The following is a 57,671-nucleotide window of genomic DNA, read 5'->3' on the forward strand; positions in this document are numbered from 1 at the left end:
TTGGAGCCGATCACGGGGATGTCCTGCTTTTCGCGGAGCAGGTAGGGGACGCCGCCGATGTGGTCCTCGTGGCCGTGCGTGAGCACGATGCCGTCGATGTCGTCGAGACGGTCCCGGATGGACGTGAAGTCCGGCAGGATCAGGTCAACTCCGGGCTGCTCCTCCTCGGGGAAGAGCACCCCGCAGTCGACGATCAGCAGGCGTCCGCCGTACTCGAAGACGGTCATGTTGCGGCCGATCTCGCCGAGACCGCCGAGCGGGGTGACGCGGAGGCCGCCCTGGGGGAGTTCCGGCGGCGGGCCGAGCTCGGGATGCGGATGACTCAAAAGACTCTCCTCACCACGCGCGACCGTCTCCCCCGCCATGCCCCGCCGCGCGCAACGGGCGGCGGGGCATGGCGGAGAGGGCGTGGCGCGCGTGACATGCGTGCACGTGCGTTTGATGTCGTTGTGGAGTTGTGCGGTGATGCGGTGGTGCGGTCGTGCCGTTGTTCAGAGCTGTACCCCGCCGGCCGCCAGATCGCGCCTGAGCTGCTCGGTCTCCTCCTCGGAGAGCTCGACGAGCGGCAGCCGGAGCGGACCGCCGGGGAGCCCCAGCCGGCTGAGCACGGCCTTGGTCGTGATGACGCCCTGGGTGCGGAACATGCCGGTGAAGACGGGCAGCAGCTTCTGGTGGATCTCGGTCGCCTTCTGGACGTCGCCGGAGAGGTGCGCTTCGAGCAGGGCGCGCAGCTCGGGGGTGACGATGTGGCCGACGACGGAGACGAAGCCCACGGCGCCGACCGAGAGCAGCGGCAGGTTGAGCATGTCGTCGCCGGAGTACCAGGCGAGGCCGCTGCGGGCGAGGGCCCAGCTGGCGCGGCCGAGGTCGCCCTTGGCGTCCTTGTTGGCGACGATCCGCGGGTGCTCGGCGAGCCGGACGATCGTCTCGGTGTTGATCGGGACGCCGCTGCGGCCGGGGATGTCGTAGAGCATGACGGGCAGGCCCGTCGCGTCGGCGATGGCCGAGAAGTGCCGGTAGAGGCCCTCCTGCGGCGGCTTGCTGTAGTACGGGGTGACGGCCAGCAGGCCGTGCGCCCCGGCCGCCTCGGCGGCACGCGCCAGCTCGACGCTGTGCCGGGTGTCGTTGGTGCTGGCTCCGGCGACGACATGGGCCCGGTCGCCGACGGCCTCGACCACGGCGCGGACGATATCGGCTTTCTCGCCGTCGCTGGTGGTCGGGGACTCACCGGTGGTGCCGTTGACGACGATGCCGTCGTTGCCGGCGTCCACCAGGTGGGCGGCGAGGCGCTGGGCGCCGTCGAGGTCGAGGATGCCGTCCGCGGTGAACGGAGTGACCATGGCGGTCAGGACCCGCCCGAACGGGGTCTGAGGAGTGGAGGTCGGAGCCATGGGTCCCACGCTACTCGTAGCGCACCGCGAGGCGCTCCCTCGGGGAGCCGTGAAGTGGAACCCGGCACTGCCTGCTCGGGGGTTCAGGCAGTGCCGGGTCCGGTTTCTCACCCTAGAGGAACCTCGTAAAACGCCGCAATACGGGCGCCTCGCACGGCGTATCCGGACATCCCGGACCTAGGGTGCGACACGCCCGTTGGCGTTGAAGGCGGCGTGGGTGAGGGGCATGAGCCGCGCCCACTCCGCCTCCATCCGCTCCCCCACCATCTCGATCTCGCGCTGCGGGAAGGAGGGGACCGCCGCCTGCTCGTGCCGGGTGCGCAGCCCCAGGAAGTGCATCAGCGAGCGCGCGTTGCACGTGGCGTACATGGAGGAGAAGAGGCCGACGGGGAGCACCGCCCGGGCGACCTCGCGGGCGACGCCCGCGGCCAGCATCTCCTGGTAGGCCTCGTAGGCCTGGCGGTAGCTCTCCTCCATGACCCGGCCGGTCAGGGCGCGCTGTTCCGCCGAGCCCTCCACGAACCGGTACTGGCCGGGCCGGCCCTCCTGGACCAGCCTGCGGTCCCCGCCCGGGACGTAGAACACCGGCTGGAGCTCGCGGTAGCGGCCGGACTCCTCGTTGTACGACCAGCCCGCCCGGTGCCGGTGGAACTCGCGGAAGACGAAGATCGGCGCGCTGATGAAGAAGGTCATCGAGTTGTGCTCGAAGGGGCTGCCGTGACGGTCGCGCATCAGGTAGTTGATCAGCCCCTTGGAGCGCTCCGGGTCCTTCCGGAGCTCGTCGAGGGACTGTTCCCCGGCGGTCGAGACACGGGCGGCCCACAGCACGTCGGTGTCGGACGCGCTGTGCTTCACGAGCTCGACGGTCACATCGCTGCGGAAGCTCGGCTTGGCGCTCTCGGCTGAGGCGTCGGTCACGGTCGGGTCCTTCCCTGGTGTCTCTGGGCGGCGCCCAGCTTACGGGCCGGTGCGGGGGCGTCCGCGGGGCCGCCGGGAACGGCCGCCGCCCGGGGCCGGGGCCCTGAGGTGGTCGGGACCGGGTGCGGGTCGATAATCTCACCGGGCACAGCCTGTTCGAGCGTGCATACGAGTGAGGACCAGTCGTGCCCCTGACCTTCCTGACGGCCGACCGCGCATTCGACGAGGCCGCGGACGACATCGCCCTGCCGCACCACGACGAGAACCGCTGGCGCCGCCCGTACCGCCCCGGCCCCTGGCGGGTCGGGGCGGCCGCGCTTCTGCTGCTGCTGGCCTCGTACATGCTCGTCGCGGCGGTGATCGTCGCCCTGGCGGGCGCGCTGTCCGGAACGATCACGGCGATGACCTCGGCCGCCGTCGTGATCGTGCTGGCGCTGCGGGTGCTGCGCATGGGCGCGTGGGTCAGCGCGCAGGGACTGCGGCAGGTCTCCCTGCTCACCACCCGCACCGTGCCCTGGCAGCGGCTGTCCCGGGTCCGTACCGTCCAGCAGCCGGTGAAGTGGCTCGGGCTGCCGCGCACCGTGCAGGGCCAGGCGCTGGTCGCGTCGCCCGACGGCAAGGAGCCGCTGCGGCCGCTGCTCACCGACCACAACGCTGACTTCCTGGGCCGCCCCGGGGCCTTCGACCGGGCGGCGGACGCGGTGGAGGGCTGGGCCGCGCACTACGGCCGCTGAGAGCGGCGCCGTCCGCCGGCATCCCGGGCTCCACCGCGCGCCGGTGCGCCCCCGAGGGGCCGGTACCCGGGTACGCGGTGCCCGCCACCGCGCGGCGGCGGGCCCACGGGCCGCGAGCACGGCGCGGGCTCAGGCGCGGACGGGACGGCCGTCGTGCAGGGCGATGGCCCGCTGCATGGCCTTGCGGGCGCGGGGCGTGTCCCGGGCGTCGCGGTAGGCGACGGCGAGCCGGAACCAGACCCGCCAGTCCCCCGGTGCCGCCTCCGCCTCGGCCTTGCGGCGGGCGAAGACGGCGTCGGCCGAGTCGCGGTCGATCCGGCCGCTCGGGGTCCGGACCAGCTCGTCGACGGGCAGGCCGCCCTCCGCCTCCAGTTCGGCGGCGAGCCGGTCCGCGTCGCGGGCGAAACGCGTGGTCTGCCACAGGAACCACACGCCGATCAGCGGTATCACCAGCACGGAGACGCCGAAGGTGACGGTCACCACCGTGCCCTGCCCGATCAGCGCCAGGCCCCGGCCGCCGGCCAGCACGAAGTAGACGCAGAGGACCGCCGCGAGAACGCTGTAGGTGATCTTGTCGCGCACGGCCGTCAGTCCAGGTCCATGAAGTGTTCCAGGCCGAAGGTGAGGCCGGGCGTCGAGCCCACGCGCCGTACGCCGAGCAGGATGCCCGGCATGAAGCAGCTGTGGTGCAGGGAGTCGTGCCGGATGGTGAGCGTCTCGCCGGTATCGCCGAACAGCACCTCCTGGTGCGCGAGCAGCCCGCGCAGCCGCACCGAGTGCACCGGTACGCCGTCCACGTCGGCGCCGCGCGCCCCGTCGAGCGCCGTGGTGGTGGCGTCGGGCTGGGGGCCGCGGCCGGCCTCGCGCCGGGCTCCGGCGATGAGCTGGGCGGTGCGGGTCGCCGTGCCGGACGGGGCGTCCGCCTTGTTCGGGTGGTGCAGTTCGACGACCTCGGAGGACTCGAACCAGCGGGCCGCCTTCCGCGCGAACTCCATCGTCAGCACGGCGCCGATGGAGAAGTTGGGCGCGATGAGCACACCGGTTCCGGGGGACTCGGCGAGCAGTCCGCGTACGGTCTCCAGGCGCTCGTCGGTCCAGCCGGTGGTGCCGACCACGGCGTGGATGCCGTTGCGGATCAGGAAGTCCAGATTGCCCATCACCGCGTCGGGATGGGTGAGATCGACCGTGACCTCGGCCTTCGCCGCGGTCAGCGCGGCCGGCTCGTCGTCGCGGTCGAGCGCGGCGACGAGCTCCATGTCCTCGGCGGACTCCACCGCGCGGACGGCCTCGGACCCGATGCGCCCCTGGGCGCCCAGGACTGCCACTCGGAGCTTGCTGCTCATGGCGGGTTGTTCCTCACTTCTTCCGTGGACCGGCCGGCCGGCCCGCCGTGGGCCGGCGGCGGCCGGTGAGCTGACGCGCCGGCTTCCAGTGTGCCGCCGCGGCCGGGCGGGCCGTCAGGCCACCACCTCGTGGAGACGGTCGGCCTGCCGGTCCTTGAGCGGCCCGATGACCGACAGCGAGGGCCGCTGTCCCAGCAGATCACGCGCCACCTCGCGGACCTCGTCCGGGGTGACGGCCGCGATCCGGGCGAGCATGTCGTCGACCGACAGCTGGTCGCCCCAGACGAGCTCGCCCTTGCCGATGCGGTGCATCAGCGCGCCGGTGTCCTCCAGACCGAGGACCGTGGAGCCGGACAGCTGTCCCGTGGCCCGCCGGATCTCCTCGTCGGTCAGCCCGTGCAGGGCGGCCTGTTCCAGCTCGTCGCGGCAGAGCTTGAGGACGTCGTGGACCTGGCCGGGACGGCAGCCGGCGTAGACGCCGAAGAGCCCGCAGTCGGCGAAGCCCGTGGTGAAGGAGTAGACGGAGTAGGCCAGTCCGCGCTTCTCCCGGATCTCCTGGAAGAGCCGGGAGCTCATGCCGCCGCCGAGCGCGGTGTTGAGGACGCCGAGCGCCCAGCGGCGTTCGTCGGTGCGGGGCAGACCGGGCATGCCCAGCACGACGTGCGCCTGCTCGGTGCTCCGGCTGAGCAGATCGACCCGTCCGGCGGCGCGGACGGCGCGGCTGCCGGAGCGCGGGCCGACCGGCTCCGCGTCCGTACGGGACAGCGCGCCCGCCTGTTCGAAGGCGGCGTGGACCAGTCCGGTGATCCGGTCGTGGTCGACGTTGCCCGCGGCGGTGACGACCAGGTGCGTCGGGTCGTAGTGCTTCTTGTAGAAACGGGCGACGCGGTCGCGGGTGAGCCCCTCGACCGTCTCGACGGTGCCCAGGACCGGGCGGCCGAGCGGGCTGTCGCCGAGCATGGTGCGGGTGAAGAGATCGTGGACGCAGTCGTCCGGGTCGTCCTCCGTCATGGCGATCTCTTCGAGGATCACCCCGCGCTCGGCCTCGACCTCGGCCGCGTCGATGACCGAACCCGTGAGCATGTCGCAGAGGACGTCGACGGCCAGCGGGACGTCACGGTCGAGCACCCGTGCGTAGTAGCACGTGTACTCCTTGGTCGTGAAGGCGTTCATCTCGCCGCCCACGGCGTCCAGCGCGGCGGAGATGTCCAGCGCGCTGCGCCGCCCGGTGCCCTTGAAGAGCAGGTGCTCCAGGTAGTGCGTGGCGCCGCCCAGGGCCGGGGTCTCGTCGCGGGAGCCGACGCGCGCCCAGATGCCGAAGGTGACCGAGCGGACCGTCGGAAGGGTTTCGGTGACGACCCGCAGGCCGCCGGGGAGGGTGGTGCGGCGGACCGTGCCGGTGCCGTTGTCGCCCGGGAGGAGCGTTTCGGTACGGCCGACGGCCCGCCCCTCCGAGGAGGTGCGGGCCGTCGGGCGGTGTGATCCGCCCGCAGGGGGCAGGGAGGTCACTTGGCGGCTTCGTCCTTCGTCTGCGGCTGGGCCTCGGGCTTGGCGGCGTCGCCGCCCTCCTCGTCCATGACGGGGATCAGCGAGAGCTTGCCGCGCTGGTCGATCTCGGCGATCTCGACCTGGACCTTCGCGCCGACCTTGAGCACGTCCTCGACGTTCTCCACGCGCTTGCCGCCGGCGAGCTTGCGGATCTGCGAGATGTGCAGCAGGCCGTCCTTGCCCGGCATCAGCGAGACGAAGGCACCGAAGGTGGTGGTCTTGACGACCGTGCCCAGGTAGCGCTCGCCGACCTCCGGCATCGTCGGGTTGGCGATGCCGTTGATGACCGCGCGGGCGGCCTCGGCGGCGGAGCCGACGGCGGCACCGATGTAGATGGTGCCGTCGTCCTCGATGGTGATGTCGGCGCCGGTGTCCTCCTGGATCTGGTTGATCATCTTGCCCTTGGGGCCGATGACCTCACCGATCTTGTCCACCGGGATCTTGACGGTGATGATCCGCGGGGCGTTCGGGGACATCTCGTCCGGGACGTCGATGGCCTCGTTCATCACGTCCAGGATGTGCAGGCGGGCGTCGCGGGCCTGCTTGAGGGCCGCGGCCAGCACGGAGGCCGGGATGCCGTCCAGCTTGGTGTCGAGCTGGAGGGCGGTGATGAACTGCCGGGTGCCGGCGACCTTGAAGTCCATGTCGCCGTAGGCGTCCTCCGCACCGAGGATGTCGGTGAGGGTGACGTAGTGCGTCTCGCCGTCGATCTCCTGGGAGATCAGGCCCATCGCGATGCCCGCGACGGGCGCCTTGAGCGGCACACCGGCGTTCATCAGCGACATGGTGGAGGCGCAGACCGAGCCCATGGACGTCGAGCCGTTGGAGCCCAGCGCCTCGGAGACCTGCCGGATGGCGTACGGGAACTCCTCGCGGCTCGGGAGGACCGGGAGGATCGCCCGCTCCGCGAGCGCGCCGTGGCCGATCTCGCGGCGCTTCGGCGAACCGACGCGGCCCGTCTCGCCGACGGAGAACGGCGGGAAGTTGTAGTTGTGCATGTAGCGCTTGCGCGTCTCGGGCGCGAGCGTGTCCAGCATCTGCTCCATGCGGAGCATGTTGAGGGTGGTGACGCCCAGGATCTGGGTCTCACCGCGCTCGAACAGCGCCGAGCCGTGCACCCGCGGGATCGCCTCGACCTCGGCGGCGAGGGTGCGGATGTCCGTGACACCGCGGCCGTCGATGCGGACCTTGTCCTTGATGACCCGCTCGCGCACCAGGGACTTGGTCAGCGCGCGGTAGGCGCCCGAGATCTCCTTCTCGCGCCCCTCGAACTGCGGCAGCAGCTTCTCGGCGGCCAGCGCCTTGACCCGGTCCAGTTCGGCCTCGCGGGCCTGCTTGCCGGGGATGGTGAGCGCCTGGGCGAGCTCGTCGCGGACCGCGTGGGTCAGCGCCTCCAGGACGTCGTCCTGGAACTCCAGATAGAGCGGGAACTCGCCGACCGGCTTGGCGGCCTTCGCGGCGAGGTCGGCCTGCGCCTTGCAGAGCGCCTTGATGAAGGGCTTCGCGGCCTCCAGACCGGCGGCGACGACCTCCTCGGTGGGCGCCTCGGCGCCGCCCTTGACCAGCTCGACGGTCTTGGTGGTGGCCTCGGCCTCGACCATCATGATCGCGACGTCGCCGTCCTCCAGGACACGGCCCGCGACGACCATGTCGAAGACGGCGTTCTCCAGCTCGGAGTGGGTGGGGAAGGCCACCCACTGGCCGTTGATCAGGGCGACGCGGGTGCCGCCGATCGGGCCGGAGAAGGGCAGGCCCGCAAGCTGCGTGGAGCAGGAGGCGGCGTTGATCGCGACCACGTCGTAGAGGTGGTCGGGGTTGAGCGCCATGATCGTCTCGACGATCTGGATCTCGTTGCGCAGGCCCTTCTTGAAGGAGGGGCGCAGCGGCCGGTCGATCAGGCGGCAGGTGAGGATCGCGTCCTCGGAGGGGCGGCCCTCCCGGCGGAAGAACGAGCCGGGGATGCGCCCGGCGGCGTACATCCGCTCCTCGACGTCGACCGTCAGCGGGAAGAAGTCGAGCTGTTCCTTGGGGTTCTTGGACGCGGTGGTGGCCGACAGCACCATGGTGTCGTCGTCCAGGTAGGCCACGGCGGAGCCGGCGGCCTGACGGGCCAGACGGCCCGTCTCGAAACGGATGGTGCGGGTGCCGAAGGAACCGTTGTCGATGACGGCCTCGGCGTAGTGGGTCTCGTTCTCCACCAGGAAAATCTCCTCGTCTGCGTCCCCCTGCCCGTGTGGCGGGGGACGATGGCGGCGGAGCGTCCCTGCCGCTCGCCCCGCGGGCCGGGCCGGTCTTCGATCGAAGCCTCCGGAGACGGCTGCCTCCGACGGCCACTACCGAGGACCGGCGCCTGTGGCGCGGTGCTGCGGTGGGGTGGCGCTCCCCCTCATACGTTGTTCTCTTGTTCCGACCAGACTACAAAGCTTCCGCTTCCGTCACACGACGGAGCGGTCCGGCCGGTGTCCGGCGCTGCGCGGCGCACAGGCGCACGGACGGCGCATACGGCGAAGGGAGCGGCCCCCGGCGTGGGAGCCGCTCCCTTCACGGCGTCTTACTTCGCGCCCGCCGCGCCGCGGCGGATGCCCAGGCGCTCCACGAGCGCGCGGAAGCGCTGGATGTCCTTCTTCGCCAGGTACTGCAGCAGCCGGCGGCGCTGGCCGACCAGGAGCAGCAGACCACGGCGGGAGTGGTGGTCGTGCTTGTGGGTCTTGAGGTGCTCGGTGAGGTCCGAGATGCGGCGGGAGAGCATCGCGACCTGGACCTCGGGGGAACCGGTGTCACCCTCCTTGGTCGCGAACTCGGCCATGATCTGCTTCTTCGTAGCGGCGTCGAGCGACACGCGGTACTCCTCTGTGGTGTTCGATGCGCCCACGAGTGCCCCTGGTCTTGGTCTCAGGGGGGCTTCCGTGACTCGGAGGCGGGGGTCCGATGAGCGCTGCGCCCAGAGCCCGCAGGCTCCGGGGGTGCGTACACAAACGGCCGTCACACAGCGTACCAGCACCGCTCAGGAGGTCAGCGCCCGGAGGGAGTGGTACACGTCGAAGACCGCGAGACAGAGCGGGATCAGGGTCAGCAGGACGAAGGCCTCGGCGATCTCCAGGAAGCGGCCCCAGAACGGGGTCACGCCCTTCCAGGGCACGATCAGCCCCAGGGCGACGACCACCGCGGCCACCGCGGCGATCGCGGCGGCGAGCCAGACCGTGCGGAGGTCCAGCGCCGCGCCGTCGCCCCGCAGGGCGTCCCGGACCAGCGCCGCGGGCGGATTGAGGGCGAGCCCGAGCCCGAGCAGCACCAGCGCCCCGAGGCCGGCGGCGAGGGCGCAGCCGACCTGCGAGGTGTAGCGGAAGAGGTGGGCGCGCATCAGCATGGCGACGCCCGTCGCCAGCGCGAGCAGCTGGCCCCAGACCTGGCCGGAGAAGCCGAGCACGGCGGCCGAGCCCACGGCCACCAGCGCGCAGCCGCCGACCAGGCCGACCAGCAGCTCGTGGCCGCGCCGCGCCCGGGCGGCGACGCGCTCGGCGTCCACCGGCCCCTGGGGGTCCGGGTCCGCCCCGTGGCCGCCCCGGGTGGTGCGCGGCGGCTCGAAGCCGATGGGGAGCCGGGCGAAGCGCGTGGAGAGCCCGGGCAGGAAGGCGAGCGCGCCCACGGAGAGCGGGGCGCAGATGGCGGCGGTCTCGCTCGCCGTCATACCGGCCGTGATCGCGGTGAAGGTCACCAGCAGTCCGGTGGCGGCGGCGAGGACGAAGGCGACGAACGGGCTGTCGCCGCCGGGGGCGACCGCCGTCAGGATCACCGCGAGAACGAGAACGGCGGCGCAGGCGAGGAGGAACTGCAGCTTGCCGACGCCCTGGCCCGCGGCCGGGGGCAGCAGGCCCGCACCGGCCACCGCGGCGTTCGCCAGGGCGCCGGTGCCCAGCGCCACCGCCGAGCCCCGGTCGTCGTAGACCCGTGCGCGGACGCCCGCGAAGGCGAGGAGCAGGACGCCGGCGACGGCCGCGAGGATGCCGGGGAGTCCGTGGGTGTCGTGGCGCGGGGCGGCCGTCCACAGCACGAAGGCCAGCAGCACCAGCAGCACCGAACCGCCGAAGAGGCCGGCGCCCCGCATCAGGTCGTCCGTCCACAGCGTGCGGTCCCGGGCGACGGCGGAGGCGACGGCGTCCGACACGTCGTCGAAGACCGCCGGGGGCAGGGATTCGGCGAAGGGGCGCAGGGCGAGCAGTTCGCCGTCGAGGATGCGCTGCGCGGCGAGGGACCGCGCGCCGTCCAGCACGGTCCCGTTGCGGCGCACCAGGTGGTATCCCACCGGGGCCCCGGCTTCGGGGCTCTGCCCGGAGAGGCGGAGGATCTCGGGGCAGAGGTCGGCGACGGGGATGTCGTCCGGCAGTGCGACGTCGACGCGGCCGTCCGGCGCGACGACGGTGACCCGGCAGAAGCCGGTTCCGCCGCCGGGCGGAGTCGCGGAGGGCGGGTGCCCGGCTCCGGTGGCCGCGGCTGGGGCCGTCATACTCACCTGCTGCTTCCCCTCGTCCTTGCTGGTGGCTGCGCACCGCGGCCGCGGAGGCGGGCCGTGGTGGCGCGTCCCGAACGGGCGGGCCGTCGCGGGCAGTTCGTGGCCGGGTAGCGGGACGCCGCGCCACCCTACCGCCCGTCCGTCACGCTGTGCGCCAGTAGGATCGCTCCGCGCGGAGGGGTCCCGTCACCGCGGGGGTGCCGAACGCGATGTGTCTGTCCGGCAAGGGAATTGGTGAGCAGTGAGCCAGATCGTCGTCAAGCGCCCGCCACGGGCCCTGCCCCCCGAGGTGTCCGACGAGGAACTGCGGCTGCAGCCGCCCCCGGAGCTGCCGAGAGGCCAGCAGGAGGGCGCCCTCATGCAGTTGCTGCCCATGCTGGGCATGGGCAGCTCGGTCGTGTTCTTCTTCATGACGCCCAATCCGATCATGCGGATCATGGGCATGGTGATGATCGCATCGACGGTCGCCATGGCGATCGCGATGCTGGTCCGCTACCGGCGCGGTACCCAGGGGCAGCTGGCGGACCTGCGGCGCGACTACCTCAAATACCTGACGCAGACCCGGCGCGCGGTGCTCCGGACGGCGCGGCTCCAGCGTGCCGGGCAGTTCTACCTGCACCCGTCGCCGGAGCAGTTGTGGGCGCTGGTCGCCGAGGGCAGCCGGGTGTGGGAACGCCGGATCGGCGACGAGGACTTCGGGCAGGTGCGCGTCGGTCTCGGCAGCCAGCAGCTCGCCACCCCACTCGTCCGCCCGGAGACGGCGCCCGTGGACGACCTGGAGCCGCTCACCGCGGACGCGATGCGGCGGTTCCTGACGACGCACTCCACGCTCGACGGTCTCCCGATCGCCGTCTCCCTGCGCGCCTTCTACCAGCTGACGGTCAGCGGCGAGCCGGAGTCCGCGCGCTCCGCGACGCGCGCGATGGTGGCCTCCCTCGCCTCACTCCACTCGCCCGAGGATCTCGTGATCGCCGTCGCCGCCGGCCCCGAGGAGGCCCGGCACTGGGAGTGGACGAAGTGGCTCCCGCACGTCCAGGCCCCGGGGCCCGGGGACGGCGCGGGCAGCCGGCGGCTCATCACCACCGACGCGCACGAACTGCACGACCTGCTGGCCCCGTGGCTGGAGGGCAGGCCCCGCTTCCAGGGTGCCGCGCACCCCCTGCTGGACCGGCCCCACATCGTCGTCGTCCTCGACGGCCGGTCGGTGCCGCCGGTGTCGCCCTTCGCCGCGGCCGAGGGCCTGCAGGGTGTCACGCTGATCGAGGTCGTGCCCGGGGAGGCCGGCGGTCCGCGCGGCGGCCTGTCCGCCGTGGTGCACCCGGACTCCCTCCGGCTGGAGTCCGGGCACGGCCAGGTGTACGACGGGGAGCCCGACGCGATGAGCCCGGAGGCGGCGGAGGCCCTCGCCCGCCAGCTCGCCCCGCTCCGCGTCGCCACGGGCGGGGACGACGCGGAACCCCTGCTCGCCAACCTGGAGTTCACCGATCTGCTGAACCTGGGTGACGCCGCCTCCGTCGACGTCGCCCGGACCTGGCGGCCCCGGTCGCAGTCCGAGCGGCTCCGGGTGCCGATCGGCGTCGGCGAGGACGGCACACCCGTGATGCTGGACCTCAAGGAGGCGGCGCAGGAGGGCATGGGCCCGCACGGCCTGTGCGTCGGCGCCACCGGCTCCGGCAAGTCGGAGCTGCTGCGCACGCTGGTCCTGGGCCTGGCCGTCACGCACTCCTCGGAGACCCTCAACTTCGTCCTCGCGGACTTCAAGGGCGGCGCCACCTTCGCCGGGCTGTCCCGGATGCCGCACGTCGCCGCGGTGATCACCAACCTCGCGGACGACCTGACGCTCGTCGACCGGATGGGGGACTCCATCCGCGGCGAGCTCAACCGGCGGCAGGAGATGCTGCGCGACGCCGGCAACTACGCCAACATCCACGACTACGAGAAGGCGCGCGCCGCCGGGGCACCGCTGCAGCCCATCCCCTCGCTGGTGCTCGTCATCGACGAGTTCAGCGAACTCCTCAGCGCCATGCCGGACTTCATCGAGATGTTCGTGCAGATCGGCCGGATCGGCCGCTCCCTCGGCGTCCATCTGCTGCTCGCCTCGCAGCGGCTGGAGGAGGGCCGGCTGCGCGGTCTGGAGACCTACCTCTCGTACCGGATCGGCCTGCGCACCTTCTCCGCGGCCGAATCACGCGCCGCGCTCGGCGTGCCGGACGCCTACCAGCTGCCCAACGTCCCCGGTTCCGGCTACCTCAAGTTCGGGACGGACGAGATGGTGCGGTTCAAGGCGGCCTACGTCTCCGGTGTCCACCGCGCCCCCTCGCACCGGGCCGCCGCGCCCGGAGGACCCCTCCCCGTGGACCGCAGGCCCGTCGCGTTCACCGCCGCGCCGGTGCCCGTCCGGTACGCCGAACCCGCCGCCCGTCCCCGGGTACCCGACCAGCGCCGCCCGGAGGACGACGCGCTGGCCGACACCGTGCTCGACGTCATCGTCCGCCGGCTGGAGGGGCGCGGCGCGGAGGCCCACCAGGTGTGGCTGCCGCCGCTGGACAACCCGCCGCCGCTGGACGAGCTCCTGCCCGGGCTCGCGGGCGTCCCGGGCCGCGGGCTGACCCGGCCCGGGTACGAGGGCGGCCGGCTCGTCGTCCCCGTCGGTGTGGTCGACAAGCCGTACGAGCAGCGCCGGGACACGCTCTACCGGGACTTCTCCGGCGCCGCCGGCCACATGCAGATCACCGGCGGCCCGCAGTCGGGCAAGTCGACGCTGCTGCGCACGCTCATCGCCGGCTTCGCACTGACCCACACGCCGCAGGAGGTGCAGTTCTACGGACTCGACTTCGGCGGCGGCGGCCTGTCCTCGATCGCCGGCCTGCCCCATGTGGGCGGAGTCGCCTCACGCCTGGACCCCGAGCGGGTGCGGCGGACGGTGGCCGAGGTGTACGGCATCCTGGCGCGGCGCGAGGAGTACTTCCGCGGTGCGGGCATCGACTCCATCGCCACGTACCGCCGGCTGCGGGCCCGCGGCGACATCTCCCCGGCGGACCAGCCGTGGGGCGACGTGTTCCTGGTCATCGACGGCTGGGGCAACTTCCGCAGCGACTACGAGGGGCTGGAGCACGCTGTCCTCGACATCGCGGCCCGCGGGCTCGGCTACGGCGTCCACCTCGTCCTCACCGCCTCGCGCTCGATGGAGGTCCGCGCCCATCTCAAGGACCATCTGATGAACCGGCTGGAACTGCGGCTGGGTGACACGATGGACTCCGAGCTGGACCGCAAGGCGGCCGCCAATGTGCCGACCGGCGTCCCGGGCCGCGGTCTCACCCCCGAGAAGCTGCACTTCATGGCCGCGGTGCCGCGGATCGACTCCATCAACTCCGACAGCGACCTCTCCGAGGCCACGGCCGCGATGACCCAGGAGGTCGGCCGCCACTGGACCGGCCCGGGAGCCCCCGAGGTCAGGCTGCTCCCCCGCGAGCTGCCGGCGGAGAACCTGCCGGCGGGCTCGGCGCACCCGCAGCGCGGGGTCGCCTTCGCCATCGACGAGAACAACCTGGAACCGGTCTTCGTCGACTTCGAACGCGACCCGTTCTTCCTGGTCTTCGGCGAGAGCGAGTCCGGCAAGTCCAACCTGCTGCGGCTGCTCATCAAGCAGCTCACCGAGCGCTACGACGGCGACTCCTGCAAGCTCCTCGTCGTCGACAACCGCCGCGCGCTGCTGGACGTCACCCCGGCCACGCACCTGGCCGACTACGTGCCGATGTCCAACAACATGGACCACCATGTGGAGGCGCTGGCCGACCTGATGAAGCGCCGCACCCCGCCGGCCGACGTCACCGCCCGGCAGCTCCGCGACCGGAGCTGGTGGAGCGGCCCCTCGGTGTACGTGGTCGTCGACGACTACGACCTGGTCTCCACGTCCAGCGGCAACCCCCTGGCGCAGCTCACGGAAATGCTGCCCTTCGCGCGGGACGTGGGGGTGCGCTTCATCATCGCCCGCAGCTCGGCCGGTGCGAGCCGGGCCGCCTACGAGTCCTTCATGCAGCGGATGATGGAACTCGGCGCGCAGGGCGTGCTGCTCTCCGGTGACCCGCAGGAGGGAGACGTGCTCGGCGGCGTCCGGATGCGCCCGATGCCACCGGGCCGGGGCTTCTTCGTCTCGCGCCAGCGCGGCAATCCCCTGGTGCAGACGGGACTGATGCCGACGGAGGTGTGCTGATGATCGGCGCCGCCGTCTTCACCGGTGCCTTCGCGGTGGCGTTCCTCGCCTTCGCCCTCTTCGTCGACCCGCGGAAGCTGTGGTGGCGCTTCCGGGCCCGGCACTTCGAGCACCCCGAGGCCCACGAGCCGTCGGCGGCGTCGTTCCTGTGGCGCCGGGTGCTGCTGGGAGTTCTGGGGCTGGTCCTGGTGTGGCAGTGCGGGGAACTGCTGCGCCTGGCTGGGGTCTTCAAGACCGGTCCGGACCACGCGGAGGTCCTCGAACGCGTCGAGAACGCGGCGCTGAACCTGGAGACCGGCAAGGACGGCGGACAGTACAAGATGCCGGTGGGCGAGGGGTCCTGGGGCTTCTTCATCGACCCCCGGCTCAAGGGCCCCGGCGACGACCCGGTCGCGCATCTCGTCTCCGCGACCGACGCCGAGGGGGACGGCGAGGACGTGGAACGCTACGAGATCGACGGCATATGCCTGACGGTCAGGGCGAAGCCGGATCCGGGTCAGTCGGAAATGGATCACGCCATCGACAACCTGACCTATCGCGTGAAGACCGACGTTGTGGACAGTCCTTGCGAGGAGTCGTAGGCCGTCTCTAGGTTGAACCAGTTCTCGGCCGCGTTGGTCTGGCGGTCCGTCAGTAAGACACACGGGGGAAGGAGCACCTGCGGATGGCATGGGACGAGTGGGAGCAGTTGAAGGCCTCGGCGGCAGAGCGGCAGTCGACGCAGATGCAGTTGAACCAACTGCCGGAGGAGGACCGGCCGAACACGGGGACGGCTCCGGGCGACCTGGAAGTCAGCCAGAAGGACCTGGCGGCAATCGGTGACGAGGCATTCAAGCTCTACGGGGATCTGGACAAGAAGGCACGCCCCGAGCAGATCCATACCGCGGCGTTCGACATCGACCAGCAGGGCTTCGCCCTCGGAAAAGCACTGCAGCACGTCTCGAACCGCTGGGCCAGGCAACTGGGCTCCCTCATGGACGCCTGTGCCCTCATCTCGAACCACATGGAGTTCTCCAAGAAGGTGCACGGCGAGGACGACACCCGGATCCAGCGGCACGTGAGCAGCATCGAGACTCTGGACAAGGGTTTCGACGAGTCGTACGCACCCCCGGGCGAGCCGAACAAGGTGTACGGCCCGAAGGACAAGGACTAGGGGAGCGGCCAATGGACTTCGAAGCCCTGCACTCGGCGAACTTCGCGAAGCTCGATGACACGGTCACCGAGTGGGACACGCTGGTCAACAACTTGAAGACTCTGGAGAAGAGCGCGCGGGAAGGACTGCGCGGCAAGGCCAACAAGGCCAACTGGGGCGGCTACAACGCCGCCATCTCGCGCGAGTTCATCGGGAAGACCGCCGGAGAGTTCGACGACGCCCACACTCAGGCGCAGTCGATCCGCAACATCATCCGTGACACCCGTAACGAGCTGAGAGTCCAGAAGAACGAGTTGCTGAAGGCCATCGCGCGAGGCAAGGAGAACCATCTCCTGGTCCGGACACGGGGCAGCGGCTTCACTGTGGAGGACCCCCACAACAAGGCCTCGGGCGGCCAGAAAGCCGTCGACGCCCTGCGCGATGAACTCCAGGGCATCCTGGACAAGGCCACCGAGATCGATACCACCGCGGCCACCGCGCTCAAGGCGCTGGTCGACAATGCCGAGTACGGATTTTCGGAGGCGCGCTACGCGGACCGCGATTCCGCAGCGGACGCCATCAAGGCTGCAGAAGAAGTGGGCCAGCTCCTGAGAAAGGACCCACATGACGTCACCAACACTGAACTGACAACACTCAACGGAGTGTTGGCCAAGTACAAGAACGACCCGCTTTTTGCCGAAAAAATCGCCATCGACGCAGGCCCGAAGAGGGTACTGGAGTTCTATGCGGCAATCGCCGATCCTTACCAGGGATATGGATACGAACCGAAGCGTGGCGAAGAGGCGAAGCGACTCCAGAAGAATCTCGGCATCACATTGGGCACAGCCACTCTCACACAAAGCCGACAGATGGCAGAGTGGGAGCGAGAGATGGTAAAACTCGGACCGGAACAGCTCGGCATCGACGATGCCAGTGATCCACGAGGTTTTGCGGTCATGAGCAATCTCATGCGTTTCGGCGACTATGACGATCGGTTTCTTAACGAGTACGGTGAGCGACTCATCGCCTTCGACAAGGAGCGGAACGTCGAGCACATGAGTCCTTGGATCAACAACTGGAATCATGGAGATCTGAATTACTGGGGCGAGAATGACCGCGGCCGCGACCCGTTGACCGGGTTTCTCCAGGCGCTCGGGCATAACCCGGGCGCCTCGACCGAATTCTTCGCTCAGCCACCGGGCACCGAGGAATCCGTGGACAAGGAATCCGAACTCAACAAAAACCTGGCGTACTTGACCAAAGAACGCATCTGGCTGTCGGACGCCCCGATGATGGGCGGAGACGACAAGGTCGTGGCCGGCCGGAATGCACTCGGTCACGCTCTGGAAGCCGCGACAACCGGATACGCCTACGACGCCGCACCGATGCCTGGCGAGGAATCTGCCGCTGCAGGGGGTGATCGACGTACCGCAGAGACTGCGGGAGTCATGGAACAGGTCGCGTTCCTCTACGGAAGCGAAGACGGGCCGAAGATGCTGCACGAGCAGCCCGAACTAGCCGACAGCCTGGGCAAGATGGGGGCGGCCTACATCGATGACATCAACTATGGCTTGTCCGGCCTAGGCAACAACGCGAAGGATGGCGATAACTTCCCCGCACGATACGAAGGACGTGCGGAATTCGGGAACCAGGGCGCGATCGATTTTCTCAGCGTATTGGGTCAGAACGAAACCTCTCACAAGATTATGACAGCGGCCGAGCACATTTACACCTTGAGTGTTCTTGACAACAATCCACCGTCCAGTGACGGAAAATTCGACCATGGCAGGGACGCTTTGGTCATGGAGGCGCGTGCGCGCGGAATCTTGGATCACTCTCGCGTGCAACAGGCTGGCGTGGATTACCAGGGAGAGGCAGAAGAATACAACAAGTCTTTGGGCAGGTCTGCCGAATGGGGTAAGTACGCTATTGGCGCAGCCATCACCACCGGAGTCGCGTGCATCCCCGTTCCCGGGGCGGCGGCAGGCGCGGTCGCAATCGCTCCGCTCGCAACCAATCTTGCCGGTGAGGCGCTCAAGACGTTCCTGGGCCAGGAAGTTGACGACTCCGTCGGCAGTTCAGAGCAGGGAACCCAGGAAAAGGAACAGCTGACCAGTCGAGAATTCTTTGACAGGGGAATTTCAAGCCTCGGACAGAGTTACGAGGCATACTTCAACCACGCCGAATCGGCAGACAAAGCGGACACGGAGCAGGTGAGAGAGGAACTCAGGTCAACATACCTCGCCACCGGCACCAGCGAGAACGATTACCGAGGACGTCCCGCCTACAGGGGAGACTGAATGATCACACAAGGTCGTTTTCTCTTTCTCTCTACCACCTCCTCACAACAGAAATTGGTTACAGTAAGCACGTACACTGCACTCGCAGCCACTCTTATTGCCTGTTCTGGCGGCGGCGAAGAGAGGAAGAACACCGGACGGCCCGCCACGCAGGTTTGTGACTCAGCTTTCGACGAAGACGCCTCCAAGGCACTCCAGAAGATATCCGGTGAGTCCCGGTTCGAAGAACTCGGAGATTCCAGCGCCTCATCGCGGACGTCCCGGTTCTCGCTGGAGGAGGCGGCCCGAAAGCTGGAGACGAACAAAGGCTGGTCGGAGTACGAATGCAAGGTATACAAGGCCGGAGACGAAACCGGGAAGGAGTTGCTGGACCTCAGTTTCGCGTCCGCCGCATCGCTACCGGACCCGAAGGAATCGAAGAGGGAAGGATCCCTCAGCGGGCAGGAGTTCAATACCGGCGCATGGGCTGGCACCACCCCGGAGGGCGCGAAACTGTATTTCAGGTGCAGCGTCAACATCTCGGGAACCGAGATCAAGTACGTACACGCAAGTATCTTTGTCAACAGCTCGCAGATCACGGCAAAGGGCGTCGACCGGGAAAAAATGAGCATCATAAACTCCGCCTCCCGTCGTTTTGCTGAAAAAGTGGATTGCCAGAAGGAAGCGCGACTGGCCACCGGGGTGCCACGAAGTGACCGCCAGCCCTCATAGGACGCGGGCGCATCCCCTCAAAAGCAGGTCGTCGGCCATCCCCATCGCTGCCCTCTTCGTCGTCGGCTTGGGGGGTACAGCGGCATATGTCCTCGGAGTCCCGCCGTTCGAGGAGCGCGGCGACATTGGCGCGGAGAGCGTCTGTGAGTCGCTCGGCGATCCCGAGAAGGCCGCACCTGCACTGGAACGGGTCCTCCCCGACGCGCCCGAGTACTCGTTCGACGACACCGTGAGCGGCGGAAGCGTCGCCCAGGGGGATTCCGATTACACCGCCGACTGTTTCGTCTCCGGCAACGGCAAGATTCTGCTCAGCGCCAGGACGGAGTTGGTGCCGGTCGGCTCTCCGGGAGCTACGCCGGAGGATTGGGCGTCCGAGGCCCTTGACGGCAGCAGCCCGGAAGAGGACGAGACGTTCGCTGCCGGTTCGAAGGGGGTGGTCTCGGCGGACAGGGCGGCCGTGCTGGTGCCGTGTGCCGGGCCCGGGAACGTTCCCGGAGGCTCGTACAGCCTCAGTGTCGTCGTCGACGGGAAGGGAGCAGGCGGGGAGAGCGGCTCCCGGGTGCACCGGGGACTGACCGATCTCGCCGTCGGGGCGGCCCGGTTCTCCCACGAGAAGGCGGGCTGCGACCTTCCGTCCGAGCTGCCGAGCTGACCAGGCGGTTCGGGTTTCCTGTCCTGCCGGGCAGACAGTGGGCGGCGGAACGCAAGAACGGCGGGGTGGGCGCCTCCCGTGCGCGTCCATCCCGCCGTTCTTGTGCTGTGCGGCTGCTCTGCCGCCGGGCCGGTGCTCAGAAGTGGCTGGCGGCCTTCTTGTCGCCGGCCTGGTAGGTCGGGCCCGCCTCGCGGACCGCCTTCGCGATGCTCTTCAGGGCCTGCTGGATGATCCGCGTCTCCTTGTCCCACTTCGCGTGGGCCCCGTCGGCCGCGGTCTTGGCCTCGCCCTCGAAGGTGTTCGACACCGCACGGATCTTCTTCTGGAGGGCTTCGAGCGACTCGTCCAGCCGCCGCGCGCTCACGTCGATGCTGTTGGCTGCTTCCTCGAGCGAGGAGTAGGTGACGAGCATGATGTCGCCGTTGTTGTTGGCCATGGATGCTCCTGGTGGCGTTGGTGTCGGTGGGGCGGGGAAGGGGCGCGCTAGATCGCGTCCTTCGTCAGTACTTGGCGATGTTGGAGACGGCCTGCTTCTCCGCCGCGGCGTCGCCGGAGAAGCCGGCGGTCACGTCGACCCCGCGGAGGGCCGCCTGGACCTCGTCCTCGGTGTTGCCCGCGGTGGTGCGGGTGACCTGGATCGCTTCCTGGAAGTTGAGCAGCAGGCGCGAGATGCGGACCATGGCCTGGTTGATCTCGTTCTGCTTGAGGTCGAAGGCGCCGGCGCCGACGCCCTTCCAGCGGCCCTCGAGTCCGTCGATGGTCCCCTGGAGCTTCTTCACCTCGCCCTTGATGCTTTCGAACTGCGTGGTGATCTCATCCTGGAAGAGCTTGAGATCCTGATCGCCGACCTTCTGGACCGTCATATGTCCTTCTTCCTCTGTTGGGTTCCCTGTGGGACGCGGCCGCCTCTTCCGGGCAGCGCGCTGGGGGTCTAGTTGTTGCGGATGCCGGAGCGGCCCGGAGTCAGGCGCCGCGCCGTCGGCGGTGTACGAAGAGGGCGCCGCCGGCCAGCGCGGCCGCTGCGGCCACTCCGCCGAGGATGATGCCGAGGCTCCCGCCGCCGGCCTGCTCCTCGGAGCCCGCCACGGCTGCCTCGGCTCCGGGCTTTCCCTCCGGGGTCTTCGACGACGATGATGCGGAGTCCTTGGGCTGTGGCGACTGCTTCTGTTCCTCCACAGCGCCGGGGCCGGTCTTCTTGTTCGTCAGAGGGTTGACGTCCGGGTCACCGGGCTTGCCGATACCGCGGTTGATATGGGCGCCGGGGCGGACGACGCCGTAACCGTAGTACTCGCTCAGCGTCTTCTTGTTGCCGTCCTTGCCCCGGCCCGCGCTCTCGAGCATGACGCGGAGGACCTGGTTGGCCGTCCAGTCCGGATGCGCGGACCAGATCAGAGCGGCGGACGCGGAGGCGAGGGCGCTGGCGGCGCTGGTTCCGCCGTCGCCGTCGCAGTAACGCGTGAAGGTGGTGTCGCACCAGGAGGGAATGGAGTCCCCCGGAGCGGCGAGATCCACAAACTCCCCGTGCTGGGAGTAATCGGCCACTTCACCGTCCGGGCCCATGGCGGCGACGCTGACAGCTGCCGGATAACTGGCCGGGTAGTGCGGCTTGTTCCCCTTCTTGGCGTTGTTGCCGGCCGCGGCGAAGAAGAGTTTCCCCTTCTTCAGCGCGTACTCAACCGCTTCTTCGTCCTCCAGGACGGGGACGTCAAGGCCGAACGACAGATTGATGATGTCCGCATCACTGTCCGCCGCTGCCCTAATGGCGTCCCGGACGCTCCAGCCATTGACCTTGCCGGTCCCCTTCCTCTTCTCGAATTCGAGTTCAACGATGCGGAAAGGGATGATCTTGGCGTCCGGCGCAAGACCGCGCAGCCCTCCTCGCCCTCTGCCGGCGATCAACTCGGCCATGGTGGTGCCATGGCCCTCGTAGTCATCAGTGGCCTCCCCCTCCGCGCCGGTCAGGTCGCGGCCCTTCTCCACTTGTCCCTTGAGCGATGCTGTGGAGGGGTTGACTCCGGTGTCAATGACAGCGACTTTGATGCCTTTCCCAGTAGCCGTCTTCCAGATCTCCTCGGCGTGCATGGCCTTCAGATACCACTGCTTCGACTGCACGTCGGCGGCGGCAGCCGAAGGAGCCGTGCCGATGATGGCGGTCCCGAGGAGCCCCACCCCGGTCACGGTGGAGAGGATCCGCCGGAGGGGACGTCGGAGCCCGGGCCTCCGGGGCTGCGTCATTGCTGCGGTCATCCTGACTTCCGAACCTTCCAGTGTTATTCGATCACCGGTGGCACGGCACCACGCCGCCGCGCCATCCACTCGTCCTCGGTCAGGTGATCCGGGCGTTCCGGCTCGGGGCGCTGCCGGTCCTCGTTCCCGGACGGGCTCCGCCCGGCGGGTCGCTGACCGGAACGCTCACCGGCAGCTGTGCCCTGTGAGCCCGCCCGGGATCCGGTGCCGCCCACCCCCGTGCCGCCGACGACACCGCGTGACGAGGGAGCGCCGCGACCGGCGGCCGGAGAGACTCCTCTCGGCGGGTTCGCCCCGATCACTCCCTGCTGGTGGGGCCGCGCACTGGAAGGGCGCCCCGTGGCATCCGTCACTCCGCCAACGACTGTTCCCCGTGGGGCGCGCGCCCTGGCGGGGCCGGCAGGACCGGACTGGGGCGTACCTCCCACAATGCCGGTTCCCCGGCCGACACGAGGACCAGCCGGGGAGCCGGGGCCTCCTGCCGGGGACCGGCCTGCCGGCCCCGGGCGCCCGGCCGCGGGCGTCCGGTCCGGTGTGGCGCCTCCGGGACGTCCTGCCGAAGTCTGCCCGGGCATGCCCGGCCGCCCGCCCCACGGAGCCTGGCCCCGGGCACTGGTCGCGGGCGTACGTCCCGTGGTATTCGCCGGAGGCCCCATCGGTCCCGGGCGGCCCATGGGGCCAGGGCGCCCTGTGGCCTGGCCCGTGGTGGGGGCGCCGGGCATACCGGACCGCCCAGGCGTTCCGGTCGCACGTCCGGGCGGCGTGGAGGCCGGTCCTCCGACGGGTCCGGGCCGCCCGGTCGTACGAGGTCCCGCAGGACCTCCGGACCGTGGAGACCCCGGTGTACTCACCGTGCGGGGTGCGCCGGGGTTGCGTGCGGGAGTGCCGAAGTTTGGCCCCATGGAGGGTCCTTGGTGGTCACCGGCCGGGCCGGGGGCAGGAGCCGTCGGCGCGGGCCCTCCGGGTGCGGTGGGCGCCGGAGGCGTCTGGACGCTGTCGATCTCCATCGAGGGGCTCGGGACCGGAGGCCGTCCGTCGAGACCGATCCCCGCGCTAGACACGCCTGCCGCCCCAGTGGCTCCCGACTCCCGGATGCCCGCTCGCGGCTGGGAGGGGTCCGAAGTCCCTGCGTTCGCGGAAGCCGGGCCTGAGCCGACTTCGGACTGTCCGAGCGACGGCGCCGGCACCGGCGCGTTCAGCGCGCCCGGTGGTTTCGGGGGCTCCTCGGAGGCCAGTCTCTCCTCCGAGACCGCGTAGAAGGACGCCAGGCGGTTCATCTGGTTGATGGCCTCCTGGCGGTCCTTCTCCACCTGGAGGGCCTTCTGGTACTCCGGGTTGTCCTGCGTACGCTCCGGGGCGGAGAAGTCCTCGGGCTTTTTCTGCACGATCCGGCCGTCGCGCGGCGGGCGGGCACCGCGCACCGAGGACAGCCCCGTGCCGGCCACCGTCATCTGGGTGCCGACCGCGTTGGCGAAGGTGCCCAGCCCCCAGGCGTACGTGACCAGTTCGCGGCCGTACTTCTGGAACTTGGTGGCTGCCTCGCCCGTCCAGTCGGTCTTGGCGACGGAGCGCTCGAGTTCTTCAGCGGCCTCGTTGAGCGCCTTGGTCACCTTCTTCAGGGATTCGCCGGCCTCCGCCAGATCGGCGGGGTTGGCGGTCTCGAGAAGGTCGAGCATCGCGTTGAGCTGGGCGCCTTCGAAGTCCGTCCGGCCGAAGACACTCTTGCCGGGGCCGAGGCCGAAGGCTCCCCGGAAGAAGTCCGGCATCCGCTCCATCATGTCGGCGGCGCCGAACTGGGTCTTGATCTCTGCCGCGTCCGCCTTCTGCTGCTCCTCAGGGGGCAGCTCGGGCTCTTTCTCGTCACTCACCGGAGATCACCCCATGTCCGACGGAAGGTTCTTGTCACCGTCGAGCGGCTTCTTCTCGCCGCCGTGCTGCTCGTCCCGCTCCGCTTCCGCTCTCGCCGCCGCCTCCAGGCGCACCCTGATGTCGTGGAACCGGCGTCGCAGATCCTGCTCCACGTTGTCGAAGCCGACGTCCGCGGCGTGGACGGCGATGCTCAGCATCTCGATCTGGTCGCCCAGGGATTTGGAGAGCTCGACCAGCGCCTTGTGGACGCGGTTGTACTGCAGGTAGAAGCCGTCCGCTTCGGCGAACGGCAGGTTCGTCCCGCTGAAGGAGGCGCGGGTGACCCGCTCCAGCGCCACCTTGGAGCTGCCGCCGTTCCCGCTCTCCAGCTCCGTCAGCAGGCCGTCGATCCGGGACCGGAACTTCTTGAGGGCATCCACGCCCAGTTCGAGGTCAGTCGCCACCGCCGCCCCCGCCGTTCACCGCTCCGAGCACGAGTGCTCATCCTCCCCGTTTTCACTGCAGCCGTCACAACGGGCCGTGGTGCCCGGCCTTCAGTGGTGGCCGGCCTTCGGCCGACTGCGGTCAGCCAACCGTAGCCACTGGGTGTGACAGTCCCAAGTCTCTTTCGGTCCCGGTACTTCTCCGGTGTTCGCGCGGGAGCAACCCTAGACCCCTGCCGTGTGGATGGGTTGACGGTACGTCACGGTCGCGGGTCGCCGCACGGCTCCGTCAGTCCTCCGCCCCGGCCGCGGCCCGGTTTCCCGTACGCCGCCGCCAGTCCCGCAGGGCCACCGCGCCACCGCTGATCGACGCGACCAGCACGCCGCCGCCCACGAGGACATAGGTCGCCAGCCGTACATTGCGTTCCTCCGGGGTCTCGCCCAGGTGCAGTTCGGCCGGTGTGGGCGCCTCGGCCTTCGTCAGGCCCTCGCGGGCGCGTGGCTCCCGGACGGGTGCGTCGTCCTCGGTGAGGGCGCGTACCGGGTCGACGACGCCCCAGCCCACCAGCCGGTCGCGGCCGGCGACGGAGCGCTCGGCCGTCTGCTGGAGCTGGGCGGTGATCTCCTCCTGCTCCCACTCGGGATGCTTGCCCTTGACGAGCGCTGCGATCGCGGCGACGTAGGGGGCGGAGAAGCTGGTGCCGTTGTCGGCGCAATGGCCGCCGCCGGGGACGGTGGAGATCATGTCGACGCCGGGGGCCGCGATGCCGACGAAGTCGCCGGACTGGGAGAACGCCGCCCGTTCGTTGTTGCGGTCGGAGGAGGCGACGGCCAGGACCCCCGGGTAGGAGGCGGGGTACGTCTTCTTGTCGTTGCCGCCGAGACCGTCGTTGCCCGCCGACGCCACGACCACGATGTCCCGGGCCAGCGCCGCGTCGATGGCCTGCTTGAGCGCGGGGTCCGGCTCCACGGCGTCGGCCGTGTCCTGGGAGATGTTGATCACGTCCGCCTTCTCCGCCACCGCATGGGCGACGGCCGCGGCCAGGGTGGCGGCGGTGCCGTGTCCCTCGGCGTCGTTCTGCTGGATGGGGATGATCGTCGCGTCGGGCGCCAGGCCGACGAAGCCGGTGCCCTTCGCGGGGCGGGCGGCGATGATCCCGGCGACCTTGGTGCCGTGGCCGACGGTGTCGGTGGTGCCGTTCTCCTTGCCCCGCTCCAGTTTGTTGCCGTTCTCGTCCTTGAGGTTCTTCGGCAGCAGGTTCCTGCCGCTTCCGGCGTCGACGGCGTCCCGGAGCTGGGGATGCCGGGTGTCGACCCCGGTGTCGATGACGGCGACCCGGACGCCCTTGCCCGTCGACTGCTTCCACAGTTCGTCGAGCAGGACCCGCTGGAGCGCCCAGGGGCGGCCCTCGTACGGCTTGCCGGGGAAGGTGCACTGGCCCGGGGTGTCGGCCGCCGCGGGGGCCGCGGACAGGCCGGTGAGTGTGAGCGCGGCCGCGGCCGCGGTGGTGAGCGGGCGGCGGTGGGTGCGGATCATCCGTCCGGCCCTCACGAACCCTGCGGCTGGCGCGCGGCGCCGGTGGACAGCCGCGGGCCGGTCGGCAGGAACGTGGACCAGGCCGCCGGGACCGGCAGCGGATCCACGTCCTTGTAGCCGAGCCGGTTCTGCGCCTGCTGCGCTTCCTGCATCCGTTGCTGCTTCTCCCGCTCCGAGCCGGAGGACCCGATGCCGGAGTCCTCCGCGGCGCTGTCGCCGTTGGACTGCATGGCGTAGCGGAGCCCGGTGTCGGTGACGAGGAAGAGGAAGCCGGTGCCGGTCTCGGACCCCTTGAACTGGCGGAAGAGCTGGCCGGATCCGGGGGTGACGTAGGCGCTGCTGGAGCCGGTCGGCAGCGGGGCGGGGAAGCCGGTCCCGGCCCAGGTGCTGAGGGTGGTGGAACCGTCGTCGGTGTCCACCTCGCGGAGGACGTTGCACACGGTGTTGCGGCTGCCCTCCGCGGTGCCGGCCTCGTTGACGGCGCGCGGCGCGTACTCGGGCCACCGGTTGTCCCGTCCGAAGGGCTCCGAGGGCTCGAACGCGGCGGCGCTGACGGGCTTCGCCCGCCCGTCCGGGCTGAGCCCGACCAGCTGCGGGCTGCTGAGCAGGAGTTTGGCCGTGAAGTCCGACACGGGGGCAACCCTGCCCTGCAGGACGACGTAACGCTGCTTGCGTGTGCCGTCGGTGGCGGTGAGAACCATGCCGACCTTGTCGGCTTCCGGCTCCAGTTCGCCCGGAACGCCGGCGGGCTCGCCCACCGGGCCCGGCACGGTCGGGAAGTCGACGGTGTCACCGCGGTGAAGGGTCTTCAGCCAGGTCTCGGAGACGCGCTGGGGCTTGTGGTTGTGCCCGACGAGCAGGCGGAGCAGCACTTTGTCCTCCGCCAGCGGGTAGGCGGTGCCCCGCGCGTCGACGACGTAGCGGGTCCCGTCGGGCCCCTCCACATAGAGGAGTTCGCCGCCGCGCAGCCGGTTCGTCCCCTCGGTCTTCGCCTTTTCGCGCTCGGCGAGGACGAAGGCCGCCTTCTGGATGGCGCGGCCGCCCTGGCCGGGCCGCTCGCAGACGACCCAGCGCATGGCCTTGCCGGCCTCCTCGGGTTCCGGGAGCCGGTCGGGGGCGTAGGGGATGCCGAGGGTGGCCCCGTGCGGGATCTTCCCGCTGTCGAGCGTCGCCTCGTCGACGGTGATGACCTTGTCCTTGTCGGGGGCGAGCAGCAGCTTGGCCGACGCCATGTTGAGCACCGGGTGGAGCTGCGGCTTCTTCCTGCCCGTCCGCAGCACCACATAGCGGGTGGTGGACTTGCTGGCGATGATCACGTTCTCCTCGGGCACGTCCCAGCCCTTGGGGGCGACCGGTTTGAACATGCCCCAGGCGCCGAAGACCGCGAGAACGACCACGCCGACGACGGCACCCGGTACCACCGCGCGCAGCGGGCGCGGTGCCCCCTCCTCCGAGCCGGTCTCGTTCGGCTGGAGGAACTGCGCGACCAGTCTCCGCCTGGCGAACGTGTAGGCGTTGAGTTCGTCCCGCCGTGATGTCATATGTCCGTTGCCTCTCCCCGCTGGACGGGCAGGTCCGCCACCGGTGGGGGAGCCCTGCCGCCGTGCCGCCCCCTACTATGCCTGCCGGTGCCCGGGGCCCGTTGCTCAGGTAGGGTGACGGCCGTTCAACGCCTCCGGGGCGTGGGTGAATTGAACACGAGGGGGCAACACGGCGATGGGGACGGCGACGCGCGCGCGAACCGGTCCGGCCACCGGTCCGGAGCCGTCCGGCTCCCGGCAGCCGGACGGCTCCGGGGCGGTCACCGCGCCACGGCCCCGGACGACGAGCCTCCGCCCGCTGTCGCGCACCGGCCGCACCGGTTCCTTCCCGCTGCGCCAGCTGGTGCTGGTGGAGGCGGCGCTCGCCGTGGCGGCGGCCGGGGTCGCGCTCGGCGGCGTCTGGCCGGTACCCGCCACGGCCGTCGCCTGCCTGCTGCTCCTGCCGGCCGTGATCCGCCGCCGCGGCCAGGCGATGCCGGACTGGGTCGCGACGGTTCTGGCCCTGCGCGGACGCGGGCGGACGGCCGGGCCGCCCGCGCCGGAGACCGACCCGTCGCTGGCTCCCGTCGCGGAGAGCGTCCCGGGTTTCCGCCCGTTCCCGCACGTCGACCGGGACCGCCGTACCGTCGGGATGCTCGGCGACGGCACCTTCCTGGCCGCGGTGGTGCGGGTCGAGGCGGGCGGGTCCTCGCTGCGGCCCGCCGCCGGCGCCCGCGCGCTGCCGCTGTCGCTGCTCGGGCATGCCCTCCGGATGGACGACATCGTGCTGGAGTCGGTGCAGCTGGTGCAGCAGGTGCGGTCGGCGCCCGCCCCGCATCTGCCGCAGCAGGCGGTCGCGCGGCTCTCGTACGCCCCGCTACAGGCGCGGACGGGCGCGCCCGCGCTCAGGATGACCTGGGTCGCGGTGAAGCTGGACCCGGAGCTCTGCCGGGAGGCCGTCGAGGCGCGCGGCGGCGGGCCGGCGGGGGCGCAGCGCTGCCTGGCGCGGGCGGCGGACCATGTGGCGAGCAGGATCACCGGGGCCGGGTTCCAGGCCGTCGTCCTGAACCAGGAGGAGCTCAACTCCGCGGTGGCGACCGCGGCGTGTGCCAGCCCGCGGCTGTCGGCACGCGCCGGGCTCCCGGACAGCGCGCCGCAGCGGCGCACCGTCGAGACGTCGCGCGTCTGGCGGTGCGACGACCGCTGGCACACCACCTACGCCGTGGGGCGCTGGCCCGAGCTGGGCCCCGCCGCGATGCCGCTGCACCGGCTGGTGTCGCTGGTCACCGCCGCACCGGCGTACGCGACCACGTTCAGCCTCTCCGTGCGGCCGGGGCCGCGCCGTGGGTCGGTGGACGTCTCCGGCCACCTTCGGGTCACCGGGGGCTCCGACACCGAACTGGTGGGCGTGCGGCGCGCCGTCGAGCAGGCCGCGCGGGGGGCGGGCATCGGACTGGTGCGGCTGGACCGGGAACAGCTTCCCGGTGTGCTCGCCACCCTGCCGCTGGGAGGTGTCCGCTGATGGCCCGTACGGGACCGGCGGCGCGGATGCCGCGCGGCCTCCTCGGCCCCCGCGGAGGCGGTCACACGATGGAAGCGGGCGATCTGGACCTGCTCTCCCTGCCGGTGGGGGACGACGGTGTGGTGATCGGGGACGACGCCGAGGGCCACCCGCAACTGGTGGGATTCCACCGGTCGGTGCCGTACGACGTCCTGCTGATCGGGGGGCTCTGGACGGCCCAGGTGCTCGCCCTGCGGGCGGCGGGTACCGGCGCGCGCGTGGCGGTGGAGACCGGCCGTCGGCAGGAGTGGACCCGCCTGGTCCATGCCGCGGGTGCCGGTCTGGAGTGCATCACCCTGCACGAGGTCGGCCATGTGCCGCCCATGGGTGCCACGGTGGGGAGTCCGGTCCTGGTGGTGCGGGACTGCGGTATGAAGCCCCCGCGGGGCCGGGTGGTCTCGTCCCCCTGGCAGTCGGTCCTGACCCTGCTCCCCTATCTGAGCCCGGTGGGGCCCCGGTTGCTGCGCAGCGCCACCTTGGTGGGCGTGCAGCGGGTGTCTCCGCAGGAGGCCGGGCAGATCGGCCGGATCCTGGGGTTGTCGAGGGCCGAGAGCGACGCCCTGCCGACCCTCGCGGACGGTGTGACGCTGTGGTGTTCGGGGAGTGAGCGCCACTGGGTGATGACCACCGGCACGGACGCCGAGACGGGCCTGCTGGGCATGGCCCGCCGGATGGAATGAGCTGCCGCCCCTTGCCCCGCTCCGGGTCACGGGGTACGGGTGCGGGTGCGGGGTGCGGGCCGGCCGGCATCGTGATCCGGGCACGGCGCGGGCACCGGATCCGGCGCGGCCCGCGCGCCGGATCCGGTGCCGGTGAGGCCGTCCGGCGCTCTCAGCCCTTCCCGATGACCAGGAGCAGCTTCTCCGGGGAGCCGCTGGAGGTGCCCGTCACCCGGTCCGAGGCGAGGTAGAAGCGGCCGTCCTCGTACACCAGGAACGGGGAGTAGAAGCCGTTCTCCGCGTCGCGCGCGGCCGCCGGGTTCTGCATCAGTGTCTTCGGCTTGCCGCCCTTGGCCCCGATGCTGACGATCCGGCCGCTCTTCTCGTAGGTGGGCCGCTGGTAGGCGATGAGGTTCCCGCCGTCGGTGCGCAGCGGCATCATCGTCAGGTCGTCCCCCGCGGCGGACTTCCACTTGCGCTTGCCGGTGTCCAGGTCGAAGGCGTGGATCTCGTTGTAGCGGCCGAAGCCGTCACCGCTCTGCTTCTTGTCCTCGGTCGGCAGATAGAACGTGTCGTCGCTCGCCGCGACGCCCTGGCAGCTGTCCAGCTTCTGCGACATGATCCGCAGGCCGCAGGCCGGGCGGTAGGTCTCCTTGCCGAGGTCGATCTGCGAGCGGACCTTCCCGTTGCCGCCGATCGCCAGGATGCCGCCGGACTTGTTGTCCTTGTCGGAGAGGGAGACGACGACGGGGTCGGCGGAGAAGATGTTGCTGACGTTGAAGCCCTTCGGGGCCTGGTACGTCCACTCGGCCTTGCCGCCGGAGGAGAGCTTCTGGAGCCGGCCGCCCTCGGTGCAGGAGTACGACCGCAGCAGGAACGTCCCGCCGCCCGCGAAGCCGTTGGGGGTGCACCCGCTGATCCGCGCCGTGTCCGTCAGTTCCTTGCCGTCGTCCAGCCGGAACAGGGCCGATCCGCCGAACCAGGAGGAGCCGACGGTGTCGCCGCCGACCGCCACTGTGGTGCCGATGAAGCCGCCGAATCCGCCGCCCTCGGGCAGCGCCTTGTCCCAGACCTTCTCGCCCTTCTCCAGGTCGATCAGGGCCAGGTGGCTGCACCTGTCCTTCTTCTCGCCCTCGTAGGCGACGGCGACCCTGCCGTCGGCCGTGGCGTCGACGGAGGACGCGCAGACGGGGCCGCCGAGTTCGACGGACCACTTCTCCTTGCCCTTCGCGGCGTCATAGGCGGTGACGGACTCCAGCGCGGCCTTCACGGCGGAGCCGTCGGCCAGCCAGAACCCGGGGGTGTCCACACCGGACTTGGGCACGTCGGGCGCGGGCTTCTGCCACAGCACCCTGCCCTCGCCCTTGCCGCCGGAGCCGGTGAGGCCGTCGTCGCCCGGGCGGGCGCCCGCTTCCTCGTCGCCGTCGCTGCCGCCGCCGTCGATCTCGGCGCTGTCGTCGTCCTTGTCACTGCCCTTCTTGCCGGAGCCGGCGGAGGGCTTGCCGCCGTCGTCGTCACCACCGGAGACGGCGAAGACCGTTCCGCCGACGGCGAGCAGGACCGCGAGGACGCTGCCGATGATGACGGCCGTGCGCTTCTTGTCCGGGCCGCCGGGCGGGGGCGGGGGCATGGTGGGCGGCGGGTACGCGCCGTACACCGGCTGCTGCGCGTACGGGTTGGGCTGCCCGTAGGGAAGGCCGGGCTGCTGCCCGGGCTGCGGGGGGTTCCACGGCCCGGCGGGCGCGCCCTGGGCTGCCGGCGGCATGGGCGGCGGCTGGTTCGGCGGGGGGCCCGGGGGCTGGCTGGGCGGCTGGTTCGGGGGTTGGCCGGGCGGCTGGTTGGGCGGTTGGCCGGGCGGCTGGTTGGGCGGTTGGCCGGGCGGCTGGTTCGGGGGTTGGTTCGGGGGTTGGTTCGGCGGTGGAGGCGGCTGCGACATGGTGGGTTCCCTCGTTGGTGGTGCGGTGCGTCGGTGGATACGGGTCGGTGGACGGGCCCGGGCCGCCCGTCCGGCGAGCGGGCGGACGGTCCGACGGGCCGGCGGCACCCGCCCGGTGGGCGGGGCGGGATGAGCGTAAGCCGTGCCGGGCTTCACCGTCCCGGCGGGCGGCGGCTATTCGTAGGCGACGATCAGGAACTCCTCGGAGCCCGTCAGGGATTCGCAGACGATGAAGAACTGTCCCCGGTCCAGGTACACGTCGAGCGGCGGATGCCGGGTGTAGTAGGCGTCGCGCTCGTTCTCGCTGTCGCTGTCGGGGTGCTGCTGGTACAGCGACGCCTTGCCGGAGTCCGCGTCGAAGCGCAGCAGCCGGCCGCCGCTCTCCCCGGTGGGTTCCGCGTAGCCGATGACGTTGCCGCCGTCGACGTCGACGGGGATCACCGTCCGCTTGTCCCCGGCCGCCGCCGACCACTTGACGTCCCCCGTCGCCAGGTCGAAGGCCACCAGCTTGTTGAACTCCGTGCTCGCGTCGCTGCCGGCCTCCGCGGGCTGGGTGGGGAGGTACAGGGTGTCGTCCGCGACCACCGCGGCGGAGCAACCGTCCGCCGCATAGCCGCAGACGGGCCGGAAGGTCTGCTCGGGGCCGTCCTTCCCGGTCTCGCTGCCCTTCGCGGCGACGCGCACCCGGGAGCGTTCGCGCCCCTTGCCGTCGAGGGCGACGAACTGGTTGACGAGATGCTGCTCGACGGAGACGAGCCCCACCACGGCGGGTGAGACGGAGGCGAAGACGTTCGGCCGCTGCCCCTCGGGCACGGACCAGCTCCACCGGACGCCGCCGTCCGCCGGGTCGATCTCGTGGACCCGGTAGTCCGCGGCGGTCCCGCCGCTGAGCCGGTACGAGGTCGCCAGCAGCCGTTCACCGCCGGCCAGGCTGCCGGTGAGCCGGCCCTCCGGCAGCCCGGACTCCCACTGCTCCTCGCCGTCCGCGGCCGAGAGGGCGCGCAGGGTGTTCTCCCCGGCGACGATCACCCGGTCCCCCATCCGGGCCATGACGACCCAGCGGACCTGCTCGCCGTCCTCGTGGGCGGACGGCAGTTCGGCGGTCCAGACCCGCTGCAGCTTCCCGATGTCGATGAGCGTCAGCCGGGCGCAGGCCCCGTCGCCGTCCCGGTACGCCAGGGCGACCGTGCCGTCGTGCGGCGGGGGGCGTTCGCCGCAGATCTCACCGGGCAGCGGGACCGTCCCCCGAACCTTCCCGTCCTTCCGGGAGTAGACCTTGAGTTCCCTGATCTCGGCCTTGACGACGGTGGTGTCCGTGAACCACGTGCCGCCGGCGTCACTGGCCACATAGTCCTTGATCTCGCCCTTGGGGGCCGGTGCCTCCCAGGACATCGCGCTCTTCACCCGGTGCGGATGCTCGGGCGGAGGGGACGCCTCCCCGGCCTCCGGGCCGCCCGCCGCGCCGCCACCGGAGCCGAAGTACGCCCAGGAGCCGCCGGCCAGCGCGAGCAGCAGGACCAGGACGGCGGCGAACAGCGGTGCCCGTCCCCTCCGCGACGGCGGCGGGGACGGGGACGGGGGGTGCCCCGGGAGCGGCGGCACGGCGGGGCCGGCGGCCGGAGGGTGCGGTGTCCGCGCGTAGGGGTTGGGCCCCTGCCAGGTCTGAACGGGCGGGGGCGCGTACGGGCCCGGCCGCGGTGGCGGCGGGTACGGACCGTACTGCGGCGGGGAGTCGGAGGGCCCGGACGGCGGCGGGGTGCCGGGGCCGGGCTGCGGCGGGGTCGCCATGGTCAGGTCAACTTTCTGCTGCTGGGGCGCCGTTGGCGGCGCGCGTCGGTGCGGGCGTCAGCGGAAGGCGGCGATGAGCGCCGTCTCCGGGTCGCCCTCTTCCCACTCGTAGATCTCGGCGGCCGCCAGGAAGAACATCCCCCGGTACAGGTACGGCACGGCGTTCCGGAGGAGCTCGCCCTCGCGTTCACTGGTCGCCGCCGGGTGCCGTTCGTAGACGGAGCGCCGGCCCGTGGCGCCGTCGAAACGCAGCAGCGCCCCGCCCTTCTCCGCGGTGGGCGGCTGGTAGGCGACGAGGTCCCCCTGGAACTCGGCCACCGGGCGCAGGGTCCGCTTGGCCTCCGGTTCGCCGGCCCACCGCGCCCGGCCGGTCCGCAGGTCGTATGCGATGACGGCGTTCTCCGACGCGGAACTGTCGCCCAGCGAGTCGCGGGTGACGCCGCGGACGTAGAGCGTCCGCCCGCCCACCACGGCACCGGGGCACACCGTCACGTCCTTACAGAGGCCGGTCTCGCGGTCGGCGTCCCTGCCCAGGTCGACGACCACGGGCGGTTCTCCCCCGCCGGGGAGGTGGTGGACGCTGTGGGTCCCCCCGGCGGCATCGCCTTCGAGGACCACGACGAGCGGCTCCACGGAGGGGATGCCCTGCACCCTGAGGCCGTCGGGGACCCGCCAGCTCCACTCGCGCTTCCCGGTGGCGGGGTCGTGGACCCGGATCCACTTTGTCCCGTCGTCGCACCACGCCCGCGCGACCAGCCGGCTTCCGCCGGTGACCCCGTGCGCCCGGCAGGTGTCCTCGGATCGGTTGAGCTGCTGGACGGCCTTCCGGTCGGCGATGCGGTAAACGGTCGTGACACTCTGGGCGGCCACGGCCACCGTCTGCTCCGTGACGGCCAGTTCCCAGGGTTCCGGGTCGGCGCCGGCCGGGACCGGCACCCGCCGGGTCCACAGGGCCGTGCCCTGCTCCAGGTCGACGACGGTGAGCAGTTCACAGGCGTGACCGTGCTGCACGGCGGCCCTCCCCGCGACCGCCTCGGCCGAGGTCGCGCAGGCGACGCCCCGCAGGGGGACGCGCCACTCCTTCTTCCCGGTGTCGAGGCGGTGGCCGGCGACCTCGGTCAGCGCCGCCTTGGCCACGGTCTCCGCGGTGAACCAGGTGCCCGGGGTGTCCCGGACGTCCGGGATCCGCGGCGCGGGGCGCTCCCAGGCGATCTCGGCGTTCTTCCGGTGGCCGGGCAGCGGCGCGTCCGCCGTCGGCTCCTCCCCGTCCCCGTCTCCGTAGAGCAGCCACGCGCCCCCGCCGGCGAGGACCGTCGCCAGGACCGCGGCCACCACCGCGAGCAGGCGGGCGCCGCCCCGGCGGCCGCCGGCAGGGGGCGGTGGAGCGGGGTACGGCAGGGTCACCGCGTAGGGCCGGCCGCGGGGCGCCGGCGTCTGCCCGTGCGGCGGGACCGGCGCAGCGGGGCCGGACGGCATCGGAGGCGGGGACAGGGGCGGTGGGGGCGCCGGGGCCGGCGCAGGGGGCGGGCCGAAGACTCCCGGAGGCCCCGTGCGCGGTCCCGGGGGCGGCGGTGTCCACGGTCCGGGTACGGCCGGGCCGGACGGTCCGCCGGGCGGAGAAGGTGGCTGGTTCATGCGGTGTTCGGGCTTCCCGGCTCAGAGGTCGTCACAGGTCGTCACAGGTCGTCAGAGACCGTCAGGGATCGTCGGGTCGTCGTGCGCCGAGAGTGCCGGCGGCGGCTGCGGTCCCGGCTCCCCGGCGGACCGCGGACCTGCCGGTGACGACGGTGCCCGTCCGGGCCGTGGTTCCGGAGCGCGGGCGTGGCCTCCTGGGACTCCGGGGCGGCACCGGTGAGCGCCGGGACCGCCGGCCCGAGGGCGTCGGGGGCGTCGGGGGCGCCGGGGACGCCGGGGCGTGGCCGGCCCGCCCCGGCGGCGGCCGGCGAGCGGCGGCGAGGGGAGGCGGCCGGTCCGGGCACGCCGAAGGAACCGGCTCCGCGCTCGTCGCATCGCGACCCCATAGGACCCGCATCTCCCCCGTGTGCGCGGCCCGTTGGACCGTGCTCTGTCCCCTCGGCCCTCTACTATGCCGTTGGGTGCTCCGCACGCGTTGCGCGGGTCGGGCGAGTTCCGGCGGGCCCGCCCGGGAGGCCGCCGGGAGCGGCGTTGCGGAGGGCGGGACGGCGGGTCACGGCACTGCGGGGTCCGGGCGAGGGAGTCACCCTTTGGTGTGGCGAGCGGGGTCGTCTCCGCGCGAGGGGGTCCCGGGCGCTCAGGGAGCCGGGACGCCCGGCGGGCCGCGGGGTACGGGCCGAGTCCCCGGTACGGCTCCGGCCGGATCGCGCCCGGGAGTTGAGCGGACCGCCGCGGGGCACGGCGGGTGACTCACGGGCCGCCCACCGGGCATCACGGAGACACGGGCCGCCGGTCCGCGCCGGACGGGCCTGCCGGACACAGGGTTCCGGTGATTAGGCTTGGCCGGGAGTCGGCGGCACAATCTGCGGGCGCGGCCGCCGCGTCATCACGGGGCGCGCCGGAGCGGAGGCCGCTGAAAGGCCGCCGCGGTACGGCCCATGAGGGTGCAACACCACACCAGGAGGCATTGTGAGCAGCGATCGGGACGAGATCCGCGCGGGCGGAACCACACCCGGCGAGGACCCGTCCGACGCGGAGCACGAGCACGAGCAGACGGGCGAGTTCACCATCGACTACACCCCGCCGGCCTGGTACACGCAGAACACCCCCGGTGCCCCCGCGGCCGGGGACGACGCGCCGGAGGCCGCCGGGCCGCCGCCGGGCACCGCCGCGCCGCCGCCCCCGCCTCCGGCGGGAAACCCGGCCGCCGGTGTGCCGGGGCTGCCGGCGCACGGCGGATTCGAACCCGCGGACGGGCCCGCCGTCCCCCCGCCGGGCCCGGCACCGGCCGACCCGGCCCCGCCGCCGGCGACGCCTCCGCACGCCTCCGTGCCGCAGCAGGCCCCGTATCCGCCGCCCGCCGCGGCACCGGCCATGCCCCCCGTGCCCCCGGCACCCCCGGCCCCCGCGCCGGAGCCCGCGGCCCCCGCGCACGGCCCGGAGGGCGAGGGCCCGGCCGCGGCCGCGCCGGACGCGTCCTCCCCCGGTGCCGCGGACGAGAGCGGCGAGGGCGGGGACGAGCGTCCGCCGCCCGGCGGCGCCACCATGCGCTTCTCGGCGGCCGCGCTGCGCCAGGAGATGGCCGGCCGCTCCGCCGGGCAGCCGACGGACGGAGCGGCCGGCGGCGGAGAGGAAGCGGAAGGCGGCGGTGCGGCCGGCCGCGCGGACGAAGGCGCCCCCGTCCCTGACGCACCCGGCGGGCCGCGCCCGGCCGAGGACGGAGCCTCCGGCGGCGGCGCGCACCCGGACGGCCCGGATCCGGACGGCGCCGCAGCCGCCCCGGACGGTGAGCCCTCCGGCGCCGCTCCCGCCGGGGCCCCGCCCGCCGACCGGCCCGCGCAGCCCGCCCCGAACGCTCCGCTCGTCCCCCCGCAGGCCCCCGGCCCCCCTGCGGGACCGGGTACGCCGCAGGGCGGGCTGCCACCGCTGCCGCCGTCCTTCCAGGCCGCCGACACGCCCCCGGGCCCGCCGCCCGCTACCGCCCCCGGATACGGCTATCCGCAGCAGCCCCCGGCCGGGCCCGCCCCCGTACCGCCGCAGCCCGCCGCCCCGTGGCCCCCGCACGGGCCCGCGGCGCCCCGGCATCCGCAGGCCGGTTACGGCTACCCGCAGTCCGGAGCCCCGGCCGCGCCCGGCCCGGGGGAGGCTGCCGGGCCGCCGCCGGCCCACCAGCCCCAACAGCCCCAACAGCCGCAGCCGCAGCCGCAGCCGCAGCCGCAGTACGACCCGGCGGCCGCCCAGGGCGCCCAGCCCGGTTACGGCTACCCGCAGCCCGGCGCCCCCGCGCCCGGCACCGCACCGCAGCCGCCCGCACCGGCCGGGCCGGGAGAGCCGCAGCAGCCGCCGGGCCCGCAGCCGTACCCCCGGGCGGACGCGCCCCCGCCCGCCGCCCAGCCGCAGCAGCAGGGCTACGCCGCGCCGCCCCCGCAGGCCCCGGTGGACCCCCGCACCGGCGGCTGGCCGACCGTCAGCCCCGAGGACCGCCGGCAGGCCGCCCACGGCGCACCGCTCGGCTACACGGCCGCCGTGGAGCTCTCCTCCGACCGGCTGCTGCGCAACAACAAGCCGAAGCCCAAGAGCAAGGCCCCGGGCGCCGGTTCGCGGTTCCGTCTCGGCGGCAAGAAGGAGGAGGCGGAGCGGCAGCGGAAGCTGGACCTGATCCGGACGCCCGTCCTCTCCTGCTACCGCATCGCGGTGATCAGCCTCAAGGGCGGCGTCGGCAAGACCACGACCACCACCGCCCTCGGCGCGACGCTCGCCACCGAGCGCCAGGACAAGATCCTGGCCATCGACGCCAACCCGGACGCGGGCACCCTCGGCCGCCGCGTCCGCCGGGAGACCGGCGCCACCATCCGGGACCTGGTGCAGGCGATCCCGCATCTCCACAGCTACATGGACATCCGCCGGTTCACCTCGCAGGCGCCCTCCGGCCTGGAGATCATCGCCAACGACGTGGACCCCGCCGTCTCGACGACCTTCAACGACGAGGACTACCGCAGCGCCCTGGAGGTCCTGGGCAAGCAGTACCCGATCATCCTCACCGACTCGGGCACCGGCCTGCTCTACAGCGCCATGCGCGGCGTGCTCGACCTCGCCGACCAGCTCATCATCATCTCCACCCCGTCCGTCGACGGGGCGAGCAGCGCCAGCACCACCCTGGACTGGCTCTCCGCGCACGGCTACGCCGAGCTGGTGCAGCGCAGCCTCACCGTCATCTCGGGCGTGCGCGAGACCGGCAAGATGATCAAGGTGGACGACATCGTGGCGCACTTCCGGACCCGCTGCCGGGGCGTCGTGGTGGTCCCCTTCGACGAACACCTGGCCGCCGGCGCCGAGGTGGACCTCGACATGATGCGGCCCAAGACCCGCGAGGCGTACTTCAACCTCTCCGCGCTCGTCGCCGAGGACTTCGTCCGTGCCCAGCAGGAGCAGGGCCTGTGGACACCGAACGGCGGCCCGCCGCCGCAGACCGCCCCGCCGCTCCCCGGCCAGTACCAGCAGGCGCCGTACGGACAGCAGCCCGGGCAGCCGTACGCCCAGCCGGGCGGGGCACCGCCGCCTCCTCCGGGGCAGCCGGGGCAGCCGGGGGCGCAGCCCCCTCCGCCGCAGCCGGGACAGCAGCCCGGCCAGGCCCCGCCGCAGCCGCCGGCCTGGCCGCAGCAGCCGCAGGGCGGTTACGGCTGGCCGCCCCAGCAGCCCGTACCGCCGGGACAGCCGGGGCAGCCGCCCCAGTACTGAACCGGCCCGGCCCGGCGAGCCCGGCAGGGCACGAGGCTCGCGACAACGGATGAAGGCCCCGGTCGTCCGGGGCCTTCATCCGTTGTCCGTACCGGCGGGTGACCGTACCCGGCCCGGAGCGCCGGGATCCCGGTCCGCGCTCCCGGGGCCTCGCCGGGCTGTCCGGCCGCTCCGCGCGCCGGCCCGGACGGCATCCGGGCGTCACGGGTACCTCCATGCCGCGGCCTTCCGCGCCCGGGGGCCGGCGGCTCCTCAGGAACGGCCGGCGGCGGGGCCCTCCGCACCGTCGTCCGCACCGTCGTCCGTGCCGTCCCGCTCCCCGGCGACCAGGGCCCGGGAGCGTTCGACGTCCTCCGCGATGCCCTCCTTCAGCGCCTCGATCGTCTCGAACCGCCGCTGGCCCCGGAGCCGGACGAGGAACTCCACCGCCACGTGCAGGCCGTACAGATCCAGCCCGACCCGGTCGATGGCGTAGGCCTCGACGGTCCGCTCGGTGCCGTCGAACTGCGGATTGGTGCCGACCGAGATCGCCGCGGGCATCGACTCCCCGTCCGCCTCCAGCCAGCCCGCGTAGACGCCGTCGGCCGGGACGGCGGTGTGCGGCAGCGTCTCCACGTTCGCGGTGGGATAGCCCAGTTCGCGGCCGCGCTGCGCCCCCCGGACGACCACGCCCTCCACCCGGTGCGGGCGGCCGAGGATCTCGGCGGCACCGGCCACGTCGCCCTCGGCGATGAGCCGCCGGGTGAGGGTGGAGGAGAACGGCTCGCCGCCGCCCGCCTCGCCGCTGACGTACAGATCGACGACCTCGACCCCGAAGTCGTAGTCCCCGCCGAGCTCGGTGAGGAGGGCCACGTCACCGGCGGCGCGGTGGCCGAACCGGAAGTTGGGCCCCTCCACGACCGCCTTCGCGTGCAGCCGGTCCACGAGGACCTTCACCACGAAGTCGGCGGGCGAGAGCTGGGAGAACTCCTTGGTGAAGGAGAGCACCAGGACGGCGTCCACGCCCAGCCCGGCCATCAGTTCGGCGCGCCGGTGGTGCGGTGCCAGCAGCGGCGGGTGGCTGCCCGGCCGGACGACCTCGCTGGGGTGCGGGTCGAAGGTGACGACGACCGCCGGGACGCCCAGCTCGCGGGCGCGCTCCACCGCCCGCCCGATGATCAGCTGGTGCCCCCGGTGCACGCCGTCGTAGGAGCCGATGGTGACGACGCTGCGCCCCCAGTCCTCGGGGATCTCCTCCAGACCACGCCAGCGCTGCACTGTGACCGCTCCTCGCCCGAATGTGTGAACCCGTGGTGTGTGCCGTCGTGTGAACGGCGTCCGCGGTACCTGGCGGTATCCGCGGGTCCAAGACTGCCATGCCGGGTGACCGTGCCCGCCATCGGCACCGGGAGCGGGGGCGGGCCGGTTCCGGGCGCCCGGGCCGCCCGCCCGGTGAACGCGCCCCTCGCACTCCCCCGGTTCACTCCAAGTGCCTCCCCGCGCGGGTGAGCGGTCCGGGTGCCGTGGACAGAGATCAGCCGGGAGGGGGACCGTGGATCGGGCGGGCGCGCAGCCATCGCGCCGCCCGCTCCACGGTGGGCCGTCCCCGGTCCGCCGGCCCGCGAGCCGGGGCGGCGAGGAGGGGTGGCGAGGAGGGCGCCGTGCGCCACCGCGAGCGCCCCGAACCGCGCCACCGTCCGGGTCACCGTCCGCGGCGGCACCTCCGCAGCCGTCACCGTCGCCGCCCGCGACCGCCGCCGCCCGCGCCGCGTCCCCGCGGGCGTCACCGTCCGGGCCGCCGTCCCGCGGGCGTCACCGTCCGCGCCGGCCGTCCGCGTCAGGCGAAGACGGCCAGGCTCCTCGCCTTGCCCCGCGCGCCCTCCACCAGGGCCAGGAAACGCCCGTCCGGGCCGAAGACGGCCGTCGGGCGGCCCTCGGCGAGGCCGGGGGCGTCCAGGCGGACGCCGTTCGACAGCAGCCGGGCCTGCTTCTCGTCCGCGTCCCAGCGCGGGAAGGCCGCCGCCGCGGCCTCGGCGAGCGGCATCACCGGCAGGCCGTTGACCGCTTCTCCGGCCGCGTCCACCGCCGTCTGGAGCTCCTCCAGGGTGTGCGCGGCGTCCAGCCCGTACGGGCCGACGCGGGTGCGCCGCAGAGCCGTGAGGTGGCCGCCGGTGCCCAGGGCCGCGCCGAGGTCGCGGGCGAGGGCGCGCACATAGGTGCCGGAGGAGCAGACCACGGTGACGTCAGCGTCCAGCACGGCCGTGCCGTCGTCCGCGACGGCCGCCCGGACGGTGCGTACGGTGAAGACCGGCACGCTGACGGGGCGGGCCGCCAGTTCGAACTCCTCGCCCTCCCGCGCCCGCTTGTAGGAGCGCTTGCCGTCCACCTTGATCGCGCTGACCTTGGACGGCACCTGCAGGATGTCGCCGGTCAGGCGGGCGACGGCGGCTTCGAGGGCGGCCCGGCCCTCCCCCGCCGCCTCCGTGGCGCCGGGCGGCAGGCCGGCGGTGCCCGCCGAGGCGGTGACCTCGCCCTCCGCGTCATCCGTCACGGTCGTCTGGCCGAGCCGGACGGTGGCGGTGTACTCCTTGTCGGTCAGCGCCAGATGGCCGAGCAGCCGGGTGGCCCGGCCGATGCCGATGAGCAGCACGCCGGTGGCCATCGGGTCGAGCGTTCCGGCGTGCCCGACCCGGCGGGTGCGGGCCATGCCGCGCAGCCGGGCCACGACGTCGTGCGAGGTGTGCCCGGCCGGCTTGTCCACGACGACCAGGCCGTCCGCTGCCGCGATACGGGGGGCGCGCCGCGCTCCACGCCCCCCGGTGTCCTTGTCCGTCATGCCCGCGGAGCGCCCTCGCCGCCGTTCTCGCGCCCGGCCGCGCCGCCGGGCTCCTCCTCGCCGAGGTCGTCGTCCTCGAACTCCTCACCCGGCTTGCGGTACGGGTCCGGCCCGCCCGCGTAGTCGGCGCCCGTGGCGGACTCACGCACCTCCTCGTCCCGGGCGCGGGCCCGGGCGAGCAGGTCGTCGATGGTGCGGGCGTTGTCCGGCAGGGCGTCCGGCACGAAGGTCAGGCTCGGCGTGTAGCGCACACCGGTCTGCCGGCCCACCTCGGAGCGGAGCACGCCCTTGGCGCTCTCCAGCGCCGCCGCGGAGGCCGCGCGCTCCTCGTCGTCGCCGTAGACCGTGTAGAAGACCGTGGCCTCCCGCAGGTCGCCGGTGACCCGGGCGTCCGTGATCGTGACGAACCCCAGTCGCGGATCCTTGATACGGCGGTCCAGGGTCTCCGCGACCACGACCTGGATGCGATCGGCCAGCTTGCGGGCCCGCGCGTTGTCGGCCATCGGTCCGTCTCCTTCTTGTCTTCCGGCATCTTGCTTCGGCGGCTGCGTCGCCGCCCCCGTCGGCGCGTCACGACGCGCTCAGTCGTCGTCCTCGCCGTGGAACCGCCGCCGCACCGACAGCAGCTCCACCTCAGGCCGGGCGGCGACGAGGCGCTCGCACCGGTCCAGTACCTCCGTGAGGTGCCCCGTGTCCCCGGAGACGGCCGCCAAACCGATCCTGGCCCGGCGGTGCAGATCCTGGTCGCCGGTCTCCGCGACGCTGACGGCGTACTTGCGCTGCAGCTCGGCGACGATCGGGCGGACGACGGAGCGTTTCTCCTTGAGCGATCGCACATCGCCCAGGAGCAGATCGAAGGACAGCGTCCCTACATACATGGAGTACAGGTCACGCCACCTGCGGGGCCTCGGGTGTGGTCACCGCCCCGGCCGCCGGCGGGGCGGCGGGGGACAGAAGAACCGTACACGCAACGGCCGGGGCCGATCGACGGAGATTTCCCTCCGCCGACCGGCCCCGGTTCCGCCGTGGGGATCAGCCGCGCGGCTTCTCCCGCATCTCGTACGTCGCGATGACGTCGTCGACCTTGATGTCGTTGTAGCTGCCGAGGTTGATACCGCCCTCGAAGCCCTCACGGATCTCGGTGACATCGTCCTTGAAGCGGCGGAGCCCCGCGATGGTGAGGCTCTCCGCGATGACCTTGCCGTCCCGGATGAGACGCGCCTTGGTGTTGCGGCGCACCTCGCCGGAGCGGACCAGGACACCCGCGATGTTGCCGAGCTTGGAGGAGCGGAAGACCTCGCGGATCTCCGCCGTACCGAGCTCGACCTCTTCGTACTCGGGCTTCAGCATGCCCTTCAGGGCCGCCTCGATCTCCTCGATGACCTGGTAGATCACCGAGTAGTACCGGACGTCCACGCCCTCGCGCTCGGCCATCTGCGTGGCACGCCCCTCGGCGCGCACGTTGAAGCCGATGACGATGGCGTCGGAGCCGGTCGCCAGGTCGATGTCGGTCTCGGTGACCGCACCCACACCGCGGTGCAGGATGCGCAGGTCGACCTCTTCGCCGACGTCGAGCTGGAGCAGCGAGGACTCGAGAGCCTCCACCGAACCGGACGCGTCGCCCTTGATGATGAGGTTGAGCTGCTGCACCTCGCCGGCCTTGAGCACCTTGTCGAGGTCCTCGAGGGACACCCGGCGGGTGCGCTTGGCGAAGGCCGCGTTGCGCTCGCGCGCCGCGCGCTTCTCGGCGATCTGGCGGGCCGTGCGGTCCTCGTCGACGACGAGGAAGTTGTCGCCGGCGCCCGGGACGTTGGTGAGACCCAGGACCAGGACGGGGGTCGACGGACCCGCTTCCTCGATCGTCTTGCCCGTGTCGTCGTGCATCGCCCGGACACGGCCGTACGCGTCGCCGACCACCATCGTGTCGCCGACCCGCAGGGTGCCGCGCTGGACGAGCACGGTGGCCACGGCGCCGCGGCCGCGGTCGAGGTGCGCCTCGATCGCGATGCCCTGCGCCGACTGCTCCGCGTTGGCGCGCAGGTCGAGCGCGGCGTCCGCAGTGAGGACGACGGCCTCCAGCAGGTCCTCGATGTGCAGGCCCTGCTTGGCGGAGATGTCGACGAACATGGTGTCGCCGCCGTACTCCTCGGCCACGAGGCCGTACTCGGTCAGCTGACCGCGCACCTTCGCCGGGTCCGCGCCCTCGACGTCGATCTTGTTGACCGCGACCACGATCGGCACCTCGGCGGCCTTGGCGTGGTTCAGCGCCTCGACCGTCTGCGGCATCACGCCGTCGTTCGCCGCGACCACGAGGATCGCGATGTCGGTGGACTTGGCACCACGGGCACGCATGGCGGTGAACGCCTCGTGACCCGGGGTGTCGATGAAGGTGATCTTGCGCTCTTCACCGTTGACCTCGGTGGAGGCCTGGTAGGCACCGATGTGCTGGGTGATGCCGCCGGCCTCGCCCGCGATGACGTTCGTCTTGCGGATCGCGTCGAGCAGGCGGGTCTTGCCGTGGTCGACGTGACCCATGACGGTCACCACCGGCGGACGCGCGACGAGCATCTCCTCGCCGCCCTCGTTCTCGCCGAACTCGATGTCGAAGGACTCGAGAAGCTCGCGGTCCTCCTCCTCCGGGCTGACGATCTCGACGGTGTAGTTCATCTCGTCACCGAGCAGCTGCAGCGTCTCGTCCGAGACCGACTGCGTGGCGGTGACCATCTCGCCGAGGTTGAGCATCACGGCGACGAGCGACGCCGGGTTGGCGTTGATCTTCTCCGCGAAGTCGGTGAGGGAGGCACCACGCGACAGGCGGACGGTCTGTCCGTTGCCGCGCGGCAGCATCACGCCGCCGACCGACGGGGCCTGCATGGCCTCGTACTCCTGGCGCCTCTGCCGCTTCGACTTGCGGCCGCGCCGCGCCGGGCCGCCGGGACGGCCGAAGGCGCCCTGCGTTCCGCCACGGCCGCCGGGACCACCCGGACGGCCACCGAAGCCGGGACGGCCGCCGAAGCCGCCGGGACCACCGGGACGGCCGGCGAAACCGCCGCCGCCACCGGGACGACCGCCGCCGCCACCGCCGGGACGGCCGGCGAAGCCGCCGCCACCGCCGCCGGGACGACCGGCACCGCCGGGACGGCCGCCGCCACCGGGACCGCCCGGACCGCGCCCGCCCGGACCCGGGCGGGGGCCCGCGGCCGGACGCTGCGGCATCATGCCGGGGTTCGGGCGCGCGCCGCCGCCGGGACGGGGACCGCCCGCACCGGCCTGGCCGCCCTGCGGACGGGGCATACCGCCCGGCGAGGGACGGGCACCGCCCGGAGCCTGCGGACGGGGACCGCCGCCGGCACCCTGCGGACGCGGGGCGCCGCCGGGGGCCTGGCCGCCGGGACGCGGGGCGCCACCGGGACGCGGGGCCGGACGGGCCATGCCCGTGCTGCCGCCGGAGGTGAAGGGGTTGTTGCCCGGACGCGGGCCACTGCGGCCGCCGGGACGGCCGGCCTGGCCGCCGCCGGGACGGGCACCGGGACGCGGCGCCTGGTCACGACCGCCCTGACCCTGGTCGCGGCCCTGGCCGGGAGCGGCCGGACGGGCCGGACGCGGGCCGGGAGCGGACGCGGGCTTGGGTGCCGGCGACGGGGGCGCGGTGAACTCCGGAGCCGCGGGGGCCGCCGGAGCGGGCTTCGGCGCCGGGGCCTTGGGGGCCGGCGCGGGACGCGGGCCCGGGGCGGGCGCCGCGGACGGCTTCGGGCCGGGGGCGGCCGGAGGCCGCGGACCCGGGGCGGGAGCCGCCTTCGGACCCGGCTGCGGGGCAGCCGGGCGGGCCGCGCGCGGGGTGGGCGCGGACGGCTTGGAGGGCGCCGCCTTGCGGGGCGCCGCGGGCTTGCCGGCGGCACGGCCGGAGCCGTTGCCCTGCTGGAAAGCGTCGGTCAGTTTGCGTACAACGGGCGCCTCGATCGTGGAGGACGCCGAACGGACGAATTCGCCAAGTTCTTGGAGCTTGGCCATGACGACCTTGCTCTCGACTCCGAACTCCTTGGCGAGTTCGTATACCCGGACCTTTGCCACTTCGCTCCTTCTGGTCCGGGTTCCGCCGGACCGTCGCTACTTCATGGGCGTACTCATCGCGTACTCATCGAGTGCTCATCGCAATCTCGACCTACTTCCGACTCGCGAGGTACCTGACCGCACGGTTTCCCGTGCCGTTCTCTTACGGTTGTGCCTGTCTCTCACGGTTCTCTTACGGTCGCGCCTGTGCGGCCCGCCGTTCGAGGAACGCCCGCACCGCGTCGGTGCCGAGCGGTCCCGGGCCCCGGAAGGCCCGGGGAAAGGCCCGGCGGCGGACCGCCGGGTCGAGACAGGCCTGGGTGGGGTGCACGTACGCACCCCGACCGGGCAGCGTACCGCGTGGATCGGGCACGCACTCGCCCCCGACCACCGCGATACGCAGCAGATCGCCTTTGGCCGCACGCCGACGGCAGCCCACGCAAGTGCGCTCGGGGCACGCCTGGGCATGCGTCCGGCCAGACGTCCTCAAGTCTACCTCCCCGCGTCGGCGTCACCCCTTCCAGGGTAAGGACGGCGCAGTAGTCCGCTGTTCCCCCGGCCGTGCACCGCGGGCCGGGGCGGTGGCCAGGCCCCGGGACCGGCCGCCGACGGCCCGGCGCGCGGCCCCGCACGCCCGCGGCCCCGCTCAGTCCTCCCGGCCGTCCTGCCGCTCGGTGTCGGGGCGGATGTCGATCCGCCAGCCCGTGAGCCGAGCGGCGAGGCGGGCGTTCTGGCCCTCCTTGCCGATGGCCAGGGAGAGCTGGTAGTCGGGGACGGTGACGCGGGCGGACCGCGCCGCCATGTCCACGACCTCGACCTTGCTGACCCGGGCCGGCGACAGCGCGTGCGCCACCAGCTCGGCCGGGTCGTCCGACCAGTCCACGATGTCGATCTTCTCGCCCTGCAGCTCCGCCATCACGGCGCGGACCCGGCCGCCCATCGGGCCGATGCAGGCGCCCTTGGCGTTCAGCCCGGAGCGGGTGGACCGGACAGCGATCTTGGTGCGGTGGCCGGCCTCGCGGGCGATGGCGGCGATCTCCACCGAGCCGTCCGCGATCTCCGGCACCTCCATGGCGAAGAGCTTCTTCACCAGGTTGGGGTGGGTCCGCGAGAGCGTCACGGACGGGCCGCGCACCCCCTTGGCCACCCGGACGACATAGCTGCGGAGCCGGGCGCCGTGGGAGTAGTCCTCCCCCGGGACCTGCTCCTGCACCGGCAGGATCGCCTCCAGCCGGCCGATGTCGACCAGGACGTTCTTCGGGTCCTTGCCCTGCTGCACGACGCCCGCGACGACATCGCCCTCACGGCCCGCGTACTCGCCGAAGGTGATCTCCTCCTCGGCGTCCCGGAGCCGCTGCAGGATGACCTGCTTGGCGGTGGTCGCCGCGATCCGGCCGAAGCCCGAGGGGGTGTCGTCGAACTCCCGCGGCTCGGTGCCCTCGTCGATGTCCTCCGGGTCCTCCTTCGCCCAGACCGTCACATGCCCGTTCTCGCGGTCGAGTTCGACGCGTGCGCGGCGGCGGCTTCCCTCGGTGCGGTGGTAGGCGATGAGGAGGGCCGACTCGATCGCCTCGACCAGCAGGTCGAAGGAGATCTCCTTCTCCCGCACCAGACCCCGCAGGGCACTCATGTCGATGTCCACGGCTACGCCTCCTCCTGGTTCTCGTCCGCACCGGCCGCGGTGACGCGCCCGTCGGCCTTGCGATTGAACTCGATCTCCACGCGTGCCCTGTCGATCTCGCCGAAGGCGAGCCGCCGGGCGGTGGGCTTGCGCCCCTTCACCCCGGGCACTTCGAGATCGAGTCCGTCCTCGTCGGTGGAGAGGATCCGGGCGGTGAGCTCGCTCCCGTCGGTGAGCCGGGCCTTGATCAGCCGGCCCGTGGCACGGCGGTAGTGGCGCGGCTCGGTCAGCGGGCGGTCGGCACCGGGAGAGGTGACCTCGAGGCGGTAGGCCGCCTGTCCCATGGCGTCGGTCTCGTCGAGTTTCTCGGAGACCGCGCGGCTCAGTTCCGCGCAGGTGTCCAGCAGCACACCGGTGTCGGAGTCCACGACGATCCGGAGGACCCGCATCCGGCCGACGGGGGTCACCTCGATCTCTTCCAGATCCAGGTCTCGCGCGGCGACCAGCGGTTCGAGCAGTCCGCGCAGCCTCTCGCTCTGGGTGGTGCTCATCCGGGTGACTCCTCGGCCGCGTGTGCTGTTGTCTGGAGATCGCGTGTCAGACCACAGAGTATCCGGTCGCGGAGGGTGCCGTGTCCGCCTCCCGGAGGGCCGCGGTGGGGCCGCGCCCGACCGGTCGGCAATTCGGAAGCCGAACGCGGGTACGCTCAAGACGGCCGATCAAGGACGTGTGCGCCCGCCCGTTCCGCACGGCCCCTCCCCAGCTCGACCGCGGCTTCCCGCACGACCCCAGGATGTGACCGTGCCGCCCACCACGCCGTCGCGAGCCCTGTCCGGGCCCCGCAGAAGGAGTCTGTTCGCCGGGGCCCTCGCCGCCGGGCCCGGTGCCCTCCTGCTGTCCGCCTGCTCGGGGGACGGGGCGGCAGGGGAGGGTGGCAAGCCGGACGCGGCGGACCGGCGGCTGCGCGAACGGTCCGCGCGGGAGTCCCGGGACCTGCTGCTGCGGTACGACGCCACCGCCGCCGGCCACCCGGAGCTGGCGGAACTCCTCGCTCCGCTGCGGGCGGAGACCGCGCTGCACGCCACGGCCTTCGGGGTCGGGGACCGCTCCGCCTCTCCCTCGGCGTCACCCCGGTCCGGCGGCCCGGGCCCCGAGGGCCCCGGCGTACCGCCGGCCGCGCCGTCCCCGGCCCGCTCCCCGGACGCCCCGCCGGACCCGGACGCGCCCCGGGCGCCGGAGGTACCGGAGAAGCCCGCCGAGGCCCTCAAGGCACTGGCCGGGGCGGAGCGCCGCACCGCCGACGCCCGGACCGCGGCCCTCTCCCGCGCGGAGCCGGAGCTGGCCCGGCTGCTCGCCTCGGTCGCCGCGTCCGGCGCGGCCCACGCCTATCTGCTGAACGAGGCCGCCTGATGACGCGGGTGCGCCACGGAGCCGCGCTGAGGCCGGGCCACGCGCGGGGCCGCGCTCCCGGACGGCCCGCGGCACATGTCCCGCCCGTCCGTCCCCCGGTCCGCGAGCTGCCGGGCCCCCTCCCGGAAGGCAGAGCCGCATGACCACCGCACGGACCGCACCCCGCGACGGCGATGCCCCGCCCGAGGGCGTCCTCGGCGCCGCGCAGCACGCCCTGCGCGCGGAGCACGCCGCCGTCTACGGCTACGGGGTCGTCGGCGGCCGGATCGGCGAGGAGCGGCGGAAGGAGGCACGCGAGGGGCACGACGCCCACCGCGCGCGCCGTGACGCGCTGCACCGCACGGTCCGCGACCTGGGCGGTGAGCCGGAGGCGTCCGCCGCCGCCTACGCGCTGCCCTTCCCGGTGCCGGACGCGGCCGCGGCGGTGCGGCTGGCCGCCGAGCTGGAGGACCGGGTGGCGGCCGTCTACGCCGATCTCGTCCGGGCCTCCGAGGGCGGGCTGCGCCGGGAGGCGGCGGGCGCGCTGCGGGAGGCGGCGGTCCGGGCGGTGCGGTGGCGGGGCGGCAGCGTAGCCTTCCCTGGTCTCGCCGAGCGCTCGGCGCCGGCCGGACCCACGGGCGGTGCGACGGGCGACGGACCGGCGAGCGGTGACGCGAGCGAGCTCTGACCGCCGCGCCCGTGCGGCCGGCGGCACTGTACGCGGTGAAACGACGGCGATGGTGACGACGACGACGGCGACGGCGACGGAAGGGGACGGACCGGGCATGGCTTCCGCAGCACGGCCCGAGGAGGGCGCTCCGCTCGGACCGCCGCCGCGTCTGGCACGGGCACTGGAGGAGACGGGCGCCGAGGGCACCGGCCGCAAGTGGCTGGAGGACCTGCCGGGGCTCGCCCGGGACGCCCTGCGGCGCTGGGAGCTGACCCCCGAGCGGGTACAGGAGCCCGGCGGCCGCAGCAGCCTGCTGGTGCTGGTGCGGCGCGCCGACGGCGGCCGGGCCGCTCTGAAGCTGGTGGCCCCCGGCACGGATGTCGCGGCGCAGCGCGCGGCGCTGGCGCACTGGGACGGCTTCGGCGCCGTACGGCTGCTGGACGCGGACGACGACGCCGGTGCCCTGCTCCTGGAGCGGCTGCACGGCGAGGTGTCGCTCAGCTCGCTCCCCGAGGCCAAGGCCCTGCTGGAGGCGGCGGGCACGGTACGGCGGCTGTGGACGGAGCCGGGCGGCGGGTATCCGTATCCCTCGGTGGCGGACCGCACCGCGCGGGCGGCGGAGCTGCTGAGCACGGCGGCGGACGAGCCCTCGGCGGCCGACGTCCGGCCGCTCGCCGAACAGGCGCTGGCGGCCCGCGCGGAGCTGACGGCCACCGAACCGGAGCGGCTGCTGCTGCACGGCCGGTTCCGGGAGGGCAAGGTCCTGGCGGGCGAACGCGCCCCGTGGCTGGCGGTCGGCCCCGACCCGCTGGTGGGCGAGCGCGCCTACGATCTGGCCCTGCCCGTCCGGGACCGGCTGGAGGACCTGGTGGCCGCTCCGGGCGGAGCGGCCGCCGCCCGCCGGAGGCTGGGCAGGCTGGCGGATTCCCTGGAGGTCGACCGGGACCGGCTGCGCGGCTGGACGGTCTTCCGCGCGGTGGCGGACGGCCTGCCGGCCCTGGCCCGCGGCCACCGGCAGGGCGCCCTCCTGCTGGAGTTCGCCGGCTGGCTCTGACCGGGGCGCGCCCCGGAGCGCGGGCTCCGGGGCGCGGCGGTGTGCGCTGCGGCGAGTGTGCTGCCGCCTGGGGGTGCGGTCAGCCGCTGAGGCGGGCCAGGGCCTCGTCGACCGTCAGTTCCTCGCGCTCGCCCGTGCGGCGGTCCTTGAGCTCGACCACGCCCTCGCCGGCCCGGCGGCCCGCGACCAGGATGACCGGCACGCCGATCAGCTCGGCGTCGGTGAACTTCACGCCCGGGGAGACGCCCGCGCGGTCGTCCACGAGCACCCGCACCCCGGCGGAGTGCAGCTTCTCGGCGACCTCCAGGGCCAGTTCGGTCTGCTTGGCCTTGCCGGCGGCGACGATGTGGACGTCGGCCGGGGCGATCTCGGCGGGCCAGCACAGGCCCTTGTCGTCGGCGGTCTGCTCGGCGAGAGCGGCCACGGCGCGGGAGACGCCGATGCCGTAGGAGCCCATGGTGACCCGGACCGGCTTGCCCTCGCGGCCGAGGACGTCCAGCTGGAAGGCGTCGGCGTACTTGCGGCCGAGCTGGAAGATGTGGCCGATCTCGATGGCCCGGTCGATCTGCAGGCCGGCACCGCACTTGGGGCAGGGGTCGCCGGGCTCGACGACGACCACGTCGAGGTACTCGTCCACCTCGAAGTCGCGGCCGCAGACGACGTTGCGGGCGTGGGTGCCCTCCTTGTTGGCGCCGGTGATCCAGCTGGTGTTCGCGGCCACGCGGGGGTCCGCGAGGTAGCGGAAGGCGCTGCCGGCCATGGACTGCGGGCCGACGTAGCCGCGGACCAGGTCGGGGCGGTCGGTGAAGTCCTCGGCCGTCACCAGCTCCACGACGGCCGGGGCCAGGTGCTCGCCGAGCTTGCCGAGGTCCACCTCGCGGTCGCCGGGGACACCGACGGCCGTGATCTTGCCGTCCACCTTGACGAGCAGGTTCTTGAGGGTGGCGGAGGCGGGCACGCCCAGGAACTCGGCGAGGGTCTCGATGGTGGGGGTGTCGGGGGTGTCCAGCTCCTCGACGGCCGGGTGGTCCGCGGGCTCCACCGGGGGCACCACGGTGGTGACGGCCTCGGTGTTGGCCGCGTAGTCGCAGGCCGGACAGTCGACGAAGGTGTCCTCGCCGGCGGCGGCCGGGGCGAGGAACTCCTCCGAGGCCGAGCCGCCCATGGCGCCGGAGACGGCGGAGACGATGCGGTAGTCCAGGCCGATGCGCTCGAAGATCCGGGTGTACGCCTCGCGGTGCAGCCGGTACGCCTCGGCCAGGCCCTCGTCGTCGGTGTCGAAGGAGTACGAGTCCTTCATCAGGAACTCGCGGCCGCGCAGCACGCCGGAGCGGGGGCGCGCCTCGTCCCGGTACTTGGTCTGGATCTGGTAGAGCACGACGGGCAGGTCCTTGTAGGACGTGCACTGGTCCTTGACGGTGAGGGTGAAGATCTCCTCGTGGGTGGGGCCGAGGAGGTACTCGCCGCCCTTGCGGTCCTTCAGCCGGAACAGCAGGTCCCCGTACTCCTCCCAGCGGCCGCTGGTCTCGTACGGCTCCTTGGGCAGCAGGGCGGGGAGCAGCACCTCCTGGGCGCCGATGGCGTCCATCTCCTCGCGGACGACCCGCGAGACGTTCTCCAGGACCTTCTTGCCCAGCGGCAGCCAGGTCCAGATTCCGGCGGACGCACGGCGGACGTACCCGGCGCGGACCAGCAGCTTGTGGCTGAGGGTCTCGGCATCGGCCGGGTCGTCGCGCAGCGTCTTGAGCATCATCCGGGACATGCGCTGGACCATGAGGTTCTCTCCTGCGTGGAATAAGTGATTGCCCTGGAGGCTACCGAAAAGCGGGGCCCGCCGAGGACGGCGGGCGCCCCGCCGCCGCTGCCGCTAGCGGTGCAGCGGCAGCGGGGCGCCCATCACCGCGTACGGGCTGGGGGCGCTCGGGAAGTAGACGGGGCGGGCGAGGTCCCGGTAGCCCAGCGAGCGGTAGAGGCCGCGGGCGGGGCTGTCGGTGTCGATCGCCGAGAGGAGACTCCGCGGCTCGGTGGCGGCGTCGGTGAGTACGGTGATCAGCCGGCGGCCGATGCCGCGTTTCTGGTGGTCGGGGAGGACGTGCAGTTCGGTGACGACGAAGGCGTCGTCGAGCCAGGCCTCCCGGCCCTCACGGCGCAGATACGGTTCGACGACCGTGGACCACCAGTGGCCGCGGTCGTTGGGCATCCCATAGGCGAAGCCGACGAGGCGGCCGTCCGGGGCGGTGGCGCCCAGCGCGCGGGCGCCGCGGCTGGTCATGTGGCGCTGGACGATGTGCCGCCGTACGCCGACCTCCTCGTCGGTGAGCCCGAAGGCGAGGGCTTGCACGGCCAGCGCGTCGTCCACCCGCGCGATCAGGTCGAGCGGGCCGACCACGACGTCATCCATGGCGGCGAGACTACTCAAAAGAGCACGCTCATGAACGCGCCGGTCTCCCGGAAGCCGACGCGCCGGTAGGCCGCGCGGGCCGCGGTGTTGAAGTCGTTGACGTAGAGGCTGGCGAGCGGCGCGATGTCGGCGAGGGCGTAGCGCAGCACGGCGGCCATACCGGTCTCGGAGAGCCGGCGGCCGCGGAACTCCGGGGCCACCCAGACGCCCTGGATCTGGCAGGCCCGGTCGGTGGCCGCGCCGATCTCGGCCTTGAAGACCACCCGGCCGTCCTCGATCCGGGCGAAGGAGCGGCCGGCGGAGACCAGTTCGGCGACCCGGGCCTGGTAGAGCAGCCCGCCGTCGCCGGCGAGCGGGGAGACGCCGACCTCCTCGGTGAACATCGCCACACAGGCGGGCATGACGATGTCCATCTCGTCCTTGCGGACCCGCCGGACGTACGGGTCGGGGGCGATGTCCGGGGGCACCGCGGAGGCGACCATCAGGGGCTGGCAGGGGCGGACCTCCCGGGCGGGGCCCCAGCTCGGCTCCAGCAGCGACCAGAGCAGGGCGGTGGCCTCGGCGGGGCCGACGATCGAGGAGCAGCGGCGGCCGGCGCGGCGGGCGCGTTCGGCGAAGGCGCGGACGGCCTCGGGACCGGCCTCCACGGGGACGAGGTTGGCGCCGGCGTAGGCGAGGGATTCCAGGCGGCCGTCGGCGTACCAGCCCCACATCTCGCCGCCGAGCCGCCAGGGGTCGAGGCCGGCGGCCTGGACCCGTGCGGCGACGAAGGCGTTGGTGACCGGGTCGCGGTCGAGCACCGCGAGGGTGGCGTCGAGATCACCGGGGCCGAGGACCCTGGTGGTCGTCTGGGTCAACACGTGTCGGGGCCTCACCGTCTGCTGCTGCGTCGTTCCGGGGCGACCCCTGGTGCGCCGGGGTGGGCGTCACGCCCCGGGGTCCGTCTGTCCCGTCCTCGGGACGGGCCCTGGCCCCCAGCCGCACTGTACCTCCCCCGTTCCCGGGCCACCCGGTGTGCCCGGTGAACGGGCGGACGGCGGCCGCGGGGTGCCGGGTCCGGACCGGTGCGGCCGCGCCGGTCCGGACCGGGGGAGGGTCTTCCCGGGTCCTGTCCTCCGTCTGGGCCGCGGCACCGGCTTCCAAACTCCGGCCGCCCGGGAAAACCGGAATCCGCGACGGCCGGTGCCCCCGCCGGGGGTCCGGCGGGGGCACGGGCGGATGTCCGGTGTACGGGTGCTGCGGCCGTCCCGGGGCTGCGCGTGTTGCGAGTGCTGCGGTTGTTCCGCGGGGGGGGTCAGCCGGCGGCGGTGACGACGGGCTCGCCGGAGGCGATGCCGTCCTTCTCCATCTGCTCGGCGATCTTCATGGCCTCGTCGATCAGGGTCTCCACGATCTTCGATTCGGGCACCGTCTTGATGACCTCGCCCTTGACGAAGATCTGGCCCTTGCCGTTGCCGGACGCCACGCCGAGGTCCGCCTCGCGGGCCTCGCCGGGGCCGTTCACCACGCAGCCCATCACGGCGACGCGGAGCGGGACCTCCATGCCCTCCAGACCGGCGGTGACCTCCTCCGCCAGCTTGTAGACGTCCACCTGGGCCCGGCCGCAGGAGGGGCAGGAGACGATCTCCAGCCCGCGCTGCCGCAGTCCGAGGGACTCCAGGATCTGGTTGCCGACCTTGATCTCCTCGACCGGCGGCGCGGAGAGCGAGACCCGGATGGTGTCGCCGATGCCCTCGCTCAGCAGCGCGCCGAAGGCGACCGCGGACTTGATGGTGCCCTGGAAGGCGGGGCCGGCCTCGGTGACACCCAGGTGCAGCGGGTAGTCGCACTGGGCCGCGAGCTGGCGGTAGGCGTTGATCATGACGACCGGGTCGTTGTGCTTGACCGAGATCTTGATGTCGCGGAAGCCGTGCTCCTCGAAGAGGGAGCACTCCCAGAGCGCCGACTCGACCAGCGCCTCCGGGGTGGCCTTGCCGTACTTGGCCAGCAGCCGCTTGTCCAGCGAACCGGCGTTCACGCCGATGCGGATCGGCGTGCCCGCGTCGGAGGCCGCCTTGGCGATCTCCTTGACCTTGTCGTCGAACTGGCGGATGTTGCCCGGATTCACCCGGACCGCCGCGCAGCCCGCGTCGATCGCCGCGAAGACGTACTTGGGCTGGAAGTGGATGTCGGCGATCACCGGGATCTGGGACTTCCTGGCGATCACGGGCAGCGCCTCGGCGTCGTCCTGCGAGGGGCAGGCGACCCGGACGATCTGGCAGCCGGACGCCGTCAGCTCGGCGATCTGCTGCAGAGTGGCGCCGATGTCCGCCGTCACGGTCGTCGTCATCGACTGCACCGACACCGGCGCGTCACCGCCGACCGGCACCGAGCCGACGTGGATCTGCCGGCTCACCCGGCGGTCCGCCAGTTTGATCGGAACGGACGGCATTCCCAGCGAAATCGCAGTCATCTGCGTGCAACCCCAACGTATGGCTTCTGGCCCGGGAGACAGGCGGGCTCCGGGTCCGAGATTACGGCACGCGCGGGGATGCGGCCGCCGCGGCCTCCCGCGCGGCGCGCGGACGGGGGACGGCCGGGAGGGGGTGCCCCCGGCCGTCCGCGGGTCCGCGCGGGGCGGCCCGTCAGGAGATCCGGACGGGGTTGACCAGGTCGGCCATGAGGACCAGCAGGGTGAAGCAGATGAAGATCCCGGCGACCACATAGGCGACCGGCATCAGCTTGGCGACGTCGAAGGGGCCCGGGTCCGGGCGCCGGAAGAGCCGGGCCGTGTGCCGCCGCACCGACTCCCACAGCGCTCCCGCGATGTGGCCGCCGTCGAGCGGCAGCAGCGGCAGCATGTTGAAGAGGAAGAGCGACAGGTTGAAGCCCGCGACGAGGAAGAGCATGGTCGCGACCTGCTGCTGCGGCGGGATGTCGAGGTTGAACACCTCGCCGCCGACGCGGGCGGCGCCGACGACGCCCATCGGGGAGTCCGGTTCCCGCTCGGCGTCGCCGAAGGTGGCGTCCCAGAGCGCGGGAATCTTCGAGGGCAGGGCGATCAGCGCCTCCACACCATTGGTGAGCATGTCGCCCATGCGCTCGACCGACTGGCCGAAGGTCTGCTGGACGACGCCGGTGGCCGGGCTGAAGCCGAGGAAGCCCGCGGTGACGTACTCGCCCTGGATGACGCGGCCGTCGTCGTCGTACTTGACCAGCCGGTTCTCCACCAGGTCGGCCTCGAGGGTCTTCAGCTCGCCGGCGCGCTCGACGGTGATGGTGGCGGGTCCGGTGGTCTCCCGGATGCGCTCCTGGAGGACGGACCACTCCTCGATCCGCTCGCCGTCGAAGGCGACGATCCTGTCGGCCGGCTGGAGCCCGGCCGCCTTGGCCGGCGAGGCCGGGTCGCCCTTGCGGCAGGTGTCGCGGTTCTCGTTCTGCGAGATCACGCAGTCGGAGACGGTGGAGACGGTGGTGGTCTGGGTGTTGATGCCGAAGCCCATCAGCACGCCCATGAAGACCACCACGGCGAGCACGAGGTTCATGAAGGGGCCGGCGAACATCACGATCACGCGCTTCCACGGCGCGCGCGTGTAGAAGAGCCGCTTCTCGTCACCGGGCTGGAGCTCCTCGAAGGCGGCCTCCCGGGCGTCCTCGATCATGGTGCGGAAGGGCGAGGTGGAGCGGGTGGTGACCCTGCCGTCCTCGCCGGGCGGGAACATGCCGATCATGCGGATGTAGCCGCCGAACGGAATGGCCTTGACCCCGTACTCCGTCTCCCCCTTCTTCCGGGAGAAGAGGGTCGGGCCGAAGCCGACCATGTACTGCGGCACACGCACACCGAACAGCTTGGCGGTCGACAGGTGCCCCAGCTCGTGCCACGCGATCGAGAACAGCAGCCCGATCACGAAGACGACTATGCCGAGAACCGTCATCAGGGTCGTCATGCGCGGGCCTCCGATGCTGACGTCGCCGCCATCTCACGGGCGCGGGCGCGCGCCCACTTCTCCGCTTCCAGGACGTCGGCCAAGGTGAGGGAGGTTCCCCGCCCGGGGGTGCCGTGTTCGGCCACCACCTCGGCGACGGTCTCCACGATGCCATTGAAGGGGAGGCGGCCGTCGAGGAACGCGTCCACGCACTCCTCGTTGGCGGCGTTGAACACGGCCGGTGCCGTGCCGCCGAGGCCGCCGACGTGCCGCGCCAGCCCCACGGAGGGGAAGGCGTCGTTGTCCAGCGGGAAGAACTCCCAGCTCGACGCCTTGGTCCAGTCGCAGCCGGGAGCGGCGTCGGGCACCCGTTCCGGCCAGCCCAGCCCCAGCGCGATCGGCATCCGCATGTCCGGGGGGCTGGCCTGGAGCAGCGTTGAGCCGTCTGTGAATTCCACCATCGAGTGCACATACGACTGCGGGTGGACGACGACCTCAATCCGTTCGAACGGAATGTCGTAGAGAAGATGCGCCTCGATGACTTCCAGGCCCTTGTTGACGAGGGTCGCGGAGTTGATCGTGACCACCGGGCCCATGTTCCAGGTGGGGTGGGCCAGCGCCTGCTTGGGGGTGACCTCGGCCAGCTCCGGCTTCGTCCGGCCGCGGAACGGACCGCCGGAGGCGGTGACGACCAGCTTGCGCACCTCGGAGCGGCTGCCGGCCGCCAGCGCCTGGAAGAGCGCGGAGTGCTCGGAGTCCACCGGCACGATCTGGCCGGGCTTGGCCACCGCCCTGACCAGCGGACCGCCCACGATCAGGGATTCCTTGTTGGCCAGCGCCAGCACCCGGCCGGCCTCCAGGGCCGCGAGGGTCGGGGCCAGGCCGATGGACCCCGTGATGCCGTTGAGCACCGTGTGGCAGTCGCTCGCCGCCAGCTCGGCCGCCGCGTCGGGCCCGGCCAGGATCTCCGGCTGCCGCGCGGAGCCGTACGCGGCGGACAGCGCCTCGCGCACGGCCGGCACCGCGCCCTTCCGGGCGACGGCCACGGTGCCGACGTCCAGCAGGCGGGCCTGCTCCGCGAGGAGCCCGGCCCGGCCGCCGGCGGCCGACAGGCCGGTCACCCGGAAGCGTCCGGGGTTGCGCTGCACCACGTCGATGGCCTGTGTGCCGATCGAGCCGGTGGAACCGAGGATCACGATGTCCCGCGGGCCTCCGGTGGCGGCGGTGGCCGCCGGGAAGGTCAGGTGCGGGTGGGCGAGGGAGTCCGTCATCCCCCCATTGTCACCGCACCGGCTCCGGGCGCCGGACGGCGCACCCGCCGAACGCGCGGGCGGCCGGGGGCGGCGTCCTTCCGGCGGTGCTCCCGCCGGTGCCCCCGGCGGGTTCCCCGCGCGCTCCCGGA

At 72.6% G+C, this 57,671-nt stretch carries 45 protein-coding genes (1 of these 45 cut by a window edge); 13 read left to right on the forward strand and 32 right to left on the reverse strand.

Annotation, left to right across the window (positions count from 1 at the left end):
- From LIX60_RS07755 to thyX, 3 genes are all read right to left on the reverse strand, one after another.
- Positions 1 to 326, reverse strand: partial view of a ribonuclease J gene (locus LIX60_RS07755; RefSeq protein WP_227957797.1) — the start only. It extends 1,360 nt beyond the left edge of the window; the window shows 326 of its 1,686 coding nt (coding positions 1–326); the start codon lies at positions 324 to 326; its stop codon lies off the left edge, out of view.
- A gap of 165 nt (positions 327 to 491) precedes the next feature.
- The gene (gene dapA / locus LIX60_RS07760) at positions 492 to 1,391 is read right to left on the reverse strand and encodes a 4-hydroxy-tetrahydrodipicolinate synthase (RefSeq protein ID WP_227957798.1); all 900 of its coding nucleotides are present in this window, start codon (positions 1,389 to 1,391) and stop codon (positions 492 to 494) included.
- A 177-nt stretch (positions 1,392 to 1,568) separates the two neighbouring features.
- Entirely contained in the window at positions 1,569 to 2,309 is a 741-nt protein-coding gene (gene thyX, locus LIX60_RS07765) for an FAD-dependent thymidylate synthase (protein WP_019709757.1), read from the reverse strand.
- 185 nt (positions 2,310 to 2,494) lie between these two features.
- Here thyX and LIX60_RS07770 point away from each other — a divergent pair, with 185 nt between their 5' ends.
- Positions 2,495 to 3,043, forward strand: coding sequence for a hypothetical protein (locus tag LIX60_RS07770; RefSeq protein WP_227957799.1), 549 nt, complete (start codon positions 2,495 to 2,497; stop codon positions 3,041 to 3,043).
- A 129-nt stretch (positions 3,044 to 3,172) separates the two neighbouring features.
- Here the strand turns inward: LIX60_RS07770 and LIX60_RS07775 are convergent, their stop codons facing one another.
- The 6 genes from LIX60_RS07775 to eccD all read right to left on the reverse strand — a co-directional run bounded on the left by LIX60_RS07775 (position 3,173) and on the right by eccD (position 10,438).
- Positions 3,173 to 3,625 (reverse strand): tetratricopeptide repeat protein, encoded by a 453-nt coding sequence (locus LIX60_RS07775; RefSeq protein WP_019709759.1) that lies wholly within the window; start codon positions 3,623 to 3,625, stop codon positions 3,173 to 3,175.
- A 5-nt stretch (positions 3,626 to 3,630) separates the two neighbouring features.
- A complete protein-coding gene (gene dapB, locus LIX60_RS07780; protein WP_227957800.1) occupies positions 3,631 to 4,386 on the reverse strand; it encodes a 4-hydroxy-tetrahydrodipicolinate reductase in 756 nt (251 codons plus the stop codon).
- Positions 4,387 to 4,500: 114 nt separating this feature from the next.
- A complete protein-coding gene (locus LIX60_RS07785; RefSeq protein WP_227962665.1) occupies positions 4,501 to 5,886 on the reverse strand; it encodes a pitrilysin family protein in 1,386 nt (461 codons plus the stop codon).
- A gap of 5 nt (positions 5,887 to 5,891) precedes the next feature.
- Positions 5,892 to 8,132, reverse strand: coding sequence for a polyribonucleotide nucleotidyltransferase (locus LIX60_RS07790; protein ID WP_227957801.1), 2,241 nt, complete (start codon positions 8,130 to 8,132; stop codon positions 5,892 to 5,894).
- A gap of 353 nt (positions 8,133 to 8,485) precedes the next feature.
- The gene (gene rpsO, locus LIX60_RS07795) at positions 8,486 to 8,773 is read right to left on the reverse strand and encodes a 30S ribosomal protein S15 (RefSeq protein WP_227957802.1); all 288 of its coding nucleotides are present in this window, start codon (positions 8,771 to 8,773) and stop codon (positions 8,486 to 8,488) included.
- A gap of 165 nt (positions 8,774 to 8,938) precedes the next feature.
- On the reverse strand, positions 8,939 to 10,438 hold the full coding sequence (gene eccD / locus LIX60_RS07800; RefSeq protein WP_227957803.1) for a type VII secretion integral membrane protein EccD: 1,500 nt from the start codon (positions 10,436 to 10,438) through the stop codon (positions 8,939 to 8,941).
- A gap of 247 nt (positions 10,439 to 10,685) precedes the next feature.
- On the opposite strand from eccD, the gene eccCa reads away from it, so the two are divergent.
- The 6 genes from eccCa to LIX60_RS07830 all read left to right on the forward strand — a co-directional run bounded on the left by eccCa (position 10,686) and on the right by LIX60_RS07830 (position 19,452).
- Positions 10,686 to 14,657 (forward strand): type VII secretion protein EccCa, encoded by a 3,972-nt coding sequence (eccCa, locus tag LIX60_RS07805; RefSeq protein WP_227957804.1) that lies wholly within the window; start codon positions 10,686 to 10,688, stop codon positions 14,655 to 14,657.
- The gene (locus LIX60_RS07810) at positions 14,657 to 15,238 is read left to right on the forward strand and encodes a hypothetical protein (RefSeq protein ID WP_227957805.1); all 582 of its coding nucleotides are present in this window, start codon (positions 14,657 to 14,659) and stop codon (positions 15,236 to 15,238) included. The genes eccCa and LIX60_RS07810 overlap by 1 nt, the downstream gene beginning before the upstream one ends.
- Positions 15,239 to 15,321: 83 nt before the next feature.
- Positions 15,322 to 15,810: a hypothetical protein gene (locus tag LIX60_RS07815; RefSeq protein ID WP_227957806.1), complete on the forward strand. Its 489-nt coding sequence runs from the start codon at positions 15,322 to 15,324 to the stop codon at positions 15,808 to 15,810.
- Positions 15,811 to 15,821: 11 nt separating this feature from the next.
- A complete protein-coding gene (locus LIX60_RS07820) occupies positions 15,822 to 18,089 on the forward strand; it encodes a DUF6571 family protein (protein WP_227957807.1) in 2,268 nt (755 codons plus the stop codon).
- A complete protein-coding gene (locus LIX60_RS07825; RefSeq protein WP_227957808.1) occupies positions 18,090 to 18,800 on the forward strand; it encodes a hypothetical protein in 711 nt (236 codons plus the stop codon).
- Entirely contained in the window at positions 18,781 to 19,452 is a 672-nt protein-coding gene (locus LIX60_RS07830) for a hypothetical protein (RefSeq protein WP_227957809.1), read from the forward strand. Before LIX60_RS07825 ends, LIX60_RS07830 begins: the two co-directional genes overlap by 20 nt.
- A gap of 136 nt (positions 19,453 to 19,588) precedes the next feature.
- On the opposite strand, the gene LIX60_RS07835 is transcribed toward LIX60_RS07830, so the two are convergent.
- The 6 genes from LIX60_RS07835 to eccB form a co-directional block, all read right to left on the reverse strand.
- Complete coding sequence (locus LIX60_RS07835) at positions 19,589 to 19,888, reverse strand: WXG100 family type VII secretion target (RefSeq protein ID WP_227957811.1); 300 nt, start codon at positions 19,886 to 19,888, stop codon at positions 19,589 to 19,591.
- Positions 19,889 to 19,952: 64 nt separating this feature from the next.
- Complete coding sequence (locus LIX60_RS07840; protein WP_019709771.1) at positions 19,953 to 20,315, reverse strand: WXG100 family type VII secretion target; 363 nt, start codon at positions 20,313 to 20,315, stop codon at positions 19,953 to 19,955.
- 100 nt (positions 20,316 to 20,415) lie between these two features.
- Positions 20,416 to 21,621: a S8 family serine peptidase gene (locus tag LIX60_RS07845; RefSeq protein ID WP_308101114.1), complete on the reverse strand. Its 1,206-nt coding sequence runs from the start codon at positions 21,619 to 21,621 to the stop codon at positions 20,416 to 20,418.
- Between the two features lie 1,952 nt (positions 21,622 to 23,573).
- Positions 23,574 to 24,011 (reverse strand): hypothetical protein, encoded by a 438-nt coding sequence (locus tag LIX60_RS07850; RefSeq protein ID WP_227957813.1) that lies wholly within the window; start codon positions 24,009 to 24,011, stop codon positions 23,574 to 23,576.
- 268 nt (positions 24,012 to 24,279) lie between these two features.
- Positions 24,280 to 25,527, reverse strand: coding sequence for a type VII secretion-associated serine protease mycosin (mycP, locus tag LIX60_RS07855; protein ID WP_227957814.1), 1,248 nt, complete (start codon positions 25,525 to 25,527; stop codon positions 24,280 to 24,282).
- 11 nt (positions 25,528 to 25,538) lie between these two features.
- Positions 25,539 to 27,068, reverse strand: coding sequence for a type VII secretion protein EccB (gene eccB, locus LIX60_RS07860; RefSeq protein ID WP_227957815.1), 1,530 nt, complete (start codon positions 27,066 to 27,068; stop codon positions 25,539 to 25,541).
- Positions 27,069 to 27,243: 175 nt separating this feature from the next.
- Here eccB and eccE point away from each other — a divergent pair, with 175 nt between their 5' ends.
- Positions 27,244 to 28,569 carry a type VII secretion protein EccE gene (eccE, locus tag LIX60_RS07865; protein WP_227957816.1) on the forward strand — a complete coding sequence of 442 codons (1,326 nt, stop codon included), beginning with the start codon at positions 27,244 to 27,246 and terminating at the stop codon, positions 28,567 to 28,569.
- The gene (locus LIX60_RS07870; protein ID WP_227957818.1) at positions 28,569 to 29,288 is read left to right on the forward strand and encodes a hypothetical protein; all 720 of its coding nucleotides are present in this window, start codon (positions 28,569 to 28,571) and stop codon (positions 29,286 to 29,288) included. Before eccE ends, LIX60_RS07870 begins: the two co-directional genes overlap by 1 nt.
- 151 nt (positions 29,289 to 29,439) lie before the next feature.
- Here LIX60_RS07870 and LIX60_RS07875 read toward each other — a convergent pair whose 3' ends face one another.
- The 3 genes from LIX60_RS07875 to LIX60_RS07885 form a co-directional block, all read right to left on the reverse strand.
- Positions 29,440 to 31,032 (reverse strand): PQQ-binding-like beta-propeller repeat protein, encoded by a 1,593-nt coding sequence (locus tag LIX60_RS07875; RefSeq protein WP_227962666.1) that lies wholly within the window; start codon positions 31,030 to 31,032, stop codon positions 29,440 to 29,442.
- A gap of 345 nt (positions 31,033 to 31,377) precedes the next feature.
- On the reverse strand, positions 31,378 to 32,991 hold the full coding sequence (locus LIX60_RS07880) for a PQQ-binding-like beta-propeller repeat protein (protein ID WP_227957820.1): 1,614 nt from the start codon (positions 32,989 to 32,991) through the stop codon (positions 31,378 to 31,380).
- 57 nt (positions 32,992 to 33,048) lie between these two features.
- Complete coding sequence (locus LIX60_RS07885; RefSeq protein WP_227957821.1) at positions 33,049 to 34,395, reverse strand: hypothetical protein; 1,347 nt, start codon at positions 34,393 to 34,395, stop codon at positions 33,049 to 33,051.
- A 1,200-nt stretch (positions 34,396 to 35,595) separates the two neighbouring features.
- Between LIX60_RS07885 and LIX60_RS07890 the strand changes: the two genes are divergently transcribed.
- Complete coding sequence (locus LIX60_RS07890) at positions 35,596 to 38,364, forward strand: SCO5717 family growth-regulating ATPase (protein WP_227957823.1); 2,769 nt, start codon at positions 35,596 to 35,598, stop codon at positions 38,362 to 38,364.
- A 252-nt stretch (positions 38,365 to 38,616) separates the two neighbouring features.
- Here the strand turns inward: LIX60_RS07890 and LIX60_RS07895 are convergent, their stop codons facing one another.
- The 8 genes from LIX60_RS07895 to rimP all read right to left on the reverse strand — a co-directional run bounded on the left by LIX60_RS07895 (position 38,617) and on the right by rimP (position 47,401).
- Positions 38,617 to 39,621 carry a bifunctional riboflavin kinase/FAD synthetase gene (locus LIX60_RS07895; protein WP_227957825.1) on the reverse strand — a complete coding sequence of 335 codons (1,005 nt, stop codon included), beginning with the start codon at positions 39,619 to 39,621 and terminating at the stop codon, positions 38,617 to 38,619.
- A gap of 559 nt (positions 39,622 to 40,180) precedes the next feature.
- Positions 40,181 to 41,179, reverse strand: a complete 999-nt coding sequence (truB, locus tag LIX60_RS07900; RefSeq protein ID WP_227957826.1) for a tRNA pseudouridine(55) synthase TruB — start codon at positions 41,177 to 41,179, stop codon at positions 40,181 to 40,183.
- On the reverse strand, positions 41,176 to 41,682 hold the full coding sequence (gene rbfA / locus LIX60_RS07905) for a 30S ribosome-binding factor RbfA (protein ID WP_227957827.1): 507 nt from the start codon (positions 41,680 to 41,682) through the stop codon (positions 41,176 to 41,178). The genes truB and rbfA overlap by 4 nt, the downstream gene beginning before the upstream one ends.
- A gap of 78 nt (positions 41,683 to 41,760) precedes the next feature.
- Positions 41,761 to 42,057: a DUF503 domain-containing protein gene (locus LIX60_RS07910; protein ID WP_227957828.1), complete on the reverse strand. Its 297-nt coding sequence runs from the start codon at positions 42,055 to 42,057 to the stop codon at positions 41,761 to 41,763.
- A gap of 154 nt (positions 42,058 to 42,211) precedes the next feature.
- The gene (infB, locus tag LIX60_RS07915; RefSeq protein ID WP_227957829.1) at positions 42,212 to 45,250 is read right to left on the reverse strand and encodes a translation initiation factor IF-2; all 3,039 of its coding nucleotides are present in this window, start codon (positions 45,248 to 45,250) and stop codon (positions 42,212 to 42,214) included.
- Positions 45,251 to 45,422: 172 nt separating this feature from the next.
- Positions 45,423 to 45,719: a YlxR family protein gene (locus LIX60_RS07920; protein ID WP_227957830.1), complete on the reverse strand. Its 297-nt coding sequence runs from the start codon at positions 45,717 to 45,719 to the stop codon at positions 45,423 to 45,425.
- 156 nt (positions 45,720 to 45,875) lie between these two features.
- Positions 45,876 to 46,871, reverse strand: coding sequence for a transcription termination factor NusA (gene nusA / locus LIX60_RS07925; protein ID WP_227957831.1), 996 nt, complete (start codon positions 46,869 to 46,871; stop codon positions 45,876 to 45,878).
- Between the two features lie 2 nt (positions 46,872 to 46,873).
- Positions 46,874 to 47,401, reverse strand: coding sequence for a ribosome maturation factor RimP (gene rimP / locus LIX60_RS07930; RefSeq protein ID WP_227957832.1), 528 nt, complete (start codon positions 47,399 to 47,401; stop codon positions 46,874 to 46,876).
- 250 nt (positions 47,402 to 47,651) lie between these two features.
- Between rimP and LIX60_RS07935 the strand changes: the two genes are divergently transcribed.
- The 3 genes from LIX60_RS07935 (at position 47,652) to LIX60_RS07945 (ending at position 49,963) form a co-directional block, all read left to right on the forward strand.
- Positions 47,652 to 48,260 carry a hypothetical protein gene (locus LIX60_RS07935; RefSeq protein WP_227957833.1) on the forward strand — a complete coding sequence of 203 codons (609 nt, stop codon included), beginning with the start codon at positions 47,652 to 47,654 and terminating at the stop codon, positions 48,258 to 48,260.
- A gap of 139 nt (positions 48,261 to 48,399) precedes the next feature.
- Positions 48,400 to 48,927 (forward strand): ferritin-like domain-containing protein, encoded by a 528-nt coding sequence (locus LIX60_RS07940; RefSeq protein WP_227957834.1) that lies wholly within the window; start codon positions 48,400 to 48,402, stop codon positions 48,925 to 48,927.
- A gap of 97 nt (positions 48,928 to 49,024) precedes the next feature.
- On the forward strand, positions 49,025 to 49,963 hold the full coding sequence (locus LIX60_RS07945; RefSeq protein WP_227957835.1) for an aminoglycoside phosphotransferase family protein: 939 nt from the start codon (positions 49,025 to 49,027) through the stop codon (positions 49,961 to 49,963).
- Between the two features lie 79 nt (positions 49,964 to 50,042).
- Here the strand turns inward: LIX60_RS07945 and LIX60_RS07950 are convergent, their stop codons facing one another.
- The 6 genes from LIX60_RS07950 to dxr form a co-directional block, all read right to left on the reverse strand.
- Complete coding sequence (locus LIX60_RS07950) at positions 50,043 to 51,737, reverse strand: proline--tRNA ligase (RefSeq protein WP_227957836.1); 1,695 nt, start codon at positions 51,735 to 51,737, stop codon at positions 50,043 to 50,045.
- A 93-nt stretch (positions 51,738 to 51,830) separates the two neighbouring features.
- Positions 51,831 to 52,364: a GNAT family N-acetyltransferase gene (locus LIX60_RS07955; protein ID WP_227957837.1), complete on the reverse strand. Its 534-nt coding sequence runs from the start codon at positions 52,362 to 52,364 to the stop codon at positions 51,831 to 51,833.
- A gap of 14 nt (positions 52,365 to 52,378) precedes the next feature.
- Positions 52,379 to 53,224 (reverse strand): GNAT family N-acetyltransferase, encoded by an 846-nt coding sequence (locus LIX60_RS07960; protein ID WP_227957838.1) that lies wholly within the window; start codon positions 53,222 to 53,224, stop codon positions 52,379 to 52,381.
- Between the two features lie 434 nt (positions 53,225 to 53,658).
- Positions 53,659 to 54,816, reverse strand: coding sequence for a flavodoxin-dependent (E)-4-hydroxy-3-methylbut-2-enyl-diphosphate synthase (ispG, locus tag LIX60_RS07965; RefSeq protein ID WP_078650271.1), 1,158 nt, complete (start codon positions 54,814 to 54,816; stop codon positions 53,659 to 53,661).
- A gap of 172 nt (positions 54,817 to 54,988) precedes the next feature.
- Positions 54,989 to 56,290, reverse strand: a complete 1,302-nt coding sequence (locus tag LIX60_RS07970) for an RIP metalloprotease (RefSeq protein WP_227957839.1) — start codon at positions 56,288 to 56,290, stop codon at positions 54,989 to 54,991.
- A complete protein-coding gene (gene dxr / locus LIX60_RS07975; protein WP_227957840.1) occupies positions 56,287 to 57,540 on the reverse strand; it encodes a 1-deoxy-D-xylulose-5-phosphate reductoisomerase in 1,254 nt (417 codons plus the stop codon). Before dxr ends, LIX60_RS07970 begins: the two co-directional genes overlap by 4 nt.
- Positions 57,541 to 57,671: the final 131 nt, after the last annotated feature.

The sequence above is a fragment of the Streptomyces sp. S07_1.15 genome, from assembly GCF_020739505.1.
Lineage (GTDB): Bacteria > Actinomycetota > Actinomycetes > Streptomycetales > Streptomycetaceae > Streptomyces > Streptomyces xinghaiensis.

Coding starts and splice junctions, on each gene's coding strand:
- dapA (WP_227957798.1), bottom strand. CDS start 1,391: ATGGCTCCGACCTCCACTCCTCAGACCCCGTTCGGGCGGGTCCTGACC.
- dapB (WP_227957800.1), bottom strand. CDS start 4,386: ATGAGCAGCAAGCTCCGAGTGGCAGTCCTGGGCGCCCAGGGGCGCATC.
- eccD (WP_227957803.1), bottom strand. CDS start 10,438: ATGACGGCCCCAGCCGCGGCCACCGGAGCCGGGCACCCGCCCTCCGCG.
- LIX60_RS07810 (WP_227957805.1), top strand. CDS start 14,657: ATGATCGGCGCCGCCGTCTTCACCGGTGCCTTCGCGGTGGCGTTCCTC.
- LIX60_RS07815 (WP_227957806.1), top strand. CDS start 15,322: ATGGCATGGGACGAGTGGGAGCAGTTGAAGGCCTCGGCGGCAGAGCGG.
- LIX60_RS07820 (WP_227957807.1), top strand. CDS start 15,822: ATGGACTTCGAAGCCCTGCACTCGGCGAACTTCGCGAAGCTCGATGAC.
- LIX60_RS07825 (WP_227957808.1), top strand. CDS start 18,090: ATGATCACACAAGGTCGTTTTCTCTTTCTCTCTACCACCTCCTCACAA.
- LIX60_RS07835 (WP_227957811.1), bottom strand. CDS start 19,888: ATGGCCAACAACAACGGCGACATCATGCTCGTCACCTACTCCTCGCTC.
- LIX60_RS07840 (WP_019709771.1), bottom strand. CDS start 20,315: ATGACGGTCCAGAAGGTCGGCGATCAGGATCTCAAGCTCTTCCAGGAT.
- mycP (WP_227957814.1), bottom strand. CDS start 25,527: ATGATCCGCACCCACCGCCGCCCGCTCACCACCGCGGCCGCGGCCGCG.
- eccB (WP_227957815.1), bottom strand. CDS start 27,068: ATGACATCACGGCGGGACGAACTCAACGCCTACACGTTCGCCAGGCGG.
- eccE (WP_227957816.1), top strand. CDS start 27,244: ATGGGGACGGCGACGCGCGCGCGAACCGGTCCGGCCACCGGTCCGGAG.
- LIX60_RS07870 (WP_227957818.1), top strand. CDS start 28,569: ATGGCCCGTACGGGACCGGCGGCGCGGATGCCGCGCGGCCTCCTCGGC.
- LIX60_RS07875 (WP_227962666.1), bottom strand. CDS start 31,032: ATGCCGCCGGCAGCCCAGGGCGCGCCCGCCGGGCCGTGGAACCCCCCG.
- LIX60_RS07880 (WP_227957820.1), bottom strand. CDS start 32,991: ATGGCGACCCCGCCGCAGCCCGGCCCCGGCACCCCGCCGCCGTCCGGG.
- truB (WP_227957826.1), bottom strand. CDS start 41,179: ATGACGGACAAGGACACCGGGGGGCGTGGAGCGCGGCGCGCCCCCCGT.
- rbfA (WP_227957827.1), bottom strand. CDS start 41,682: ATGGCCGACAACGCGCGGGCCCGCAAGCTGGCCGATCGCATCCAGGTC.
- LIX60_RS07910 (WP_227957828.1), bottom strand. CDS start 42,057: ATGTATGTAGGGACGCTGTCCTTCGATCTGCTCCTGGGCGATGTGCGA.
- rimP (WP_227957832.1), bottom strand. CDS start 47,401: ATGAGCACCACCCAGAGCGAGAGGCTGCGCGGACTGCTCGAACCGCTG.
- LIX60_RS07940 (WP_227957834.1), top strand. CDS start 48,400: ATGACCACCGCACGGACCGCACCCCGCGACGGCGATGCCCCGCCCGAG.
- LIX60_RS07945 (WP_227957835.1), top strand. CDS start 49,025: ATGGCTTCCGCAGCACGGCCCGAGGAGGGCGCTCCGCTCGGACCGCCG.
- LIX60_RS07950 (WP_227957836.1), bottom strand. CDS start 51,737: ATGGTCCAGCGCATGTCCCGGATGATGCTCAAGACGCTGCGCGACGAC.
- LIX60_RS07955 (WP_227957837.1), bottom strand. CDS start 52,364: ATGGATGACGTCGTGGTCGGCCCGCTCGACCTGATCGCGCGGGTGGAC.
- ispG (WP_078650271.1), bottom strand. CDS start 54,816: ATGACTGCGATTTCGCTGGGAATGCCGTCCGTTCCGATCAAACTGGCG.
- LIX60_RS07970 (WP_227957839.1), bottom strand. CDS start 56,290: ATGACGACCCTGATGACGGTTCTCGGCATAGTCGTCTTCGTGATCGGG.
- dxr (WP_227957840.1), bottom strand. CDS start 57,540: ATGACGGACTCCCTCGCCCACCCGCACCTGACCTTCCCGGCGGCCACC.